We start from the raw sequence: 57,671 nt of genomic DNA on the forward strand, positions 1-57,671 counted from the left end.
CAAGTGGGTCGACTGGAACCGCTACGTGGACGAGCAGTCGTACGCCCAGGCGTTCCGCAGTGAGTTGGTGTCCGTGGGCTTCAACTCCGGTATCGGCATGCTGATCGACACGTCGCGGAACGGGTGGGGCGGTTCCGCCCGGCCCACCGGTCCGGGTGCGACCACCAGTGTGGACACGTACGTCGACGGCGGGCGCTACGACCGGCGGATCCAGGTCGGGAACTGGTGCAACCAGTCCGGTGCGGGTCTGGGCGAGCGGCCGCAGGCCGCTCCTGCCGCCGGGATCGACGCGTATGTGTGGATGAAGCCGCCGGGGGAGTCGGACGGGTCCAGCACGGCCATCGCCAACGACGAGGGCAAGGGGTTCGACCGGATGTGCGATCCGACGTACACGGGGAACGCGCGTAACGGGAACAACATGTCCGGTGCGCTGCCGAACGCTCCGCTGTCGGGGCACTGGTTCTCCGCGCAGTTCCAGCAGCTGATGGCCAACGCGTATCCGCCGCTGTAGGTGCCGATGGTTGCGGAGCGTTTTTAGCTGCGGGCCGTGTGTGGCTGGTCGCGCCCACGCGGCGGAGCCGCAAATCGACACAGCCCCGCGCCCCTAAAAAGGGGCGTGGGGGTCAGCCCTCCTTCGACAGGCCCCGGCGGATTGCTTGCTCCACCACCGAATAGTTGCCGTTGGACCGTTCCAACTCGTACGGCGCCGCCGGCATCAGCGGTGGCTGGCCCATGAAGCGGGGGCGGTCGCCGTGGTGGGGCTGGGCCGCGTGGACCAGGAAGGGGTGGCAGAGGTAGACGTCGCCGGGCCGGCCGGTGGCGTAGGTGAGGGGGCGCCCGGCGGATGCCTCGGCCACCTTCGGGCCGAGGGTCAGTGCGGAGGCGCCCTTCTCGCCGTACGGTTCCAGGACGCGCGGGACGTCGAGGTGGGAGCCGACCCGGATGCGGGTCGGCGCGTTCTCCTCGGTGACCTCGGTGTAGAGCATCAGCATCAGCAGGGCCCGGCCGCGCGAGGCCAGATTCGCGTACGGCCACTCGTTCTCCGCGCCCTCTGCGACATAGCTGCCCTCGATGTGCCAGCCGGCGTCGTCCGGTTCCGTCGGGTGCGGGAAGCGCAGCGGGAAACTGCCCACCGAGTACCGGGACTGCCACCGGCCGGCGCCCACCAGGAGGTCGAACGCCTCATGCAGGACAGGGGAGTTGACCGAGGCGGCGAACGGTCCCTGGGCCATGTCGCTCACCCACACCACCGGGTCCTGCCAGGTGCCGGGGTCCTCCGGGTCGTAGCCCGTCTCCCGCCACAGCAGCCGAGCGCAGTGCTCGGCGACCCGCGGTGGGAAGGCCCCCTCGATCTTCACGAACCCGTCTTCGAGGAAGCGTTCCACCATCACGTCGTCCGTGTCGTCCGTGTCGTCCGTGTCGTCCGTGTCTTCCATACGGGCATGCTCGGCGACGGACGACCTGTTCCGCACCTCGTTTTTTGCCGCTTCGGCAACGGGACTGGCCGTCGAACGGTGCGTCGGCGCAGGCTGGCGGCACGCGGACGAGAGGCTGACCACCATGGCGCACCAGCACGATCACGAGCACAAGCACGTCCACACGCAGGGTGAGGAGCACGACCACAAGCCCGGCAAGGACCGTCATCACCACGACCACACCGACCTCGACTGGGCCGTCATGGGTCCCCTGCTGGAGACCCAGGCGGAGCTGTTCTCGCCCTTGTACGAGCGGGCGATGGCGTGGCTCGCGAAGGAGCGGACCGATCCGGGGCTGATCGTCGACGTGGGCAGCGGGCCCGGTGTGGTCGCGTGTCTGTTCGCGGAGACGTTCCCGGGTGCCCGGGTCGTCGCGGTGGACGGTTCCGAACCGCTCCTGGAGCGGGCCCGCGCCCGCGCCGACCGGCAGGGCTTCGGCGACCGCTTCAGCACGCTGACCGGTGAACTGCCGGAGGTTCTGGGGCAGTTGGAGTACCCGGCCGACCTGCTGTGGGCCAGCCGCAGTCTGCATCACCTCGGTGACCAGCGGGGCGGTCTCGCCGCGTTCGCGGAGCGGCTCGCACCCGGCGGCACCCTCGCCATCATGGAGGGCGGCCTGCCCTCCCGGTTCCTGCCCCGCGACTTCGGCATCGGCCGCCCGGGACTGGAGGCGCGGATCGACGCGATCGAGGCCGAGTGGTTCGCGCAGATGCGCGCCGACCTCCCCGGCGCCGTCACCGAGACCGAGGACTGGCCCGCCCTCCTGACCTCGGTCGGTCTGAAGCACACCGGCAGCCGCAGCTTCCTCCTCGACCTGCCCGCCCCGGCCCCCGACCGCGTCCGCGCCTACGCCGCCACCTGGCTGACCCGCGTCCGTGACACCTACGGCGAGGCGATGGACGCCGAGGACCGGGCGGCCCTCGACCGGCTCGTCGACCCGCAGGACCCGGCGGGTGTGCATCAGCGCGCCGACGTGTTCGTGCTCGCCGCGCACACCGTGCACACGGCGGTCCGGACGAGCTGACAGGGCCCGTGATCTCGACGGCTTGACTTCGAGCCTGCTCAAGGTGATGAACTGCCCCTCCGACTGTGCGGAGTTCACCGACCCACGGGGGTACGACCACCATGAACGACAACTCGCATGTAGCGCTCATAACGGGCGGCGGCAGCGGTATCGGCGCCGCCGTCGCCCGTCAACTCCTCAGCGCCGGGGGCCGGGTGGCCGTCACTGGCCGCAGCGAGCAGCGCCTGTATGACTTCGCCGCCCAACTGGGCAACCCCGAGGGCCTGTTGACGATCCCCGGGAGTGCCGCCGAGTACGACGAGGTGCAGGCCGCCGTCGAGACGACGCTCAAACAGTTCGGGCGGCTCGACGCGGTCGTCGCCAACGCCGGGATCGCCACGCACGACTCGGTCGCCGAGGGCGACCCGACCGGGTGGACCGAGATGGTGCTGACCAACGTCCTCGGTCCGGCCCTGCTGATCCGGGCGTCCGTCGACGCGCTGAAGCAGACGCACGGCCGGATCGTGCTGATCGGCAGCGTCGCCGGGTTCGTACACACCCCCGGCAACATCTACGGCGCGACCAAGTGGGCGATGACCGGTCTCGCCGAGAACACCCGGCGCGAGGTCACGGAGTTCGGCATCGGCGTGACGCTGGTCGCCCCGGGCCGGGTGGAGACCCCGTTCTGGGACGGCAACGGCAGCCTGCCGCCCGGCCATCTCCTCACCGCCGACCAGATCGCCGACACGATCCTCTGGGCGATCCGCCAGCCCGCCGGCGTCGACATCAACACCGTCGTCGTACGGCCGATCGGGCAGCCCAACTGACAGACACATGGGGCTCGTTGCCGCTGGGGAAAGCGGCAACGAGCCCCATCCGTACGTCAGTTGCTCGCCAGGAACTGCTTCGCCAGCTGGTCGCCCAGGGAGACCGCCGCGCTGTGGCTCTCGATGGGGGAGACCGTCGAGTTCTTGAACAGGATGTACGTCACGCCGGAGTCGGCGCCGCCGGTCGCCGGGTCGGGGTCGATGCCCAGGGCGCTGGCCGTGGCGTACGAGGCCTCGCCGATGATGTTGGTGGGGCCGGTGTCGCCGACGACCGCGTACTCGACCTTGTTGTTGTAGATGACGGCGACCACACCGCCGCCCTTGATGCCGTAGCTGGAGTACTTCCAGATGCTGCTGGAGCTGGGCACCACGATGTAGGGCAGTGAATCCGCCTTCAGGGGCTGGCCGTTGGACTGGTGGAACGCCGTGTCGTCCTGGTACCAGGGGTCGGCGTTCTCGTTGCACTTCGTGGTGCGCTGTCCGTCGCAGTCGATGTCCATGTCGGCCTTCCAGAACACGGCGCCGTTCTTGCCGCAGACCGGGACGGTGGCCGAAGTCTCGTCGTCCGTACGGTACTTGCCGCTCGATATCTGCGAGCAGGACGTCACCTTGGAGAGCAGGTCGGCCGCGCTGACCGAGCCCTCCTGAGCCGACTTGGGGGTGGCGCCGGAGGCGCTCGCGGGGAGCACTCCGGCGGCGAGCAGGGCGGCACCTGAGGCCGCGGCGAGGGTCAGTGATCGCATGCGCACTGTGGGGGACCCTTCTGTTAGGAAAGTTTCCTTACCAGGTGCGCAACAAGGTGCCCCTTCATCATGCCCGCGTCAAGGCCCTGGTACGAACCAAGTGGGCCGCGGGCGCGAAAGCCGTCGTCACGGAAACGGAAAGACGAAGCGCCCCGGAGCCACAAGGCTCCGGGGCGCTCGCACTGCCTGGGGTTCAGGCCATGTGCCTTGGTTTCAGGCCGCGTTGAACGTCGACGGGTCGGGACCCAGGCGCCGGTCCTCGTTCAGCGCGCTGATCGCCGCGAGGTCCTCGGTGTCCAGGCTGAAGTCGAAGACCTCGATGTTCTCCTTGATCCGCGACGGCGTCACGGACTTGGGGATCACCACGTTGCCGAGCTGGATGTGCCAGCGCAGCACGACCTGGGCCGGGGTGCGGCCGTGCTTCTGGGCGATGGCGACGATCGCCGGGACCTCCAGGAGGCCCTTGCCCGAGCCGAGCGGCGACCAGGCCTCGGTCGCGATGCCCTGCTCCGCCTGGTACTCGCGCCCGGCGCGCTGCTGGAACTGCGGGTGCAGCTCGATCTGGTCGACCGCCGGAATGACCGAGGTGCCCTCGATCAGCCGGGCCAGGTGGTCGGGTTCGAAGTTGGAGACGCCGATGGCCCGCACGCGGCCGTCCGCGTACAGCTTCTCGAACGCCTTGTAGCTGTCGAGGTACTTGTCCCGGGCCGGGGTCGGCCAGTGGATCAGATACAGATCCAGGTACTCCAGGCCGAGCTTCTCCAACGAGACGTCGAAGGCGCGCAGCGTGGCGTCGTATCCCTGGTCGCTGTTCCAGAGCTTGGTGGTGACGAAGAGGTCCTCGCGCGGGACGCCGGACGCGGCGATGGCCTTTCCGGTGCCCTCTTCGTTGCCGTAGATCGCAGCGGTGTCGATGCTGCGGTACCCGGCCTCCAGCGCCGTGGCCACCGCCCGCTCCGCCTCGTCGTCCGGCACCTGCCAGACGCCGAAGCCCAGCTGGGGCATCTCGACACCGTTGTTGAGGATGATCGGGGGGACCTTGCTGCTCACGAGCTCTCGATCCTTCAGTCGTCGGGTGGTACTCCCATCGTCAACGATCACGGGCCGTGGTGCATTCCTGACCGCGAAATCCGTCCGGGCCGACCGGTGAATCGGCGCCGGTTGTCGAAGATTGGCGCGAAATGCATCCGACCTTTTTCGGTCCGGACCATTGACCGCGGACCTTCGTGCCGCAACGCTGAAGCACGCCGTCGGACGCGTTCGTGAACGCGGTACCCCCATGTGAACATCGGCACCTGTTTGGACTCCGAGAACCCCCAATCCTCAGGAGAGCAGGTATGCATACACGAGCAGACGCTGCCCCGGATCCTGTAGGCAGCGCATCGTATGCAGGAAACATCGGATGAAAAGGTGTGGTGAAGGCCTCGTCGGTCACGGGTCCGCACACCGAACGGACCGGCGACGGCGAACGGGTGCTTCTTCGCTCGGACCGACTGATCGGTCGGTCAATAGTGGCGGCGGCCGGCGCGGTGATCCCGGGCACCGGGCCCGCGCCTGCGAACCCGCACGGTCCACTCGAACCGACCCGACGCCAAAGGGAGGAACATGAGACGCCCACGACTACGAGCGGCCCTGACCGCGGCAGCCCTCGCCACCGCCACCCTGACCGGAGCGGCCCCGCCGCTCGAAACGGTGGCGGCGGCGAGCCGCCCGGCCGCCGCGCCCGACTGGTCCGTGGCCGTGGTCGACTCCACCACGGCCCGCTACACACCGAGCACCATCGGCGGCTGGTCGTACCCGGTCGGCCTCTACCTCTACGGCCAGTACCTCACCTACAAGCGGACCCACGACGCCCGCTACCTGACCTACATCAAGAGCTACGTCGACCGTTTCGTGAAGAGCGACGGCTCGATCGGCCAGTCCTTCGACAGCCTCGACAGCATGCAGGCCGGCCGCCTCCTGGTGATCCTGCACCACGAGACCGGCCAGGACCGCTACCGCAAGGCCGCCAAGAAGATCCGCGACCGCCTCGACACCTACCCGCGCACGAGCGACGGAGGCTTCTGGCACGCCGACAGCAGCAGCCGGGCCCATCAACTCTGGGCGGACGGCGTCTACATGGTGAACCCGTTCCTCGTCGAGTACGGCAAGGAGTTCGGCGACAGTGCCTACACGAACGACGAGGCGTCCAAGCAGTTGTACGTCTACGGCACTCATCTCCAGGTCGCGAACGGCCTGTTGAAGCACGCGTACGACGAGTCGCGCAGTGCGAGCTGGGCCGATCCGGTGACCGGACTCGCGCCGGAACACTGGTGCCGCGCGGTCGGCTGGTACGCGATGGCCATCACGAACGTCCTCGACGCACTCCCCGCCGACCATCCGCGACGGCCCCAACTCCTGGGCATCTTCCGCCGGTTGGCGGCCGGACTGGAGAAGTACCAGGACCCGGCGACCGGCCGCTGGTTCCAGGTGATGGACAAGGGTGCCCGCAGCGACGACTGGACCGAGACGTCCTGCTCCAGCATGTTCACCTACGCCCTCTCGCGCGGCGCCCAACAGGGCTACCTGGACCGGCACTTCGCCGACGTCGCCCGGCGCGGCTACGCGGGCGTCCTCGCGGAACTCTCGGTCGGCACCGACGGCCGTACCGACCTCACCGACATCTCCATCGGCACGAACGTCGGCGACTACGCGTACTACGTCGCCCGCACCCGGGCCGTGAACGACTTCCACGGCCTGGGCGCCTTCCTGATCATGAACGAACAACTGCGAGGTGATTAGTGTCATGAGCACGTCCAGAAGGGTCCTCCTCGGGGCCGCCGTGAGCGGAGCGGCCGGTGCCGCGGTGGGCCTCTCGGCCGCCGCCCCCGCGCACGCCGCCTCCTGGCAGCAGAAGTGGGCGCCGACCGCGACCGGCGACGGCCTCGGCGCCTTCGAGACCGTCGAGGACGACCGCGCCGACTCGCACCCGGCCGGGCACCCGCACATCTACGCCACCGGAGACGACTGGCGCTTCACCATGCATACGGTCGACCGTGACACGTCGTCCGACCGGCAGCGCCAGGAGGTCACCGGTCTGCGCACCGGCAGCAGCAGTTACCTCAAGTGGACCCAGGGGCAGACCTGGCGGATCACGTACTCGATGTACATCCCCAGCTCCCTGAAGGCGACCACCACCTTCACCCACATCATGCAGATGAAGCAGCCCGGCAACGGCACCTCGCCGATCGTCGTGCAGTCCCTGCGCCGGGTGAACGGCGTACAGACCATCGAGCTGAACCTGCCGATCGCCGGTGTCCTGGTCGGCCGTACCGACCTCGATCCGCTGCACGACCGGTGGACCGACGTCGACTTCCAGATCAAGGTCGGCGACGGCACGGCCGGTTCGGTCCGCTGGATCCTCAAGTCCGGTTCCACGACCGTGATCGACAGGACGAAGACCGGCGTCGACACCTTCCTCGCCGACCGGGTGCGCCCCAAGTGGGGCATCTACCGCTCCCTCGGCGACACCTCCGGGTCCCTGCAGGACACCTACCTCCTGCTCACCGATCTCCGCGGCTACCAGCTCGTGTGAGGAGACCGATCCATGAAACCCCCCATGTACCACCGCAGTTGGGTGGCGAGCGTGTTCTTCGCGTTCGCCGTCGTCCTCGGCCTCGCCCACCCCTCGGCCCTCGCGGCGGCAGATCCCGCGACGTCCTCGCCTTCCGCACCGCACGTCACCGTCTACGACGTCCGCGACTACGGCGCCAAGGGCGACGGTTCCGCCAATGACACCCCGGCCGTCAACAAGGCCATCACGGCGGCCAATTCGGCCGGCGGCGGCACGGTCCGCTTCCCCGCCGGCGCCTACAAATCCAAGAACACCATCCACATGAAGAGCAACGTGACGCTCCAGGTCGACACCGGCGCCACGATCCAGGGCTCGTCCGCCGACACCTACGACGCCCCCGAGACCAACCCGTACGACCAGTACCAGGACTACGGCCACAGCCACTTCCACGACGCGATGATCTACGGCGACCGGCTCACCGACATCGGCTTCGTCGGCGGCGGAGTCATCGACGGACTCGGCAACCTGATCACCGGCAACCCCAAGCCGGGCCAGGCCGACAAGATCCTGTCGCTGACGCGCTGCGACGGACTCCGCATCGGTGACGGACTCACCCTGCGCCGGGGCGGCCACTTCGCCGCCCTCGTCAACGGCTGCACGAACGTCACCTCGGACCGTCTGACCATCGACACCGCGAGCGACCGCGACGGCTGGAACATCATCTCCACGACGAACGTCACCGTGACCAACGCCAGCATCAAGGCGAACGACGACGCACTCGTCTTCAAGAGCGACTACGCGCTCGGCGCCAAACTCCCCAACGGCCATGTGCGGGTGAGTGATTCATATCTGTCGGCCAAGTGCTGCAACGCGCTCATGTTCGGATCCGAGACCTGCGGCGACTTCTCGGACTACCGGTTCGAGAAGATCCGGATCGAGGGCGCCGACAAGTCCGGCCTCGGCATGGTCTCCATGGACGGCGCGAAGATCTCCGACGTCCACTACCGCGACATCACCATGACCGACGTCCACTCACCGATCATGGAGAAGATCGGCACCCGCAAACGCTGCGGCAACAGTCCGGGCGTGGGTTCGATCAGCGACGTCACCTACGACAACATCACCGCCACCGGCGACAGCCCCTCGTTCAGCCCGACTCTGTGGGGCGAGAACGGCCACCGGATCAACGGGATCACGTTCACGAACGTCGACATCACCGTCCCCGGCGGCAACGGCACGATGTCCACCGGCGTGCCGAGCAACGACCCCAAGGACTACAACCCGAAGGCCATCGGCACCCGGCCGGCCTACGGCTGGTATCTCCACAACGCCGACAACGTCCAATTCACCGACAGCTCGGTGAAGTTCGCGGCGAACGACGGACGGCCGGCGGTCGTCGCCAACGCGGCGAGCGGCATCCGGTTCACCGGCTTCACCGCTCAGCGCGGCTCCAACTCGCCGTACGACATGGGCTTCCAGGGCGTCGACGGCTACTGCGTGAGCGGCGGCGGCGCGCCACGGGTGTCGAGCACGGGGTCGACGGATAACTGCGGTACCACTGCCGCCCGGCCACTCGACCTGGAGAACCCCCGCCAGGACTTCCTCCGTCACTCCGTCGGCGGCCTCTTCCTGCACTGGGGTCTGCGCACCGCGCCCGCCCACACCGGTTGCACCGGTTGGGAGAGCGATGTCACGAACGGCGGCTGGACCCCCGACTACTGGGTGAACGAGGCTCAGAAACTGCATACGCAATACCTCGTACTGGCTACATTCCACAGTCGCCTCGGCTACGCCCGCCCCTGGCCCTCCAAGATCCCCGGCTCCTGTTCCACCAAGCGGGACTTCCTCGGCGAACTGATCACGGCCGCGAAGGCCAAGGGCATGAAGGTCGTCCTCTACATGACCGACGACCCCCAGTGGCACGACGACGGCGGCCACGAGTGGCTCGACTCGGCCGCGTACTCCGCCTACAAGGGCAAGAACGTCGACCTGACCACCCGGGACGGCTTCGGGCAGTTCAGCTACGACAACTTCTTCGAGGTCATGGACCGTTATCCCGACCTCGGCGGCTTCTGGATCGACAACGACAACGCGTACTGGGAGAGCCACGACCTCTACCAGCAGATCTACCAGAAGCGCCCGAACTACACGCTCAGCAACAACAACGAGGACACGCCGATCATGGACATGATCAGCAACGAGCAGAAGACGGGAATGTCGCCCGCATACGATTACCCGCAGGCTGTATACACCGCTCAACCCCGCCTGACGGAAGCCGACTTCAAGCTCCCGTCGACCGGCGCCTGGTGGTACGACGGCTCCGACCCGTCCGTGGACCGCGCCCTCACCCTCGGCCGCCTCGTCACCAACGCCGGCTCCTCGGTCAAGGCGCTGATGGCGGAGACCGCCCAGGTCAACGGCAGATTCCCGGCGAATCAGGCCGCCTTCAACACCTTCGCCGACTCCTACCTCGACCCCATCTGGGAATCCCTGCACGGCACCGAGGGCGGCGGCTACATGTACGGCGGGCTCAAACCCGGCTTCTGGAACGACGGCGCCCACGGCGTCACCACGATCAGCCGGACCGACCCGAACCTCCAGTACGTCCACGTGCTGACCCCGCCCACCACGAGTACGCTCCGCATCCGCGACAACGGCTACCGCATCGCCTCCGTCACCAACCTCCGTACCGGCGCGGCGATTTCGTGGTCCCAGTCCGGCGGCGTGCTCACGCTCAGCGGTCTCGGCGGCTGGGACCCGTACGACACCGTCTTCAAGGTCACGACCGCCGGCCGCCAGGGCATCCTGTCCGGCGTCACCGTGAGCGCGAGCGCCTCGGCGAGCGGGCACGCGGGTTCGGCGGCCGGGGACGGGAGTTACCTCACCTACTGGGACAACGACAAGACCCTGCCGGTCAACCTCACCTTCGACCTGGGCAGTTCGAAGCGGGCGCAGTACATCGGCCTCAACCAGCGCGAGGACTCCGTTGCTTACGCCCGCTCCGACACCGAACAGTCGGCACGCATCAAGGACTACAAGGTGTTCCTGAGCAACGACGGCACGAACTGGGGGAGCGCCGTCAAGACCGGGCAGGTCCCAAGTCGCCGCGGAATCCAGGGGATTGACCTCACCGCGACAAACGCCCGCTACGTCCGCCTCGAAGTCGACTCCACCTGGGCCGCGTCCACCGACACCACCCGCTACAAGAGGCTGCGGATCGACGAGGCGTGGATCGGCACGTCCTACGCGACCCCCGCGACCTTCACCCCGAAGTCGGACAACGGCCAGTCCCTCCGTCCCGCCATGGGCTGGAGCAGCTGGAGCTACGTCCGCCGCACGCCCACCGAGGCCAAGATCAAGGCCCAGGCGGACGCCCTGGTGTCGAGCGGCCTCAAGAACCACGGCTTCGTGTACGTCAACCTCGACGACTTCTGGCAGAAGTGCGACGCCAACGGCTTCACCGTCGACTCCTACGGCCGCTGGGCCGTCGACACGGCCAAGTTCCCTTCCGGAATCAAGGAGTTGGCCGACTACATCCACTCCAAGGGGCTGAAGTTCGGCTTCTACGTCACCCCGGGCATCGCCAAGAACGCGGTCACCGCGAACACCCCGATCGAGGGCACCTCGTACCACGCGAAGGACATCGCGGACACGTCCAGGACCGAGAAGAACTACAACTGCAAGAACATGTACTACATCGACTACGGGAAGCCGGGCGCGCAGGAGTTCGTGAACTCGTGGGCCAAGCAGTTCGCTTCCTGGGGCGTCGACTACCTGAAGATCGACGGCGTGGGCAGCGCCGACATCCCGGACGTCCAGGCCTGGGACAAGGCGCTGCGCGCGAGCGGACGGACCATCAACTTCGCCCTCTCCAACAACCTTCCGATCGCCGACGCCGCCACCTGGCGTTCGCTGGCGAACAGTTGGCGCACCCAGGGCGACGTCGAGTGCTACTGCGGACCCGGCGCCAACGGCAGCGGCTACCCTCTCACCGACTGGTCCCACGTCTCCGCACGCTTCAACACCGCCGCGTCCTGGCAGCCGTACGCCGGGCCGGGTGGCTGGAACGACCTGGACTCCCTGGAGGTCGGCAACGGCGACCAGGTGGGCCTCACGGCCGACCAGCGGCGCTCGCACTTCACCCTGTGGGCGATGGCGGGCTCCCCGCTGCTGCTCGGCACCGACGTCACCCACCTCGACCCCGTCGACAAGGCGATGCTCACCAACGACCGTCTCATCGGCGTCGATCAGGACGGCGTCGCCGCGAAACGGGTGGTGAACAGCGGCGTGAAGCAGGTCTGGAGCAAACGCGAGAGTGACGGTGCCTATGTGGTCGCCCTGTTCAACACCGGTACGTCCGGCACCGCGACCGTCTCCGTGAACTGGTCGCAGGTCGGCTTCACCGGCTCCGGCGACGTCACCGACCTCTGGTCCGGCTCCCACAAAGGCACCATCGCGGACTCGTACAGCGCGACGCTACGGCCGGGCGAGACCCGCCTGATCCGTGTGAACCCGGTCGACGGCACCCTGAGGGGGCACTCATGAAACGCGACAGAACACCGGCGCGGGGCACGCGAAGCCTCTCGCCGATCCTCTCCCTCGCCCTCACTCTGGCGCTCGCCGTGCCGCTCGCCGGACTCACCGGCAGCACCGCGCACGCGGCGACCACCGACTACCAGGCCGAGGACGCCACCGTCGTCCAGGGCACCGTGGCCACCAACCACACCGGCTACACGGGCACCGGCTTCGTCGACTACACCAACGTCACTGGTTCGTATGTGGAGTTCGCGGTGAGCGCCACTGCCGCAGGCACCGCGTCGGTCGCCCTGCGCTACGCCAACGGCACTGCCACCGACCGCCCGTTGGACATCTCCGTCAACGGCACCGTCGTCGCGTCCGCCGTCTCCTTCCCGGCCACCGCCGACTGGAACACCTGGGCGACGAAGACCGTGAACGTCCCGCTGACCGCCGGCACCGACAAGATCCGGGCGACCGCGACCACCGCGAACGGCGGCCCCAACCTCGACCGGATCAGCGTCGGTACCGCTGCCGACGCACAGGCCCCGACCCGTCCCGGCCAGCCGAGTTGCCCGGACATCGGCGAGGACGGCCTCACGCTGACGTGGGGCGCCTCGACCGACAACGTGGCTGTCACGGCGTACGACCTCTACGAGCACGGCAACAAGATCGGTGAGGCGCCCGGGAGTTCGACCAGCAAGGCCCTCACCGGGCTCGCCCCGAACACCACCTACGACCTCACCGTCATCGCCCGGGACGCGGCCGGGAACACCTCGCCCGCCAGCCCGGTCGTCGACTGCACGACGAAACCCAGCTCCGACACCAGCCCGCCGACCAAGCCCGGTACTTTGTCCGCGGTCGACAGCACATCGAATACGGTCGACCTCACCTGGGGCGCGTCCACCGACGACCGATCGGTTGTCGCATACGACATCCGCAGCGGGGACACCGTCTACAAGACGGTCACCACCGGCACCTCGACCACCCTCACCGGCCTCGCCTGCGACAGCCCGTACTCGCTGAACGTCGTAGCGAGTGACGCGGCCGGCAACCTCTCCGAGCCGAGCAACACCGTCACCTTCACCACGAAGGCCTGCGCCACCGACGGCGGCGTCCCGTCCTCCATCGCCACACTCTCCACCGGCTGGACCATCCCCTGGGGCACCTACTGGATGCCGGACGGCCAGAGCGCCCTCGTCACCGAGCGGGACGACTTCCGGGTCTGGAAGACGGCCAAGGACGGCACCCGGACCCAGGTGGGCACCGTGCCCAACGCGGTCACCACCAACGGCGAGGGCGGCCTCCTCGGCGTCGCCGTCGACCCGAAGTGGGCCACCAACCACTACGTCTACTTCATGCACACCGCGTCCGAGGGCAACCGCGTCGTCCGCATGACATACAACGGCACCACCCTCACCGGCTACACGGTCCTCCTCCAGGGCATCAAGAAGAACCGCTACCACAACGGCGGACGCCTCGCCTTCGGACCCGACGGCTACCTCTACGTCTCCACCGGCGAGGCCCAGACACCCGACCTCGCCCAGGACAAGACCTCCCTCAACGGCAAGATCCTGCGCATGACGACGGACGGCAAGCCGGCCCCCGGCAACCCGTTCGGCAACTACGTGTACTCGTACGGCCATCGCAACCCGCAGGGACTGGCCTTCGACCGCAACGGCCGTCTGTGGGAAGCGGAGTTCGGCAACAGCTCCAAGGACGAACTCAACCTCATCAAGCCGGGCGCCGATTACGGATGGCCCACCTGCGAAGGGAGTTGCAGCGTCGCCGGGATGACCAACCCCAAGGCCACCTGGAACGTCGACGAGGCCTCGCCCAGCGGTATCGCGATCGTCCGCAACGTCGTCTACATGGCGTCCCTGCGCGGCGAACGCCTGTGGCGCGTCCCCATCAACGGTGACAACGAGAGCGTCGGCACCCCGACGGCGTACTACGTCGGAACGTACGGACGCCTGCGCACGGTCACCAAGGTCCCCGGCGCCGACCAGCTGTGGCTGTCGACCACCAACTGCGACAACAACGGCAACCAACCGGACGGATCCGACAAGCTCTTCCGTGTGAACATCGGCTAGGGCAGGGGGAGTTCAGGCCCGGTACAGCGCCTCGACCTCGTTCGAGTACGTGTTCTCGATGGCCTTGCGCTTCAGCTTCAGGGACGGGGTCAGCAGCCCGTGTTCCTCGGTGAACGGCTGGGCCAGTATCCGGAAGGTGCGGATCGACTCGGCCTGCGAGACCAGGGTGTTCGCGGCGACCACCGCGCGCCGCACCTCGGCCTCCAGGTCGGCGTCCCGCACCAGCTGGGCCGGGGACATCTGCGGCTTGCCGCGCATGGTGAGCCAGTGCTCGACGGCCTCGTGGTCGAGGGTGACGAGCGCGGCGATGTAGGGGCGGTCGTTGCCGACGACGATGCACTGCGAGACCAGCGGATGGTCCCGCACCCGCTCCTCAAGGAGCCCGGGCGCGACGCTCTTGCCGCCGGAGGTCACCAGGATCTCCTTCTTGCGCCCGGTGATCGTGAGATAGCCGTCCTCGTCGAGGGAGCCCAGGTCACCGGTGGCGAGCCAGCCGTCGTGCAGGGTCTCGTCGGTGGCCTTCTGGTTGTTGAGGTAGCCCTGGAAGACGTTGGGGCCGTTGAGCCAGATCTCGCCGTCGTCCGCGATGTGCACGGTGACACCCGGGATGGCCTGGCCGACGGTGCCGTAGCGGGTGCGGTCGGGCGGGTTGGCGGTCGCGGCGGCCGTCGACTCGGTGAGGCCGTAGCCCTCGTAGATCTGGACGCCCGCGCCCGCGAAGAACAATCCGAGGCGCCGGTCCATGGCCGACCCGCCGGACATGGCGTTGCGGATCCGGCCGCCCATGGCGGCCCGCACCTTGGAGTAGACGAGTTTGTCGAACAGCTGGTGCTGCATGCGCAGGCCCGCCGAGGGGCCGGGGCCGGTGCCCCAGGCCTTCGCCTCGATCGCGTCCGCGTACTTCACCGCGATCTCGACGGCCTTCTCGAACGGCCCGGCCTTGCCGTCCTTCTCGGCCTTGCGGCGGGCCGCGTTGAAGACCTTCTCGAAGATGTACGGCACGGCGAGGATGAACGTCGGCTTGAACGCGACCAGGTCGGGCAGCAGGGCCGCCGCGTTCAGCTGCGGCTGGTGGCCGAAGCGGACCCCGCCGCGGATCGCCGCGACCTCCACCATCCGCCCGAAGACGTGCGCGAGCGGCAGGAACAGCAGGGTCGCCACCTCCTCGCCCCGCTTCGAGTGGAAGACGGACTCCCAGGTGTCGATGACCGTGTCCGCCTCGTACATGAAGTTGCCGTGCGAGATGACACAGCCCTTGGGTCTGCCCGTGGTGCCCGAGGTGTAGATGATCGTCGCGGTCGAGTCCGGGGTGACGGCCTGGCGGTGCCGGTGCACCACCTCGTCCTCGATGTGCCCGCCGGCGTCGTACAGCGCCTGCACGGCGCCCGTGTCGAGCTGCCACAGCTGGTGCAGCGCGGGGAGGCGGTCGATGACGGTGGCGATGGTCATCGCGTGGTCCTCGTGCTCGACCATCGCCGCCGAGACCTGCGCGTCGTGCAGCATCCAGAAGCACTGCTCGGCCGACGACGTCGGGTAGATCGGCACCACCTGGGCGCCGATCGTCCACAGCGCGAAGTCGAACAGCGTCCACTCGTAGCGGGTACGGGACATGATCGCGACCCGGTCGCCGAAGCGGATGCCCTGGGCGAGCAGGCCCTTGGCGAGCGCGAGGACCTCGTCGCGGAACTCGGCGGCGGTCACGTCCCGCCACTCGTCCTGCTCGTCCTTGCGGCCGAGGGAGACATGGAGGGGGTTGTCCTGGGCACGCTCGAAGACGACGTCGGCCAGACCGCCCACCGGCGGTGCCAACGCCAACGGAGGGTTGTTGTACTCGCGCAAACCCCGCTCCCCGCTCCTGTCGGCACTCCCCTACAGCGCCGTGAAAGCTACCCCACCGGGCGGAGGGGCGGGAGGGGGTGGGAAATCGAGCGGTGTTCACGTCCGTACTGGTCAGCGGCGGAAAATGCCCTCACAAGGGGAAGGGTCGGACAGAAATCCTTACGGTTCCGTAGGTTTCGGGCCCGTAATCTCCACTGAATCTGTACGACCCGATTACCCCTGGCGTCCGGTCACACGACGTCACCGGGGCGACGCCGAATCCTCCCCGGCCGGCGTCCGCGCGGCGGTCCCCGGCACTCCCGGTGCCGTGCCCGCGGTCCCGCCGGTCCGCTCCGCGCGACCCGCCCTGACCAGGGCGAGCACCAGCGCGCCCGCCGCCGTCCCGACGAACCCGGCCGTCACGAGCGCCGAGTCGAGCCCCGACGCGAACGCGGCCCGCAGCGCGTGTTCCGGGAACGTCCCGCGCAGCGCCCCGGCCCCGCCGCCCGCCAGCGTGTGCGCGGCGTCGTGCGGGAGCGTGTCCCGCATCCGCGAGGTGAGTACGGTCCCCGACACGGCGACGCCGAGTGCATACCCCAACTGGCGTACGGTATTCACGGCGCCGCCCGCCATGCCCGCGCGCTCGGCCGGCACCGCCGCGAGGGCCGCCCCCGCGATCCCCGGCGCCACCAGACCCGTGCCGACGCCCACCAGGACGAGCCCCGGCACCAGCGTCGTCCAGTCCGAACCGGCGCCGAGGACGGCCTGACAGAAGCAGCCCGTGCCGATCAGCAGCAGCCCGCCGCCGATGGTCAGCCGGGCCGGCACCCCGTGCAGCAGCTTCCCGGCGAGGACCGACACCACGACCGCCGCACCCGTCAGCGGCAGCAGCGTCAGCCCGCCGCGCACCGGGCTCATCCCGAGCACCGTCTGCAGCCAGATCGACAGATACGGCATCCCGCCGAACGCCACCCCGTTGAAGGCGAGCGCCCCCGCCATCACCCCCACGAAGGCGGGCTTGCGCAGCAGCGACAGATCGAGCAGCGGATGCGCCACCCGCCGCTCCACCAGCACGAAGCAGACCAGCGCGAGGGCCGCGACCGCGAACGACCCGAGCGTCACCGACGCACCCCAGCCGTCCTCACCGGCCCGCACCACGGCATACGTCACCCCGCCCGCGAACCCCGCGAACGCGACCGTGCCGAGCCAGTCGATCCGCATCCCGCTCGGCCCCTTCGACTCCGGCACCACCCGCAGCGTCAGCCACACGGCGACCACGCTCACCGGCAGGTTCACGAAGAAGATCCACCGCCAGCCCGGCCCCTCGGTGAGCACCCCGCCCAGCACCGGCCCGACCGCCGCGGCCCCACCGCTGACCGCACCCCACACCCCGAGCGCCACCGACCGCTGCCGCCCCTGGTAGACGGAGCCGAGCAACGGCAATGTCGTCGCCAGCATCGCGGCGGCCCCCACCCCCTGCACGGCCCGCGCGGCCACGAGAGCGCCCGGCCCGTCCGCGAGCCCGCACAGCAGCGACGCCACCGCGAACAGCACGACGCCCACCACGTGCACCCGCCGCCGCCCCAGGATGTCGGCGGCGGCGCCAACTCCCAACAACAGCGCGGCCAACGCCAGCGCGTACCCGTCGACCACCCACTGCAGATCACTCAGCGACGCGTGCAACGACCGCGCCACGTCCGGCAATGCGACGACCACGATCGTCACGTCCAGCAACAACATGAACGTGCCCAGGCACACCGCCGTGAGCGGCCCCCATGTACGCATGTCCTCAACTCCCCTGTCCGGGTTGTGCGGTTCTCCGTACGATGGGCTCCGTCCGGACGATCAACGCGGAGTCGGACACCTCACCGCCGGAATCCGACAGGAGCGGCCATGCTGGAGATGGAATCCGACACCCTGGACCAGCTCGACCTGCAACTGCTGACCGCCCTGGAACTCAACGGCCGGGCCTCCTTCAGCCGCCTCGGCGCCGTCCTCGGTGTCTCCGACCAGACGATCGCCCGCCGCTTCCGCAGACTCACCGCCGAGGCCGGCCTGAGGGTCGTCGCGATCCGGGACCCCGAACTCCTGGGCCAGGACCAGTGGATGCTCCGCCTGCGCAGCGCCCCCGACAACGCCCTCAACATCGCCGACGCGCTCGCCAAACGCCCCGACACCGCCTGGATCGGCCTCGCGTCCGGCGGCACCGAGATCGTCTGCCTGACCCGCCCCCGCAGCCCCGGCGACTACGACGACCTCCTGCTCGGCAAACTCCCGCGCACCCCCAGCGTCCTGGACATCCGCGCCCACCAACTCCTGCACCGCTTCTACGGCGGCCCGACGGGCTGGCTGCGCCGCTTCAAGGTGCTCGCCGACGACCAGATCGCCGCGCTCCTCCCCGAACCGGTGCCCGCACCGGGCCCCGCCCGCATCGAGCCCGAGGACGAGGCCCTGATCACCGTCCTCGAACGCGACGGCCGCGCCACCTACCCCGAACTCCAGCGCGCCACCGGCCGCTCCGAGTCCGCCGTCAAACGCCGGCTCGCCGCACTGATCGGCTCCGGGGCGGTGTACATCGACGTCGAGTACGACTCGGAGGTGTTCGGCTACGCGCGTGCGGCGGTTCTGTGGATCACGGCGACCCCGGCCGCGCTGCACTCGGTCGGCGAGGCCCTCGCCACGCACGACGAGGTCGCCTACGCCTCCGCCACGGCCGGCCCGTCCAACATCGTCGTGACCGCGGTCGTGAAGGACACGGCGGGACTGTACGACTACCTCAGTGGGCCCTTGGGACAGCTCGACGGGATTCGGCATGTGGAGGCGAGCCCGTTCCTGCGCCGGGTCAAACAGCTGACGTATCGGACGCTCCCCCTCAACTCACCCTCCCTCAAAGTAAGTTCAAGATAAATCATGCTCAAAACCAAGCACCCGGAGATGGGAATCACAGTGTTCGGCGATCGACTGTGGCTCGTCCAAACCGATGCCGCAGGGATTTCCCGAAAGATCTTTTGGAAATAGTCTTCGGAAGTCCTTCCGGTGAACACCGTGAAGGGAATATCGAATTGAAGACCCACAACGCTCACCGCAGGTCGCTGGGTCGCCGCAGGAAGGTGGTCATGGCCTTAGCGGCGGCGACGACCCTCCTCGGCGGCGCGATGTACGCCAACGCGAACGCCGCCTCCGTCATCCCCGACCCGTCCACCAGCGCGTCCCCGACCACCCCCGGATCCGCGTCCCCGACCACGCCCGGATCGACGTCCCCGACGAACCCCGGATCCGCCTCCCCGTCCACGCCGGCCTCCGCGTCCGCCCCCGAGCCCACGGGCACGGCAGGCGCGGGCTCGTCCGTCTCGGACGTGGTCGACGCCGCCAACGCGTTCCTGAAGACCCTGGACGACGACCAACAGGCCGACGTACTCCTCGACTTCACGCAGGCCAACGCCGTCGCCTGGTCGAACGAGGCGTGCGGTGCGGACTGCCGGGTCGGCATCGAACTCAGCACGCTCAGCGACACCCGGCTCGCCGCCGCCAAGGCGGTCGTCGAGGCGGCCACGGGCACCGGGACCGACACCGGCTACGACCAGATCAGCCAGATCCTGGCGGCCGACGACGTCCTCGGCGAGACCGACAGCAGCTACGGCAGCGGCAACTACTACCTCGCCTTCCTGGGCACCCCGAGCGCGACCGGCACCTGGCAACTCCACTTCGGCGGCGACCAGTTGGCCGTCAACCTCACCTACAAGGACGGCGAGGTCGTCGGCACCACCCCGTACTTCGCCGGGGTGGAACCCGCCACCTGGACCGACGACGGCACCACCTACGCACCCCTGTCCGGGATGCACGACGGCATGGAGTCGATGCTCGAAGGCCTGAGCGACGACGAGCTGTCGGAGGCGAAGCTCTCCGACTCCACCACCGACGTGGTGCTCGGCCCCGACGAGGACGGCGACTTCCCCGACACCAAGGAGGGCCTCGCGGTCAGCGAACTGACCGACGACCAGCAGCAGTTGGTGCTCGACGCCATCACGCCGTGGGTCGAGGCCGCGGACGACACGACCGCCGAGTCCACCCTGAGCACCTACAAGTCCGAGCTCGACGACACCTACATCTCGTACTCCGGCAGCACCGCACTGGACACCGCGGGCGACTACGTCCGCATCGACGGACCCGGTGTCTGGATCGAGTTCTCGGTCAAGGACGGCGTGGTCGACACCAGCCAACTCAACTACAGCACCGTGTACCGCGATCACGACACCGATTACGGAGGAGAGTTCTCGTTCTCCTAGACCGCCCCCCGGCGACATAATGGGCGGCGCTGCTTCCGGCAGTGCCGCCCGCTGTCGCGAATTCCCGCACGGCCGGCCGAGGAATTCATGGACGTCGGCATTCTCGTACAAGCTGGCTTACGTTTTCCGTAGTGAAATACCGGGACTATGGACCGCGCCGGTGCAATCGATCTCCACCCGCGAGAATCGCCGCCGCCAACGCATCCGCCGCCCCCTGAGCCGAAACCCTGCGCCGCCCGTGCACCAGCACGAAATCGACTTCGCCCAGCTCCGGCAACCCCGCCCGCTCCGGCATCCGCACCAGCCCCGGCGGCACCAGCCCCCGCGAGTGGGCCATCACCCCCAGCCCCGCCCGGGCCGCGGCGATCAGCCCGTTCAGGCTCCCGCTCGTGCAGGCGATGCGCCACGCCCGCCCCTGCCGCTCCAGCGCCTCCAGCGCGAGCGCCCGCGTGATGCCGGGCGGCGGATAGACGATCAGCGGCACCGGTCGATCCGCGTCCAGGCGGAGCCGTTCCGTGCCGATCCACACGAGCTTGTCGTGCCAGACCAGTTCGCCCCGCGGATCCTCGGCCCGGCGCTTGGCGAGCACCAGGTCCAGCTTCCCGGCGGCCAGTTGTTCGTGCAGCGTGCCGGACAGCTCGACCGTCAGCTCCAGGTCCACCTCGGGGTGGTCGGAGCGGAAGCCCTCCAGGATCTCGGGCAGCCGGGTGAGGACGAAGTCCTCGGACGCGCCGAAGCGGAGCCGGCCGCGCAACCGGGTGCCGGTGAAGAACGCCGACGCCTGCTCCTGCACCTCCAGGATGCGGCGCGCGAAGCCGAGCATCGCCTCGCCGTCCTCCGTCAGCTCCACGGAGTGGGTGTCCCGGGTGAACAGCTGCCGTCCCGTCGCGTCCTCCAGGCGCCGCACGTGCTGACTCACCGTGGACTGGCGCAGCCCGAGCCGGCGGGCGGCCTGCGTGAAGCTCAGCGTCTGGGAAACCGCGAGGAAAGTCCGCAGGTGGGAGAGGTCGTACATGGCATACACCATGGCATACACGGTAACCGGTTATCGCGAAACGTGATGGCAGTCAGAGCGGTATGACGGATTCCCGATCAAGAGTCCGGAGAGGAGGATGGGGAGGGCACGAGTCCGCGCCGCACGACGGACCGGACGTACAGCGAGACAAGCGAGACAGTGGAGCACAGTGAAACGCCTGCGATGGCCGAGTCGGATGCCGGTCGACCCCTACATCCTGCTGCTGCTCGGGACGGTGGGCCTCGCCGCACTCCTCCCCGCGAGAGGCACCGGTGCCGACGTCGCCTCGGGCGCCTCCACCGCCGCGATCGCCCTCCTCTTCTTCCTCTACGGCGCCCGCCTCTCGACGCGTGAGGCGCTGGACGGGCTCAAGCACTGGCGCCTGCACACCACCGTCCTGGCCTGCACCTTCGTCGTCTTCCCGCTGCTGGGCCTGGCCGCCCGCGGTCTCGTCCCGGTGATCCTGACCCAGCCCCTCTACCAAGGGCTGCTGTTCCTCACCCTGGTGCCGTCTACCGTCCAGTCGTCGATCGCGTTCACGTCGATCGCGCGCGGCAACGTGCCCGCCGCGATCTGCGCGGGCTCCTTCTCCTCGCTCGCCGGCATCGTCGTCACCCCGCTGCTCGCGGCGGCGCTGCTGGGCAACAACGGCGGTGGTTTCTCCGCCGACTCACTCCTCAAGATCGTGCTGCAACTCCTGGTGCCGTTCCTGGCCGGGCAGGTGCTGCGGCGCTGGATCGGCCGGTTCATCACCCGGCACAAGAAGATCCTCGGCTACGTCGACCGCGGCTCGATCCTCCTCGTCGTCTACACCGCGTTCAGCGAGGGCATGGTCCAGGGCATCTGGCACCAGGTCAGCGCGATCCGCCTCGCCGGGCTGCTCGCCGTCGAGGCCGTCGTGCTCGCCGTGATGCTCGCCCTGACCTGGTACGGCGGCAAGGCGCTGCGCTTCGACCGGGAGGACCGGATCGCCATCCAGTTCGCCGGCTCGAAGAAGTCCCTCGCGTCCGGACTGCCCATGGCCAGCGTCCTGTTCGGCGCCCACGCCTCGCTGGCCGTGCTGCCGCTGATGCTCTTCCACCAGATGCAGTTGATGGTGTGCGCGGTCATCGCCAAGCGCCGCGCCCGCGATCCGCTGCCCGAGGTCACCGGGTCGGCGGCCCCAACCGCAGGGTCACGAACCGCGGTCGGTACAGCGACACGTTCCGGCTGAGGTTCAGCGCGGCCGAAGTGGCCGTCGCGTCCAGCCAGTTGACGTCGTAACTGAGGACGGGCCGGCCGTCGTCGCCCAACTCCGTGTGCACCTGCGGGTTGTACGCGGCGACCTGGCCCGGCGGCAGCGGCGGGCTGAAGCTCCTGGTCGGTCCGTGCCACGGGCCGGTGGGCGAACAGGCCCAGTACGAGGTGACGGTGGTGAGCCCCCGGCTGCCCGCGGCCATCGTGAACAGGACGTACGTCCCGCCGTCCCGCACCACCGAGAACGCGCTGCCCACACCCGTGTGTCGACCGTCTCCGAGCACCGGCCTCGGCCCCGCCCGCGCCGTCCACGCCGAGCCGTCCCAGTACTCCCAGGCACCCGGCTCCCCGAGCCGCCCCTCCGGCACCCGCGCCACATACGCCGAGGAGGTCGGCCGGGCCGCGGCCTGCGCGTCGTTCCCGCCGAAGACGTACGTCCAGCCGCCCACCACGACCGACGTCGTCCCGAACTGCACACGCCGGGACGGGTCTTGGACCAACTCCTGGCCGAAGACCTTCACGATCGACTCCACCCGCAGATCCGGCAGCGACAGCGTGGCGACCTCGGTCGCGACCGGAACGCCGTAGATCCACGGGTACGGCCCCGCCGCCCGCGTCCACAGCAGCACGCGTACGACCGACTCGGGTGAGCCGGGGGAGCGGGGCTCGACGCGGGCCGCCACCGGCCAACGCCACTCGTTCGGGGCCGGGTCGGGGAACAGCGGGGCGGGGAGCGTGAGTTGGGGGTGGCCGGCGCGCATCACCACCGCCGAGTTGCGCACCAGGGGCGCGCCGGTGTCCCGCCAGGCGTACGACTCGCCGACCGGGTTGGGCGGGGCGTACACCTGGCCGAGGTAGGTGTCGGAGAACAGCCACAGCACCCGGCCGTCCGGCAGCCGCACCGAGTGGGTGCCGTCGCCGCCGGTCCAGTCGTCGGCACGGGACTCGTCGTCGCCGTACGCGGCAAAGGAGTTGGTGAGTTCCGCGTCCGGCGACCAGGAGCGCACCGTACGGGCCGTGCACGCGGCGCCGCCCTCCCGGTCGTGGTGCCTGGGGAGGGCGGTGAGCAGCACGGCGGCGAGAACCAGGGTCAGCAGCAGGCCGACCCCGGCCCCCCAACGCTGTCGTGCTCGTCGGTCCTCGGGCACGCCCGGGACGTTAGTGGCTGCCGCTCACCTGGTCCATGGGCAGCCACAGCACGGTCCCGGCGGGGGACGGGTGCTGTGCGGCCAGTTCGTCGTCCGTCAACAGCCGGTCCCAGACGTGGACTTCGTCGATCGACCCGGTGAAGTACTGCATGCTGTCCGTGCGTTGGCCGATGTGCACACCGAACGGCGAGTTGCGGCTCACCGAGCCCACGATGTCCGCCGTGCTCACCGTCGTACCGTCGACGGACAGGGCCAACTGCCCACCGCCGCGCCGCAGTACGGCCCGGTGCCACTGGCCGTCGTTGTAGGCGCCGGTGGTCACCACGGAGGTGGTGTGGACGGTCGTCGCGCCGACCCGGGTGGTGATCAGCGCCCGGACGTGGTTGCCCGCGGGCTCACCGCGCAGCCAGACCTGTGGCTCGGTGGTGCCGACCCCGCCCATCCACAGGAACGGCTGATCACCGGTCGTCGCGGTGTAGCGGAACCAGAGGGACACCGTGAAGTCCTCTGTCCCCAGCGGCAGTCGGTCGCTGTACGGCAGGCGCACGGCGTCGTCCACACCGTCGAAGGACAGGGCACCACCGGACACGCCGTCGGTCTCCTGGGCGCCGCCGAGCACCAACGCGCGCTCGGCGTAAGGGGCGAGGTCGGCGGTCGTGGGGTCCTGGCCCCGACGCGGTCGCAGCCAGGCCTCGTTGAAGCGGGCGAAGCGGATCTCGTCGGTCGCGGTCACGGCGCCGCCCTCGTAGAGCAGGCCCACCGTGTCGCCGTCGATGCGCGCCATGTCCGAGTAGCCCGACCAGTCCTTCGTCACGACCGTGCCGCGGTCCACGCTGTCCCAGGTGCGGCCCCCGTCGTAGGAGGAGCGGATCATCATCGTGCGGCGGCGGTCGGGATCGGCGTCGCAGGCCAGCAGGATGCGGGGGCCGACACCGAGCGTCGAGCACTGGACCTGCGGGGCGTACAGGTCGGGCAGCGCGCGGAAGGGCGCGGTGAAGCTGTCGCCGCCGTCGCGGCTGACCGCCTGGGTGCGCTGTCCGAGGTCGGTGCCGTCCTGCTCGCGGCCGCTCACCAGGATCGAACCGTCGGTGCGCTCGGCCAGCGTCACCTCGGACGGTTTCTGCCGCCACGTCCCGTCGGTCGCGATCGGATACGAGTCGGTCGCGCCGATCCTCCAGTGGTCGCCGCCGTCGTCGCTCACGATGAGTGCCGCGTTGTTCGCGGTGACCCGACTCCCGTTCCAGGTCTCGGTGTTGACGCCGAACACGAGCCGGCCCTTGTGCCGGCCGCGGGTGAGCTGGATGCCGTGCACGGGTCCTGTGGCGTACCAGGAGTTCCAGTTCGGGGGCAGGATCTCGTCGCTCAGGTCACGTGGCTGCGACCAGGTGAGACCGTCGTCGTCGCTGTACTGCAGGTGCGGGGTGCGGTCGCAGGGGACCGAGCAACTGGCGCTGTCCGTACGGCCCGTGTTGTACGTCTCGGCGAGCAGGACGCGGCCCGTCCTGCGGTCCACGATCGGTGCCGGGTTACCGTGCGTGTCGCCGCCGCCGTGGTTGACGACCTGCAACGGGCTCCAGGTGAGGCCGTCGTCCGTGGAACGCTTGACGACGATGTCGATGTCGGCGGCGTCACCGCAGTTGAGGACCCGGCCCTCGGCGAACGCGAGCAGCGTGCCGTCCTTGGTCTTCACGACGGCCGGGATCCGGAAGCAGGCGTAGCCCGCGTCCTGGGGAGCCTTGAAGAGGACCTGCTGGTCGAACTCGGGTGCGGGGGCGGCAGATTGGGTACTGGCGGCGTGCGCGGGGCTCGGGAGCATGAGCAGCGCGGCCAGGGTGAGTGCGGCGGTGAGGGTGGATCTCAGACGTGCGCGAAGACTCGACGGCATGGTGGTACGACCTGCCCTTCCTTCGTCTGGACATCCGGACATCCCACGTCCAACGGGCGCGTCACAGACGTTAGTTGGGGCCTCCGGTGGCTCACAAGAAGCGTGCAGCGCTCGTCACCCCATAACTTCGCAACGCCGGGCGGGTGGTGAGTGATCGTCAGGCGGGGTGGTGCGTCTCAGGGGCGCAGGACGACCTTGCCGAGGTTGCTCCGCGACTCGATCACCTTGTGCGCCTCGGCCGCCTCCGCCAGCGCGAACTCCCCGTGCACGGACGGTTTCAGGGCACCCTCGGCGAACAGCCGCCACAGCTCCCGCCGCCACCGCTCGTACAACTCCGGCTTCCCGCGTGCGATCCGCGCCATCTGGAACCCGATCACGGACTTGGCGCCCACGAGAAGGTCGTACGCCCGGATCGTCCCGCCGCCCGAGCTGTACGCCACGAGCCGCCCATCCGGGGCGAGTGCCGCTATGGCAGGGGTGAGCAACTCGCCGCCCACCGCGTCTAGTACGTAGTCGACGGGCTCGCCCCAGCGCGGCCGGTCCAGGTCGTCGTAGGTGATCACCTCGTCGGTGCCCAACGCCCGCACGAAGTCGCCCTTCGCCGGATCGGACACCGCGCCCACGACCCGCCCGGCACCCCGAGCCCTCGCCAACTGCACTGCCAGATGGCCGACTCCGCTCGCCGCGGCCGTGATCAGCACGGCCTCACCGGGTTCGGGGCGGGCCGCGTCCAGCACGCCCAACGCCACCAGTCCACTGCGGACGAGCGCGACCGCGTCGACGGCGGAGGCGGAGTCGGGGATCGGGGAGGCCATGGCCTCGTGGAGGACCGCGAAGTCGGCGTACCCGTGCCCGAAGCAGAGCCCGGTCACCCGCTCGCCCGCACGGAAGCGCGTCACGCCGGGTCCTACGGCGGCCACCTCGCCCGCGATCTCGCCGCCGAGCGGGATCGGCTCGGCCGCCTCGGTCACCTTGCGGACGACGGGCAGGGTGACCCCGATCGCCTCGGTACGGACGAGGAACTCGCCGGGGCCCGGTGCGGGGACGGGGGTGTCCTCCAGGAACAGTGGGCCGCCGGTGGACTCGTACCGGACGCGACGCATCGCACCTCCAGGGAGCGGTGGTGATAGGCGGAAATCGTTGGGAGTCCCTATGGTATTCACGATTTCATTGGGATGTCCAACGACTTTTCGCTAGACTGCCCGCATGGCCGAAGCACCCCTCCCCGCGATCCGCTCCCTCCCCAGCTGGCTGCTCGGCCGAGCCGCCGCCCGGGGCCGGGCCCTCGTCGCCGACGCGCTGGCGACCGAGGGGCTGAAGATGTGGCACCACGTGGTGCTCTCCGCCGTGCGCGATCTCGCTCCGGTCGCCCAGGCCGACCTCGGTCGTGGCGTCGGGCTCGATCCCAAGGATCTGGTCGGCGTGCTGAACGACCTCCAGTCCGCCGGCCTGGTCGTACGGGAGCCGGACGCGAAGGACCGCCGTAAGAACGCGGTGTCGCTGACGACCGAGGGCGCGCGGCTGCTGAAGCGGTGCGAGAAGGCGGCCCGTGCGGCCAACGAGCGGCTTCTCGCCCCGCTGTCGGAGGCCGAACGCGACCAGTTCATGGGCCTGTTGATCCGGATCTCCGGTACGGACGGCTGACGGGGGCTAACGTTCCGTCATGACCCCACCGCAGACTCCCGAACCCCGGCTCGCCCTCGACCCCGAGCGCACCGCCCTGGTCCTCGTCGACCTGATGGACCGCATCGTCGCGCTGCCGCTCGAACCGTACAAGGGCACCGAAGTCCTTTCCGTGGCCGAGGAGTTGGCATCCGTGTTCCGCTCCGCAGGTGCGCTCGTCGTGCTGATCCGGGTCGAACGTCCCGGCATCGCCGAGCAGCCCGCCGGCAGTGGACTCGCCGACGGGCTGTACCGGGAGGGGGACCTGGAGATCGTGAAGCGGACGATCGGGGGCTTCCAGGGCACGGGACTTGAGGAGCGGCTGCGTGAACGGGGCGTCGACACCCTGGTGTTCGGCGGGATCGCCACCAACCTCGGCGTGGAGTCCACCGCGCGAGCCGCCGGCGACCTCGGCCACCAACTCGTCTTCGTCGAGGACGCGATGAGTGCGCTCACGGCGGCCGAGCACCAGGCGTCGGTGAAGCTTGACTTCCCGCGGTTGGGGTCGGTGGTGACCGCGGCGGAGGTGCGCTTCAGGGTCGGCGACTGAGGTGCGCCTCTTGTCGGGCGGCCCTGAGGTCCGCTTCACGCGGGGTGGTTGAGGGAGGCGGGCGGTGGACGGTCAGACGAGGACCGTGCCGCCGTCCACGACCACCGTCGAACCGGTCGTATAGCCGCCGCGCATCAGATACAGGTACGCCTCGGCGATGTCCTCCGGCTCGCCGATCCGGCCGACCGGCAGCGACCCGGCGGCGGACTCGAACAGCCCGTCCCGCAGCTCGTCGTCCAACTCCCGCCACAGTTCGGTGCGGACCACACCGGGTGCGACCACGTTGACCCGCAGCGGGGCCAGTTCCAGGGCCAGCGCGCGGGTCAGCGACTCCATCGCCCCGCACAGCGCGGCGGCGACGGTCGTGCCCGGCAGCGGCCTGCGTCCGGCGGTGCCCGTGGTCAGGACCACGGAACCGCCCTCCCGGATCGACGGGGCGCCGTACTTCACCGTCGTGTAGGCGCCCCACAGCCGGGTGTCCAGGAAGGCGCGGGCCCGCCCGAGGTCGGACTCGGCGAGGCTCTCCATCAGCAGCGCCTCACCTGCCGTGTAGACCAGGTGGTCGTAGCCGCCGAGCCCCGCGAAGAAGGCCCGCACCGCGTTCTCGTCGCTCGCGTCGAGCACCTGCCCCTCGGCGTCCTCCGGGAGCCGTTTCAGCGCCGCGTCCACGCTCTCCTGCCGGCGCGAGGCGACGACCACCCGGGCGCCCTCCCGTGCGGCCGCCTCCGCGACCGCGAACCCGATTCCCGCCGTACCGCCGATGACGACGATCCGCTGTCCTCGCAGTCCCATGTCCTGCCCCTCTCGGGTTGTGCGCGTTGCTGTGACGTCATCCAGCCTGCGGCCGTGGTCGCCCCGCCGTCCAAGACCTCTTTCGGCGGTGGCGATACCCTGAAGGCATCGCCGACGACGCACGGAAGGGCGGCACCCATGGACCTCGACCTGCGGAAGGTCCGCTACTTCGTCGCGGTGGCCGAGCTGCTGCACTTCGGACGCGCGGCCGAGCAGTTGCACATCGCGCAGCCAGTGTTGAGCCGTCAGATCCGGGCCCTGGAGAAGGACTTGGACGTCGCGCTCTTCGAACGTGACAGTCATGGCGTGTCGTTGACGGCGGCCGGTCGCCAACTCCTGGACGAGGGGCGTACGTTGCTCGCCTCCGCGAACGCGACGCGTCGTAGGGTGCAACGGTCCGCGCGGGGTCCGCACCGGCTCGTCGTCGGCTTCCGCGCGGGCGTCGTGATCACCCGCACACTGCGTGCCTACGGCGCCGCCCACCCCGGCATCGAGGTCAAGGCCCGCCGGGTCGAGTGGGACGACCAGGAGCAGCTGATCCTCGACGGCACCGTCGACCTCGCCTATCTGCGCCGCCCGATCCGCGAACAGGGCCTCACGCTGCTGCCGCTGTTCACCGAGGCCCGGGTGGCGATGCTGCCCGCCGACCACCGCCTCGCCGGCAAGCAGGACCTCGTGCGGGCCGACCTCGACGGCGAGACCTGGCTGCGGTACGCCGACCCCGGCCCGGACGACGTACCGATCCGCAGCATCGAGGAGAAGTTCGAGGCGGTGGCCTCCGGCGCGGGCATCACCCTCGTCCCCGTCTCCGTCGCCGAGCAGTACTCCCGCCCCGACATCACCTACGTCCCCGTCACCGACGCCGAACCGGACGAGGTGATCCTGGCTTGGGAGGCGGCTCGCCGGTCACCGCTGATCGCGGCGTTCGTGGAGACCGCGCAGGTCGGGCTGGGCGCGCGGGGCTGAGCTGGGGGCGTGGGCTTCGCGGCGGTCCGCAAGGTTGAAGCTGGCGCATGCGGTCTGCGCGGCGGCGGCGTCCAAGGCTGAGGCGGGGCAGGACTTGTGCCGCAGCGCCGCACAGAGCTGACGTGGGGCACGGTCTTCGCGGCGGGAGTCGGCAGGACTTAGGAGGGGCACGGTCTTCGCGGCGGCGGGGGCCGTCGGCAGGGCTGGGGCGGGGCATGGCCCCCGCGATGCCGGTGGGGTGAGGCTGAGGCGGGGCACGACCTCTGCGGTGCCGGTAGGGGCAAGGCTGAGGCGGGGCCCCTGCGGCGCAGGGGGCGCTCCCCGCCGGTCGGGGCCCCGCCGCCGTGACGCGGGGCGCGGATCTCAGCCCTGGGCGGCCGCGGCCCGCAGGGCGATGCGGTCCTCGCCCGCGTACACGTTCATGTTGCTGCCCCGCAGGAAGCCCACCAGGGTCAGACCCGTCTCCGCCGCGAGGTCCACGGCGAGCGACGAGGGCGCCGACACCGCCGCGAGCATCGGAATGCCTGCCATCACGGCCTTCTGCGCCAGCTCGAAGGAGGCTCGGCCCGAGACCAACAGGATTACCCGGGACAGCGGGAGGTCCCCGTTCTGCAGGGCGCGGCCGACCAGCTTGTCGACCGCGTTGTGCCGGCCCACGTCCTCCCGTACGTCTAGCAGCTCGCCCTCTTCGCTGAACAGGGCCGCCGCGTGCAGACCCCCGGTCCGGTCGAAGACCCGCTGGGCCGCGCGCAGCCGGTCGGGGAGGCCCGCGAGCAGCGAGGGCTCGACACGGACCGGGGGAGTGTCGGCGATGGGCCACCGCGCCGTCGTACGCACCGCGTCCAGGCTCGCCTTGCCGCACAGACCGCAGGAGGACGTCGTATACACGTTCCGCTCCAACGTGATGTCCGGAATCACCACGTCCGGAGCGGTCCGTACGTCCACCACGTTGTACGAGTTCGAACCGTCTACGGTCGCCCCCGCGCAGTACACGATGTTCTGCAGATCGTATGCGTTCGCCAGTACACCTTCGCTGACCAGGAAACCGGCCGCGAGCGCGAAGTCGTCGCCGGGGGTGCGCATGGTGATCGCGAGCGGCTTGCCGTTGAGCCGGATCTCCAGGGGTTCCTCGGCGACGAGCGTGTCCGGGCGGGTGGTGACCACGCCGTCCCGGATCCGGGTCACCTTGCGTCGTTCCGTGACTCGTCCCATGTCCTGATCAGCCCCGGTTCTGTACGTGCTGGTGGCCGAAACGGCCCTTGCTGCGGAGGGTGCCGCGGGTCACCGGGCCGTCATGCGGCGAGGTGACCTTCTCGGTCTCATTGTCCTGCATGTGCGGAGTGCGGCCGAGGCGCACTCCGCGAACGCCTCGGCCGGTTCCTCATGCGGCACTCCTCAGCGCGAGCAGGTCGGAGATGGCGTGCACGGTGCGCAGGGTGGGCACCTCCACGCCGGTGATCTCCGCCAACTCGACCACGGCCGCGAGGAGTACGTCGAGTTCGAGCGGCTTGCCGCGCTCCAGGTCCTGGAGCGTCGAGGTGCGGTGGTCGCCGACGCGTTCCGCGCCCGCGAGCCGCCGTTCGATGGAGACACCGACCTCGCAGCCCAGCGCCTCGGCGACGGACAGCGTCTCGGTCATCATGATCTCGATGACCTTGCGGGTACCGCCGTGCAGACACATCTGCCGCATGGTGGCGCGGGCCAGAGCGCTGATCGGGTTGAAGGAGATGTTGCCGAGCAGCTTGAGCCAGATGTCGTTGCGCAGATCCGGCTCCACCGGGCACTTCAAACCGCCCGCCTGCATGGCCTCGCTCAGCGCCAGACAACGCGCCGAGATGCTCCGGTCGGGCTCGCCGACGGAGAAGCGGGTGCCTTCGAGATGGCGCACAACTCCCGGTCCCGCAAGCTCCGTTGCCGCGTAGACGACACAGCCGACGGCCCGGTCGGGCGCGAGCACCGCACTGACCGCGCCGTCCGGGTCCACACTCTCGACGCGCTGCCCGTCGTAGGGGCCGCCGTGCGCGTGGAAGTACCACCAGGGGATGCCGTTCTGGGCGGCCACGACCGCCGTGGTCTCGTGCAGAAGGGGCTCGATCAGCGGCCCGCACGCCGCGTACGAGTTGGCCTTCAGGCCGAGGAGGACGAAGTCGACCGGGCCGATCTCGGCCGGGTCGTCGGTGGCATGGGCGCGGGCGGTGAAGTCGCCGCGCGGACTGAGGACTTGGACGCCGTGCTGCCTCATGGCCGCGAGATGCGGTCCACGGGCGACGAGATGCACATCGGCGCCCGCACGGTGCAGCGCGGCGCCGACATAGGCGCCGATCGCACCGGCGCCGAGGACTGCGACTCTCACTGGAGACTCTCCGTTCGGTCGAGGGAGTACCGCGGAGGTGGGTGCCGCCCGGACAGCGCCCGGCGGAGCCTTCGTCGAACACTGTCGACGAAATATTGTCTACAGTATGGAAGATGGGTCGGCAAGGGTTCGAGCGCGGACTGTGTGCAGCGGACCGTCTACGACGGACTGTGTGCAGCGGACTGAGTGCAGAGGGCCGTGTGCAGCCGACCGGGTCCGGGTGGGCGGATGGCGCTAGCGTCGAGCCCATGATCGTATGGCTCAACGGCACCCACGGCGCGGGCAAGACGACGACCAGTCCCCTCGTGCAGCAACTGCTCCCGGATTCACGGGTGTTCGACGCCGAGAAGGTCGGCGAGACACTCATGGACATCACGCCGGGGCTGCCCGCGACGGACAACTTCCAGCACTGGCCGCCATGGAGGCCGCTCGTCGTCGAGACGGCCCGTCACGTGCTCGACTACACCGGCGGCACGCTGGTGATCCCCATGACGGTCCTGGTGGAGCGGTACTGGCGCGAGATCAGCGCGGGCCTCGCCCAACACGCCATCCCCGTACGGCACTTCGTCCTCCACGCCGACCAGGACACGCTCCGCGGGCGCATCGCGGGTGACACTGTCCTCGGCCCCGACTCCCCGTTCCGCCTGCAGTACCTGGAGCCCTACGCCGAGGCGGCCCGCACCTGGCTGCACCGCGAAGCCGAGGTCGTCGACACCACACACCTCACCCCCGCCGAGGCCGCCCAGCGAATCGCGGAGTCCGTCCAGAGCTGAGGCCCGCCCGCCACACGAGAACAGGCGCGGGAGAGAAGCGAGTTCAGGCGCGCGAACCGGCGCGGGAACGGGAGCGGCAGCGAGGGCGGGCGTAGCAACTCGGCGGCGACCGTTCGGCGCACTCTGCATACCGCTCATCGCATACGGTCGACGCGCCGCCTTCTCAACTCCCTTGCCGCTCCCTACCGTCCGGGATCATGAGTCCCCCAGTCGCACCCCCGGGGTGGAGCCGCTGGCTGGTTCCGCCCGCCGCCCTGTCCGTGCACCTCTCCATCGGCCAGGCCTACGCCTGGAGCGTCTTCAAGCCGCCGCTCGAATCCTCACTGAACCTCAGCGGCACCCAGAGCGCGCTGCCCTTCCAGCTCGCGATCGTCATGCTCGGCCTGTCGGCCGCGTTCGGCGGCACCCTCGTCGAACGCAACGGGCCGCGCTGGGCGATGACCGTCGCCCTGATCTGCTTCTCCTCCGGCTTCCTGATCTCCGCGCTGGGTGCGGAGACGAAACAGTTCTGGCTGATCGTCCTCGGCTACGGCTTCGTCGGCGGGATCGGCCTCGGCATCGGCTACATCTCCCCGGTCTCGACCCTGATCAAGTGGTTCCCGGACCGGCCCGGCATGGCCACCGGCATCGCCATCATGGGCTTCGGCGGCGGCGCGCTCATCGCCTCCCCGTGGTCGGCCCAGATGCTGAAGTCGTTCGGCTCCGACAACACCGGCATCGCCCAGTCGTTCCTCGTACTCGGTCTTTCGTATGCGGTATTCATGACACTCGGCGTGTTCCTCGTGCGGGTGCCACGTACCGACAAGCCCGTCGAGAACGCACCCAGCGTCCTCTCCGGCGTACAGGTCTCGGCCAACAGCGCCGTACGCACCCCGCAGTTCTGGTGCCTGTGGGTCGTCCTGTGCATGAACGTGACCGCGGGCATCGGCATCCTGGAGAAGGCCGCCCCGATGATCACGGACTTCTTCGCGGACACCTCCACCCCGGTCACCGTGTCGGCCGCCGCCGGCTTCGTCGCGCTGCTCTCCGCGGCCAACATGGCGGGCCGTATCGGCTGGTCCTCGACCTCCGACCTGATCGGCCGCAAGAACATCTACCGCGTCTACCTGGGCGTCGGCGCGGTCATGTACGCGCTCATCGCACTGTTCGGCGACTCCTCGAAGCCGCTGTTCATCCTGTGCGCGCTGGTGATCCTCTCCTTCTACGGCGGCGGATTCGCGACCGTACCGGCGTACCTGAAGGACCTGTTCGGGACCTACCAGGTCGGCGCGATCCACGGCCGGCTGCTCACCGCCTGGTCCCTGGCCGGCGTCCTCGGACCGCTGATCGTGAACTGGATCGCCGACCACCAGAAGGCCGCCGGCAAACACGGCGCGTCCCTCTACGACACGTCCTTCGTCATCATGATCGGGCTGCTCGTCATCGGCTTCGTCGCCAACGAGCTCGTCCGGCCCGTCGACGCCCGCCACCACATTCCCGCCCAGAGGGAGGCCGCCGATGTCGAACGACAGCAGTCAGAGTCCGCCTGACCGACGGCCGCTCATCGCCTTCGCCTGGCTCTGGGTGGGCGCGCCCCTTGTGTACGGCCTGTACGAACTCGTCCTCAAGGCGAAGCAGCTGTTCACCGGCTGAATGTTCGGGCGACACCGTCAATCACAGGATGGATGACAGAAGCCGACAACCCGGACCGTTGTTTCCTGTGGCATCACCTGCCGTCGTACCCGCGAGTCACTGGCAAGACTGGTGGATCCCGCTACCCAAGGCAACGAGGGGGACCACCCATGAACGGCACGCGGATCGCCGCCGTCGGCCACTACCAGCCCGCCAAGGTACTCACCAACGAGGACCTGGCGGGCATGGTCGACACGAGTCACGAGTGGATCACCTCCCGGGTGGGCATCAAGACCCGCCACATCGCCGGGCCCGACGAACCCGTGGACGAGCTGGCCGCGCATGCCGCCGCCAAGGCCCTCGCCGCGGCGGGCCTGACGCCCGGGGACATCGACCTGGTCCTGGTCGCCACTTCCACGGCCATCGACCGCTCCCCGAACATGGCCGCGCGCGTCGCCGCCCGCCTCGGCATCCCGTCGCCCGCGGCCATGGACATCAACGTCGTGTGCGCCGGCTTCACCCACGCCCTGGCCACCGCCGACCACACCGTCCGCGCGGGAGCGGCCACCCGGGCCCTGGTCATCGGCGCCGACAAGATGTCCGAGGTCACCGATTGGACCGACCGTACGACCTGTGTCCTCGTCGGTGACGGAGCGGGCGCCGCCGTGGTCGAGGCCGCCGACGAACCCGGCATTGGACCGGTCCTGTGGGGCTCCGTGCCCGAGATGGGGCACGCGGTACGGATCGAGGGCACGCCCCCGCGGTTCGCGCAGGAGGGCCAGAGCGTCTACCGCTGGGCCACCACCCAGCTCCCGCCGATCGCCCGCAAGGCCTGCGAGAAGGCGGGCCTGACCCCCGCCGACCTCGCCGGCGTCGTCCTCCACCAGGCGAACCTGCGCATCATCGAGCCCCTCGCGGAGAAGATCGGTGCCGTCAACGCGGTCGTCGCCCGCGATGTCGTCCAATCGGGCAACACCTCGGCCGCCAGCATCCCGCTCGCGTTCTCGAAACTCGTCGAACAGGGTGCCGTCCGCACCGGCGACCCCGTCCTGCTGTTCGGCTTCGGCGGGAACCTGTCGTACGCCGGCCAGGTCGTCCGGTGTCCGTGACCTGCGCACCCGCCCCGATGCGCCCCCGGATGTGACGAGGCCGACTCCCGAACCCTCTGGCGACTGTGCGCCGTAGACTGTAGACGATAGACAATCGATACTTGGTCGTACGGCCATGTACGGCGACTGTCCGCTGGCTACAGTCCACTGTCTGCAAAATGCCGATGTTGCCCAGGAGGGGGACCGCGATGTTGTCGCAAGGACTGCCGCAGGGGGCGGTGCCCAAACTCGAACGTCCGGGCCCGCTGCGCGACCGCGTCTACGAGGCGCTGCTCGAACTCATCACCACGCGCGCCCTGCGGCCCGGCCAGCATCTCGTCGAGAGCGAACTCGCCGGGCACCTCGGGGTGTCCCGGCAGCCGGTGCGCGAGGCTTTGCAGCGGCTCAACACCGAGGGCTGGGTCGATCTACGGCCCGCCCAGGGCGCGTTCGTGCACGAGCCGACGGAGGAGGAGGCCGACCAACTCCTCACCGTACGCACGCTGTTGGAGGCCGAGGCTGCCCGCCTCGCCGCCGTCAACGCGGGCAGCACCGGGATCGCCGTCCTGGAGGAGCTGTGCGCGGAGGGCGAGCGCGCCGTCGACGCCGACGACGTGGACGCCGCCGTCGCCATGAACGCCCGCTTCCACGCGAAGGTCATGGAGCTGGCCGGCAACGCCGTCCTCGCCGAACTCGCCGCACAGGTCGACCGCCGGGTCCGCTGGTACTACACGCCGGTGGCCCGTCAGCGCGGCCTGACGTCCTGGATCGAGCACCGCACCCTGATCGATGCCATCACCGCCCGCGACGAGCTGCGCGCCGGCCTGCTGATGCGCGAACACACCGAGCACACCCGGCGGTCGTACCACGAGCGCGCCAAGTCCTGAGCGGCACAAGGCTCCTGACGCACCGGCAGACATGAAGGCGATGGCCCTCCCGTCCCGGGGAGGGCCATCAGGCAGGTCCAGTTCCAGTTCCAGGTCCGCGACCGTGTCGTGCGAACTGTCAGGTCGCGGGCTGTGGTTGGGGAACCTTGGTCAACTCCCTGTCACCGCGCCCTGGTTGGCGCAGCAGCAACGCGATCGCCGCCGCCACCATCGAGACTCCGCCGGCCAGTGCGTACGCGCCGTTGTAGCCCCAGGCCGCCACCACCATCGAGCCGAGGCCGCCGCCGAAGAGGCCGCTGACGAGCTTTCCGCTGTACACCAGGCCGTAGTTGGTGGCGTTGAAGTTCTCGCCGAAGTAGTCCGGGGTCAGGGCGGCGAACATCGGGTAGAAGGCGCCGCCGCCGAAGCCGGAGAGGAAGGCGAAGAACAGGAACAGCCACTCGCTGCGCAGATGGCCGGCCCAGATCACGCCGAACTGGGCGAGACCCAGGACCAAAATGACGAAGACCAGGGTGAGTTTGCGGCCCCACAGGTCGGACAGCCAGCCGACGACCGCGCGGCCGATGCCGTTGATGACGGCCATGATGCCCATCGAGGAGGCCGCCACCAGCGGGCCGAAACCGACATCCTTCGCGAAGTCGACCTGGAACGAGATCCCGAAGATCGACACCCCGGCGGTCAGCACGATGGACAGCCACATCAGGGGCAACATGCCCGTGCGGATGGCCTCCTTGGGCGTGAACTGCCGCACGGCGGGCGGGTTCTTGGCGAGGCTCGTCGCGCTCTTGCCGCTGCCGCCGTAGGCCAGCGGGTCGATGTCGGCGGGCCACCAGTTCTTCGGCGGGTCCTTGAAGAAGAACGCGCACCCGAACACCACGATCAGGATGTAACAGCCGATCAGATCCAGGACCCGGTGGTAATTCCCGGTGTCGAAGGCGTAGTTGAAGATGAAGATGAACGGCAGCGAGCCGTAGGCGAAGCCGCCGTTGACGAACCCGGTGCGGGCGCCCCGCCGTTCGGGGAACCACTTGCCGACCATGTTGATGCAGGTCGCGTAGACCAGCCCGGCGCCGATGCCGCCGATCACGCCGAAGCCGATGATCGCCAGCCACACGTTGTCCAGGTGCGACAGCGCGAGGAATCCGATGACGCACAGCACCGAGCCGATGTACATCGCCTTGCGTGCCGACAGGATGCCCTTCTCCCGCATCCAGCCCGCCGGGAAGGCGATGCCGGCCTGGAAGAAGACCCAAATGCTCAGGATCCAGAAGGTGTTGCTCTGCGTCCAGCCGTGCGCGCTGGACAGGGTGTCCTCCGCGGAGCCGTACGCGTACTCGAAGACACTGATCGCCATCATGGCGATCCACGGCAGATAGATCATGATCTTTCGCGAGTGGCCGAGGATGTCCCGGTCGGTCTCGCCTACGCGGTAGACGCGGCCGTGGGCGTCGGTCACTTCACGGTAGGGACGGTTCGCGGCGCCGGATTCGTTCGTGGTGATGGGATCTGCGGTCATGTCACGCCATCTCCTCGCCGAGCGGGTGCGGATTGGGCACGATGCGCCGGGCGTTGGGCCTGCCCGGAGCCTTGAGGAAGAGCGCCAGCACCGCGGAGGCCAGGCCCACCGAACCGGCCAGGACGAACGCGCCGTGGTAGTCCCACTCACCCACGACGACCGCGCCCAGACCGGAGCCGACGAGCCCCGAGATCAGCTTCGAGCTGTAGACCATCCCGTAGTTGCTGGCGTTGTTGTTCTCACCGAAGTAGTCGGCCGTCATGGCCGCGAACAGCGGGAAGATCGCCCCGCCGCCGAAACCCGAGACCATGGAGCAGAACAGGAAGAACGGCATGCTGCCCATCTGGCCCGAGACCAGCACACCGAACTGCGCGGTGCCGAGCACCAGACACACGATGATCAGCGTGTGGCGGCGGCCGTAGCGGTCGGAGATCCAGCCGATGACACCGCGCCCGGTGCCGTTCACGATCGCCTTGAGGGACATCGCCGTGGCCACGATCCCGCCCGCGAAGCCCATGTCCTTGCCGAACGGCACCTGGAAGGCGATGCCGAAGATGTTGATGCCGGCCGTGCACAGCAGACAGAACCACATCATCCAGAGCACGGGGGTACGGGCGGCCTCCTTGGGTGTGTACTGCTTGATCGCCGGCGGGTTCTTCTCCAACGCCCGCCGGATCCTGGGGTCTTGGGCCGCTGTGAGCGGATCGACGTGCGCGGGCCACCAGTTCTTCGGCGGATCGCGGAAGAACCAGCCCGCCGACGCCACCACCAGACACAGGCCCACGCCGACCAGGCTCAGCAGCACCCTGTAGTTGCCGAGGTCGAGCACGGAGGTGAAGAGGAACACGAACGGCACGGACCCGTAGGCGAATCCGCCGTTGACGAAGCCCGTCTTGCCGCCCTTGCGCTCCGGATACCACTTGCCGACCATGTTCACGCAGGTCGCATACACCAGACCGGCGCCGATACCGCTGCACATGCCGAAGCCGAAGTAGGCGACGAGCACGTTCGGCGCGAAGGCCAGCGCCAGATAGCCCACCAGGGTGCCGAGCGCGCCGATCAACATGGCCGTACGGGCCGGGAGTTGCCCGCTCTCGCGCAACCGCCCGGCCGGGAAGGCCACGGCCGCCTGGAAGAACACCCAGACGCCCATCAGCCAGAAGATGTGCCCACTGCTCCACAGATGCGCGTCGTGGAGCGTTTCCTCCGCAGACGTGAACGCGTACTCGGCGGAGCTGATGCCCATCATGCCCACCCAGGGCAGGACGACCATCCACTTGCGTGCCCGGCCCATGATGTCGACATCGGATTCACCGATGCGGTACACGCGGCCGTGACGGTCCGTCACCTCTCTGTAGGGGACGGACGTTTGGTAGTCCGTTGTTGCCATCGCTCAGTGCCCCTTGCGTCGAAAGTTCTGGCCAGCGCCCCCTGTCCAATGCCTTTCGCGTGCGCACGGGTCCCCGGGGCCGGCCGACCGCACTGCCGGCCGGCCCCGCGTCGGCTCACGTCATGAACCACCGCCCAACAGCCCTGCCGCGCGCGCCCATTGGTACTTCGCACCCAGCACGGCCACCGGCTTCTCCGTCGTGTACGGGTACGCCACGACCCCGCGCTCGTACAGGTACTGGCAGGCCTCCTCGACCTCGACGTCACCCGCGAGTGAGGCCACCACCGGCTTCTCGATGCCGCGTTCCTTGAACTCGGCGACCACGCGCGCGGTGAGCTCCGCGAAGACCATCGGGGGAGTGACGATGGTGTGCCAGTAGCCGAGCACCAGCGCGTGGATGCGCGGGTCCTCCAGACCTAGCCGAATCGTCGCCTCGTACGTCGACGGCGGCTCGCCCCCGGTGATGTCGACCGGATTGCCCGCGGCCCCGAACGGCGGGATGAACTCCCGGAAGGACGCGTCCAGATCGGCCGGAATCTCCATCAGGGAAAGGCCGTTGTCGGTCACCGCGTCGGAGAGCAGCACGCCACTGCCGCCGGCGCCGGTGATGATAACGACGTTGTCCCCCTGGGGAGTTGGCAGCACGGGCAGGCCGCGCGCGTACTCCAGCATGTCGTTGAGCCCGGGGGCCCGGATGACTCCGGCCTGCTTCAGGATGTCGCTGTACACGGCGTCGTCGCCGGCCAGCGCGCCCGTGTGCGACCCGGCGGCCTTCGCGCCCGCCGCCGTACGGCCCGCCTTGAGCACCACAACTGGCTTGCGGGGCACGGTCTTTCGGGCCGCCTCCACGAACGCGCGGCCGTCCTTCAGGTCCTCCAGGTGCATCGCGATGCACTCGGTGTGCGGGTCCTCGCCGAACCAGGTCAGCAGGTCGTCCTCGTCCAGGTCCGACTTGTTGCCGAGCCCGACGATCGCCGACACCCCCGTCTTCGTGGTCCGCGCGAACCCCAGGATCGCCATCCCGATCCCACCGGACTGCGAGGTCAGCGCCACCCCGCCCTTCACGTCGTACGGCGTGCAGAACGTGGCGCACAGGTCGTGCCAGGTCGAGTAGTAGCCGTAGATGTTCGGCCCGAGGAGGCGGACGCCGTAACGCTCGGCGATCTCGACTATCTCTTCCTGGAGTTGGACCTCACCGGTCTCCGCGAAACCGGAGGGGATGAGGACGGCGTTGGGGATGTTCTTACGTCCCACCTCCTCCAGTGCCGCTGCCACGAACTTGGCGGGAATGGCGAAGACGGCCACATCCACCTCACCGGGAACGTCCGTGACACTCTTGTACGCCTTGCGGCCCAGAATGTCATCGGCCTTGGGGTTCACCGGATGGATCTCCCCGGCGAAGCCGCCGTCGACGAGGTTGCGCATCACCGAGTTGCCGATCTTGCCCTGCTCGTTCGAGGCACCGATCACGGCGACGGAGTTCGGCTCCATGAGGCGGCGCATGGTCGTCAGGATCTCGTCGCGTGTATACCGTCGACGGGCTACCGGCTGCGACTCGGCGAGGATGACGCGGATGTCCGCCGCGACCGCGCCCTCCGGTGTCGCGATCACCGGGTTGAGGTCCACCTCGGCGATCTCCGGGAAGTCCGCGACCAGTTGGGACACCCGGCGGATCTGCTCCGCGATCGCCCATCGGTCGACGGCCGGTGCGCCGCGCACACCGCGCAGGATCTCCGCCGCGCGGATCGAGTCCAGCATCGACAGCGCCTCGTCCGGGGTCACGGGCGCGAGCCGGAACGTCACGTCCTTGAGCACCTCGACGAGCACCCCGCCGAGCCCGAACGCGACCACCTTCCCGAACGTCGGATCGGTCACCGCGCCGACGATCACCTCCTGCCCCTGGGGCAGCAACTCCTGCACCTGGACGCCCTCGATGCGTGCGTCGGCGTCGTACGCCCGCGCGTTGTCGACGATCCTGTGGAACGCGGCCCGTACGTCCGCCGCGCCCTCGACCCCGACGATCACTCCGCCGGCGTCGGTCTTGTGCAGGATGTCGGGGGACACGATCTTCATCACCACCGGCCCGCCGAACCGTGCCGCGTACGCCACCGCCTCGTCGACGTCCGTCGCCAACTCCTCACCCGGTACGGCGATCCCGTACGCGTCGGCGATCACCTTGCCCTCGGGCGCGGTCAGCGCGAACCGTCCCTCGGCCCGCACGGAGTCGAGAAGTGCGCGCACCCTCAGGGTCCGGTCCTCTGCCATCACGTCAGATCACCCCGTTCGACTTGAGGAGGCGCAACTCGTCGTCGCCGAGACCGAGTTCGCCGATGTAGACCTCTTCGTTGTGCTCACCGAGCAACGGTGAACTGGTCACGTCCACAGGGGAGTCGGAGAGCTTGAGCGGGCTGCCCACGGTGACGAACTCGCCGCGCTCGGGGTGCGGGACCGTCACGACCATCTCGTTGGCGACCAGCGACTCGTCCTCGATGATCTCCCTGGTCGACAGGATCGGCCCGCACGGGATGTTGTGCGCGTTGAGCCGCTCCAGCACCTCCCACTTGGGCAGCGTGGACGACCACTCCTCGATCAGCTGGAACATCTTGGAGAGCTGCGGCAACCGGGCCTCGGGCGTGGCCCATTCGGGGTCCCCGGCCAGTTCGGGCCGGCCGATCAGTTCGGTGAGCGGCTTCCAGCCGACCGGCTGCACGATGACGTACACGTAGTCGTTCGGGCCGCCCGGCGCGCACTTGACCGCCCAGCCGGGCTGACCGCCGCCGGACGCGTTGCCCGAGCGGGGCACCTCGTCGCCGAAGTCGTCGTTCGGGTACTCGGCAAGCGGTCCGTGCGCCAGGCGCTGCTGGTCGCGCAGCTTCACCCGGCACAGGTTCAGCACGGCGTGCTGCATGGCGACGTTGACGCGCTGGCCGCGGCCGGTGCTCTCCCGCTGGAAGAGTGCCGCCAGTATCCCGGCTACTGTATGCACTCCTGTGCCGGAGTCACCGATCTGAGCGCCCGTGGCCAGCGGCGGCCCGTCCTCGAAGCCGGTGGTCGACATCGACCCGCCCATCGCCTGCGCGACGACCTCGTACGCCTTGAAGTTGGTGTACGGACCGTCCCCGAAGCCCTTGATGGACGCATACACAATGCGGGGATTGATCTCCTGTATGCGATCCCAGGTGAACCCCATACGGTCGACCGCGCCCGGCCCGAAGTTCTCGACCATGACGTCGGAGCGCCGGATCAGCTCGGTGAGGATCTCCTTGCCGCGCTCGGTCTTGGTGTTGAGGGTGATGCTCCGCTTGTTGCAGTTGAGCATCGTGAAGTAGAGCGAGTCGACGTCCGGGAGGTCGCGCAGCTGCTTGCGCGTGATGTCACCGGTCGGCGCCTCCAGCTTGACGACGTCGGCGCCGAGCCAGGCGAGGAGTTGGGTCGCGGAGGGGCCGGACTGGACGTGCGTCATGTCGAGGACGCGGATGCCCTCAAGTGCCCTTGCGGTCATGGCCGTTCACCTCACTTGTACATCGTCTGGTTCATGGTTCCGGGGGCGTACGCGTCCGGGTCGACCCAGACGTTGATCAGTGACGGCTTGCCCGACTCGCGGGCGCGCTGGAGCGCGGGGCCGATGTCGGCGGGGTCGCGGACCTCCTCGCCGTAACCGCCCAGCATCTGGGCGAACTTGTCGTAGTGGACGTCCCCGAGGGTGTTGCCGACCCGCTCGCGCTCCAGGCCGTACTTGGCGGCCTGGCCGTAACGGATCTGGTTCATCGAGGAGTTGTTGCCGACGATGCCGACGAAGGGCAGGTCGTAGCGGACGAGGGTCTCGAAGTCCCAGCCGGTGAGGGAGAACGCGCCGTCGCCGAACAGTGCGACGACCTCCTTGTCGGGCCGTGCCTGCTTCGCCGCGAGGACGAACGGGATCCCGACGCCGAGGGTGCCGAGCGGGCCCGGATCCATCCAGTGGCCGGGCGACTTGGGCTGCACGACCTGGCCGGAGAAGGTGACGATGTCGCCGCCGTCGCCGATGTAGATCGAGTCCTCGGTGAGGAAGTCGTTGATCTCGCTGACCAGTCGGTACGGGTGGATCGGTGAGGCGTCCGACTTGAGACTCGGCAACCGCTTCTCGATCGCGGCCTGTTCGGCGGCGCGCAGCTCGTCGAGCCATTCCTTGCGCCGGGACGCACCGCCGTTGAGACGTCCCGATGCGGCTTCCGCGACCGACTTCAGGACGAGTCCCGCGTCGCCGACGATGCCGAGGCCGATGTCGCGGTTCTTGCCGACGGTGCGGTAGTCGAGGTCGATCTGCACGACGGTCGCGTCGGGGGAGAGCCGCTTGCCGTAGCCCATGCGGAAGTCGAAGGGCGTGCCGACGATGACGATGACGTCGGCGTTGGAGAAGGCGTACCGGCGCGACAGTTGGAAGTGGTGCGGGTCGCCGGGCGGGAGGGTGCCGCGCCCCGCGCCGTTCATGTACGCGGGGATGTTGAGGGTGCGGACGAGGTCGATGGCCGCCTCGGTGCCGCGAGTTGTCCACACCTGGCTGCCCAACAGGATCGCCGGCTTCTCGGCGTGGACCAGCAGGTCGGCGAGCTTCTCGATCGCCTCGGGGTCACCGGCCGACCGGGGCGAGGCACGGTAGGCACCGGGCTTCGGGACCCGCGCCCTGCCCACCGGCACCTTCGCGTCGAGGACGTCACGCGGGATCTCCAGGAAGGACGGGCCGGGCGCGCCGTGATAGCACTCGCGGAACGCCATCGACACCATGTCGGCGGCGCGCGCCGTGTCCGGCACGGTCGCCGCGAACTTGGTGATCGGCGTCATCATGTCGACGTGCGGCAGGTCCTGCAGGGACCCCATCTTGTGCTGGGTCAGGGCCCCTTGACCGCCGATCAGCAGCATCGGCGACTCGGCGCGGAAGGCGTTGGCGACACCGGTCACGGCGTCGGTCGTACCGGGACCCGCGGTGACCACCGCGCACCCCGGCCTGCCGGTGATGCGTGCGTAGCCGTCCGCCGCGTGGGCTGCCACCTGCTCGTGGCGTACGTCGACGACTTCTATGCCCTCGTCGACGCAGCCGTCGTAGATGTCGATGATGTGGCCGCCGCACAGGGTGTAGATGCGGTCGACCCCCTCGGCCTTCAGGGCTTTGGCGACGAGATGACCACCGGAAATCACGTCCTGGGTGTCGTCGGGCATGGCGAAGTCCTGTCCCTTCGTAGGGGGTTGGAACGCTCTCGCGGTACATTGCATACAGTCGACGAATACTGTATGAAACTTGTTATCCCGCATCCGGTGGGTGGTGTCCAGGGGGCGTGCGGCACTTTTAGGTGAGGAGCCCGGATGGATCTGTACGAGCACCAGGCAAGGGAACTCTTCGAAGAACACGGCATCTTGGTGCCCCGGGCGGAGGTCACCGCCTCGTCCAAGGAAGCACGGGAGATCGCCCGCAGGCTGGGCGGACGTGTCGTGGTGAAGGCGCAGGTCAAGACCGGTGGGCGGGGTAAAGCGGGTGGCGTGAAGCTCGCCGCCGACCCGGCCGCCGCCGAGCTGACCGCACGCCAGATCCTCGGCATGGACATCAAGGGCCACACGGTCGGCAAGGTGATGCTGGCCCAACCGGTCGACATCGAGAGCGAGTTCTACGTCTCCTACGTCCTCGACCGCGCGGCGGGCCGCTTCCTCGCGATCGCCTCCGCGGAGGGCGGTATGGAGATCGAGGAGATCGCCGCCAGTCGACCGGAGGCGGTGGCCCGTATACACATCGACCCCAACGAGGGGGTCACCTCGGCCAACGCGGGCGAGATCGCCGAGGCGGCCGGCCTGCCGCCGCAGACCGTCGACGTCCTCGTACGGCTGTGGGAGGTGCTGGTCCGCGAGGACGCCGTCCTCGTCGAGGTGAACCCGCTCGTGCGGACGAGGCAGGGGCAGATCCTCGCCCTCGACGGCAAGGTCACCCTCGACGACAACGCCCGCTTCCGGCAGGCGCGTTGGGGTGCCGAGGGGGCGGCGCACGACGATCCGCTGGAGGCGGCCGCCGCCGCGAAGGGGCTCAACTACGTCAAGCTCGACGGCGAGGTCGGCATCATCGGCAACGGCGCGGGCCTGGTCATGTCGACGCTCGACGTGGTCGCAGGGTGCGGTGCCCGCCCCGCCAACTTCCTCGACATCGGCGGTGGGGCATCCGCCCAGATCATGGCCGACGGGCTGTCCGTCATCCTCTCCGACCCGGCCGTGAAGTCGGTGTTCGTCAACGTCTTCGGCGGCATCACCGCCTGTGACGCGGTGGCCGACGGCATCGTACGGGCCCTGGAATCCGTGCAGTTGACCAAGCCGCTGGTCGTCCGGCTCGATGGCAACAACGCGGCTCAGGGCCGAGCCATCCTCGCCGGGCACGCGCATCCGCTGGTCCAGCAGGCCACCACCATGGACGGCGCCGCCCGCCGCGCCGCCGACCTCGCCAACGCACGCTAAGGAGCCGGGACATGGCGATCTACCTCACCAAGGAGAGCAAGGTCCTCGTCCAGGGCATGACCGGCGGCGAGGGCATGAAGCACACCCGCCGCATGCTCGCGGCCGGCACGAACGTCGTCGGCGGCGTCAACCCCCGCAAGGCGGGCCGTACCGTCGACTTCGACGACCGGGCCGTGCCGGTCTTCGGATCGGTCGCCGACGGTTTGCGGTCGACGGGAGCCGATGTCAGCGTCGTGTTCGTGCCGCCCGCCTTCGCGAAGGCGGCCGTGATCGAGGCCGCCGACGCGGGCATCGGCCTCGCCGTCGTCATCACCGAGGGCATCCCCGTCCACGACTCGGTCGCCTTCACGGCGTACGCCACGTCGAAGGGCACCCGGATCATCGGCCCCAACTGCCCCGGCCTGATCACCCCCGGCCAGGCCAACGCGGGCATCATCCCCGCCGACATCACCAAGCCGGGCCGCATCGGCCTGGTGTCCAAGTCGGGCACGCTCACCTATCAACTCATGTACGAACTACGGGACATCGGCTTCTCGACCTGCGTCGGCATCGGCGGAGACCCCGTCGTCGGCACGACCCACATCGACTGCCTCGCCGCGTTCCAGGACGACCCCGACACCGAACTCGTCGTCCTCATCGGGGAGATCGGCGGCGACGCGGAGGAACGAGCGGCGGCGTACATCCGCGACCACGTCTCCAAGCCGGTCGTCGGCTACATCGCGGGCTTCACCGCACCCGAGGGCAAGACCATGGGCCACGCGGGCGCCATCGTGTCGGGCTCCTCCGGTACGGCGGCGGCGAAGAAGGAGGCGCTGGAGGCCGTAGGAGTGAAGGTCGGAAGCACGCCGACGGAGACCGCGCGGCTGGTGTTGGACCGGTTGAATCTGCCGTGAGCGGCGCCGGCCCTCCCGTGAGCGACACGTGACGTCACTCATAGTTGTTGTGCCGTGACTGTTGCGCTCCTTAGAGCGCAACTAGCTTCATCTGTACGGCGGTTCGTACGTTGGACCGTTCCTGCCTCACCCCGCCCCGACTGTGCACCGAGAGCGGAGCAGAAGCATGGCATCAACCCTCAGCCCCAGCCTCACTGTTCATCCCCCGACCCTCAAGGCGGGCACGTCCTGGAGTGACGCCTGGCGGCGTTGCCTCACCGTCGCCCCCGAGGCGTTCCAGGACGACCGTGTCCTCAACCTCTGGAACGCGGCCTGGCAGCGGGACGGCCGGGCCCTGCCCGCGACCAGCCCCGTGGACGGCAGCCCGATCGCCGGCCCGCCCCGTTTGGACCGGTCCACCGCCCACCAGGCCGTACGCGCCTCCCTCGACCAGCACCGCGCCTGGCGCCACGTCCCGCTCGACGAACGGCGTGCCCGCGTGGCCGCCACGCTGGACGCCCTGACCGAGCACCGCGAACTCCTCGCGCTGCTGCTGGTCTGGGAGATCGGCAAGCCGTGGCGGCTCGCGCAGGCGGACGTGGACCGGTCCATCGACGGCGTGCGCTGGTACGTCGACGGCATCGAGCCGATGCTGGCCGGCCGCACCCCGCTGGACGGCCCGGTGTCCAACATCGCGAGCTGGAACTACCCGATGAGCGTGCTCGTCCACGCCATGCTTGTGCAGGCGTTGGCGGGGAACGCGGTCATCGCCAAGACCCCGACCGACGGCGGCGTCGCCTGCCTCACCCTGGCCGCGGCGCTGGCCGCACGTGAGGGGATACCGGTCACCCTCGTCAGCGGCAGCGGGGGCGAGCTGTCGGAGGCGCTGGTCCGAGCCCCCGAGATCGGCTGCGTCTCCTTCGTCGGCGGGCGCGACACAGGGGCCACGGTGGCCACGGCCGTAGCCGACCTGGGCAAGCGGCACATCCTCGAACAGGAAGGACTCAACACCTGGGGCATCTGGAACCACACCGACTGGGACACGCTCACCGCGGTCATCCCCAAGCTCTTCGACTACGGCAAGCAGCGCTGCACGGCGTATCCGCGCTTCGTGGTCCAGCGTGAGCTGTTCGACGAGTTCCTCACGGCCTACCTCCCCGCGGTCCGAACCCTCCGTGTCGGCCACCCTCTTGCGGTCCGGCACGCCCAAGACCCGTACCCGGAACTGGACTTCGGCCCGGTGATCAACGCGGCCAAGGCCAAGGAGCTCCACGACCAGGTGGCCGAGGCGATCGACCGCGGCGCCGTACCCCTGCACCGAGGCAAGCTGTCCGAGGCCAACTTCCTTCCCGGGCAGGACACTTCGGCGTACGTCCGCCCCGTCACGCTCCTCAACCCGCCCCCGTCGTCCCCGCTGCACCACGCGGAACCGTTCGGCCCGGTCGACACCATCGTCCTCGTCGACACGGAGGCGGAACTGCTCGCCGCGATGAACGCGTCCAACGGCGCGCTGGTCGCCACCCTGTCCACCGACGACCGGGCGACCTACGACCGACTCGCCCCGCAGATCCGCGCGTTCAAGGTCGGCCACGGCACGCCACGCTCCCGCGGCGACCGCGACGAACTGTTCGGCGGGTTCGGCGCGTCCTGGCGCGGCGCCTTCGTCGGCGGCGAACTCCTCATCCGCGCGGTGACACACGGGCCGGTGGGGGAGCGGTTGCCCGGCAACTTCCCGGAGTACCAGCTCATGCCGTGACCGGCGGGTCCGGCGGGTCCGGCGGGTCCGGCTCACGCTGTGATCGGCGCGTAAGGCTCACGCCGTGATCTGCGGCCGGGCGGTGCTCGCGTCCGTCGAGTGCCGCCCGGCGATCACCGTGTCGGCCGGCGTGATCTCACCGGGGTCGCCTCCCGGACAGTACTGCTGGCCCGCGAAGTCGTAGACGTCCGTCCTGGCTCCGCGTGCCCCAATACAGTCGACGAATGGCCGACGATCAGCAACCCGCGCCCCTGGAGTCCCGGCTCGGATACCTCCTCAAGCACGCCCAGGCCAGACTGGCCAGAACGTCGGCGGAGGCGCTGGCGTCACACGGAGTGGACGGTCATGAGCTGGCCGTACTGGTGGTGCTCTCGGCGGGGGAGCTGTTGTCGCAGGTTGAGGCCGCCGGGCGGCTGGGTGTCGACCGGACCACGATGGTGTCGCTGATCGACGGCCTGGAGGACCACGGTCTGGTGGAGCGGCGCCGCAGCCCGCAGGACCGCCGGAAGAACATCGTCGAACTGACCCCGGAGGGCCGGGACTGTCTGCACGAGGCCGAGAAGGCCCGCCGTGCGGCGGAGCGCCGGTTCCTCGCTCCGCTGGACGAGGAAACGGCGGCGTCACTCGTCCGGGCGCTGCGGACGCTGGTGCTCACGGAGCGGGAGTGACGGGAGTGGCGGGAGTGGGCGGGAGTGGGCGGGAGCGGGCGGGAGTGGGTGGGCGTGGGTGGGTTGCGGAGTGGCGGAGTTCCGGCCCTGCGTCCGTAGTCGCTCGTGGACCCGTGGCGGCGACTTCCCGCAGGTCGCGGGCCCTGCGCGACCTGCTCTCCTCGGGGTGGATATGCAGGTGAAAGGCACTCCGAAAGCTTGGTATTGTTGTCCATGTCGCCGCGGGGAACACCCCCGGTCAGGCGGCAGACACCTGGTCCGGGTGGCGGAATGGCAGACGCGCTAGCTTGAGGTGCTAGTGCCCTTTAACGGGCGTGGGGGTTCAAGTCCCCCCTCGGACACAAACAGTACGCACAGCGGTGCTGACCGATTCCCGGTCGGCACCTTTTGCGTTTCATGGACGTACGTCCGCACGTGTCTGCAAGAACATGTATGGACTCCGGTCACAACTCTTGACGCGTGGTTCACGCGGATGAAGCATGCATCGGCGAGAGAGCGCTCCCAGATCCCCCCACCGTTCATTTCCTGAACCAGGAGTGTCGCCCCCCATGCCTCCTTCCTCCGCGGCTGCCTCGTCCTTCGGCCGAACTCCCCTTGCCCGCCGGTCGGTTCTCGGTGCCATGGCCGCGGCGGCGGCCGGGCTGGGGCTGCTCGCCCTGTCGTCGCCTGCGTCCGCCGCTCCCGAGCGTGCGCTGGACCTGCCGGGTGGCGGCGATCTCGGCCCGAACGTCATCGTCTTCGACCCGTCCACCGCCGGTATCCAGGCCAGGCTGGACGAGATCTTCGCCCAGCAGGAGACGGCCCAGTTCGGCACCGGCCGCTATCAACTGCTGTTCAAGCCGGGCACGTACAACGGGCTCAACGCCCAACTCGGCTTCTACACCTCGATCTCCGGACTCGGTCTGTCTCCCGACGACACCTCGATCAACGGTGACGTGACCGTCGACGCGGGCTGGTTCAACGGCAACGCCACGCAGAACTTCTGGCGTTCGGCGGAGAACCTCGCCCTCACCCCGGTGAGCGGTACCAACCGCTGGGCGGTCGCGCAGGCGGCGCCCTTCCGTCGGATGCACGTGCGCGGCGGCCTCAACCTCTGGCCCACCGGCTACGGTTGGGCCAGTGGCGGCTACATCGCCGACAGCCGGATCGACGGCCAGGTCCAGCCGTACTCGCAGCAGCAGTGGTACACCCGGGACAGTTCGGTCGGCGGCTGGCTCAACGCGGTCTGGAACATGGTGTTCTCGGGCGTCGAGGGAGCCCCGGCGCAGAGCTTCCCGAGCCCGCCGTACACCACGCTCGACACGACACCCGTCTCCCGCGAGAAGCCCTTCCTCTATCTCGACGGGAGCGACTACAAGGTCTTCCTGCCCGAACTGCGCACCGACGCGCGCGGCACGACCTGGGGGAGTGGTACGCCCAGAGGCACCTCGGTTCCGCTGACCCAGTTCTACGTCGCCCAGCCCGGCGTCACGGCGGCCACCCTCAACCAGGCGCTCACGCAGGGACTTCACCTCCTGCTGACCCCGGGCATCTACCACCTGGACCAGCCGATCGAGGTGAACAGTCCCAACACCGTTGTCCTGGGCCTGGGTTACGCAACTCTCGTCCCCGACAACGGAGTTACGGCCCTCAAGACCGCCGACGTCGACGGCGTACGGCTCGCCGGATTCCTCATCGACGCCGGCACCGTCAACTCCGCCACACTCCTCGAAGTCGGCCCCACGGGAGCGTCGGCGGACCACTCCGCCAACCCCACCACCGTCCAGGACGTGTTCGTCCGGATCGGCGGCGCGGGCGCGGGCCAGGCCACCACCAGCATGGTGATCAACAGCCGCCACACGATCGTCGACCACACCTGGCTCTGGCGCGCCGACCACGGCACGGGCATCGGCTGGGACACCAACCGCGCCGACTACGGACTCGTCGTCAACGGCGCCGACGTCCTGACCACCGGCCTCTTCGTCGAACACTTCAACAAGTACGACGTCCAGTGGAACGGCGAACGGGGCCGCACGATCTTCTTCCAGAACGAGAAGGCGTACGACGCCCCCAACCAGGCCGCCATCCAGAACGGCGACGTCAAGGGGTACGCGGCGTACAAGGTCGCCGACTCGGTGTCCACGCACGAGGCGTGGGGGCTGGGCAGTTACTGCTACTACAACGTCGACCCGACGATCGTGCAGCACAACGGCTTCGCGGTTCCGGACACCGCGGGCGTGAAGTTCCACGACGTGATGGTCGTCTCGCTCGGCGGCCAGGGGCAGTACGAGCACGTCATCAACGAGACGGGCTCGCCGACCTCGGGAACGGATACCGTGCCGTCCACGGTGACCTCGTACCCCTGACCGGACCGCCTCACCTCAGCTCACATCGCCTCGCCTCGCCTCACGTCACATCCTGAACTCCGTTGCGAGGGGCGGGTGTTGCGCGAGGGCTGGACACCCGTCCCGGGCGGTGCTGTCATCCATCGGTACCGCCCTTCCGCACCGTCCTTCCGCACCGCCTTTCGGTACCGCCCTTCCCTTCCGCACTTTCCGTCGCCGGAAAGGCAGTTGGCGCAGCACCCGCCCCTACGGCGGCTCACCCCGGCCCGTCCCGGCTCGCGCACCGGCCGTCCGCCGCGCCCGGTTCTGCCGGCACGAAGCAAGAGTTCTCCATGACGACCCCGTTAGGTGACATCCCGTCAGCATCGCCTGCTGACAACGATGTCGGACTCTCGTTGCCCATCGAAGGAGCCCCCATGCCCCACTCCGAAGACGACGGCCGCCCTCCCCTCACCACTGGACTGCCCCCGCTGACCAGACGTGACCTGCTGCGCTGGGGAGGAGTGGCCGCCGCAGGTGCCCTCGGCGGCCTCGGCATCGCCGGCTCACCCGCCCACGCTGCCACCGCCACCGCCACCGCCACCGCCACCGCCGCAGTTGAGTCCGCAGCCGCGACCTCGACGTTCAGCCCACTGCGCCCACCCGCCACCCCCCTCGCCGTACGGTCCCCGTACCTGACCACCTGGCTCGCCGGGGACAACCTGGCCGGCACCTGGCCCACCTTCTGGAACGGGCGGATCACCGCGCTGGCCGGCATCGCCCGGATCGACGGCACGCCGTACGTCTTCCTCGGCGCCCCGGCGCTGCCCGGCGGTCCGGCGCTCAGCACGATGACGCAGACGTCGTTGCAGCTCACGGCCACCCGGTCGATCTTCACGCTCACCGGGGGCGGCGTCACGCTGACGGTCACCTTCTTCTCGCCCGTGGACCTCGGCGACCTCCAGCGCCAGTGCGTGCCGCTGAGCTACATCAGCGTCCAGGCCGCGAGCGGCGACGGGGCGAGCCACACCGTGGACGTGCATGTCGACGCATCCGCGGAGTGGGTGCACGGCGACAGTTCCACCCAGGTCACCTGGGCGAAGCAGGCGACCGGCAGCATGACCACCCTGACCTGCCAGCCGGCCTCCCCGGGGGTGCTGGCCGAGAACAACGACCAGGCGTCGTGGGGTTCGCTGGTGCTGGCCGCCCCCACCGCGAGCGGGCTGACCTGGCAGATCGGCCAGGACACCGTCGTACGGGCGGCGTCCGCCGCGAACGGGACGCTGGCCGGCACCTCCGACACCGCCCAGCCCCGCGCGATCAACGACCGCTGGCCCGTGCTGGGCCTCAACCAGAACCTGGGCACCGTCACCGCCGCCGCGCCCTCGGCGGTGTTCCAGGTCGTCGTCGGCCATGTGCGCACCCCGGCGGTGAGCTACCTCGGCACGAACCTGAACCCGTGGTGGACGCACTACTGGAGTTCGTGGACCGCCATGCTCGACTGGTTCAACGGCGACCGCGCCGCCGCCCTGACCGCCGCCGTCGCCTTCGACAAGGCGATCCACGACGGTGCCGCGAGCGCCGCGGGCGGTGGTGACACCGGTGAGCACTACGCGGCCGTCTGCGCTCTGGCGGTGCGTCAGGCCGTGGCCGGGACGGAACTCGTCGACCGGAACGGCTCGCCGTGGGCGATGCTCAAGGAGATCTCCTCCAACGGCAACTTCTCGACCGTGGACGTGACTTACCCGGCGTCCCCCGCCTACCTGCACCTCTCGCCCGCGTATCTGCGGCTGCTGCTCGAACCGCACTTCCACTACGCCGAGCAGGACGGCTGGCCCAAGGTGTACGCCGAGCACGACCTCGGCTCCAGCTATCCGAACGCGACCGGGCACCTGGACGGCAACGAGGAGGCCATGCCGATCGAGGAGTCCGCCAACATGCTGATCATGGCGGCGGCCGTGGCCCAGCGCCTTCCGGCGGCCGACGCGGCCTCCTTCGCCACCGCGCACTACGCGATCCTCCACCAGTGGGCCGAGTACCTGGTGGCGAACGCCCTCGACCCGGAGAACCAGAACCAGACCGACGACTTCACCGGCTGGATCGCGCACAGCGCCAACCTCGCGCTCAAGGGCATCATCGGCATCGGCGCGATGAGCGTGATCGCCAAGGCGGCGTCCAACTCCTCCGACGCGGCGCACTACTTGACGGTGGCCCGTGGCTACATCAGCCGGTGGGTCACCCTGGCCCAGGACTCCTCGGGCACGCACCTCAAACTCGCCTACGACCAGGACGGCACCTGGAGCCTGAAGTACAACGGCTACGCCGACCGCCTGCTGGGCGTGGACCTGGTGCCCACCGGGGTGGCCGCGCAGGAGGCCGCCTGGTACTTGTCCAAGGCGGGCACGTACGGCGTGCTCCTGGACCCGCGCAACGACTACACCAAGACCGACTGGGAGGTGTGGACCGCGGCCTGGCTGGCCGACCACCCGGACACCCGCGCCATGCTGATCAACGGGGTCTACGGCTTCGCCAACACCACGCCGTCGAGGGTGCCGTTCACCGACTGGTACGTCGTCGCCAGCGGCGCCCAACGGGGCTTCGCCGACCGGCCCGTGATCGGCGGCGTGCTCGCCCTGCTGAACGCACCGGCGGCCGACTCCGTCCCCTGGAAACGTATCCAGAACAAGAACTCCGGCAAGCTGCTCGCCGTCAGCGGCATGTCCCTGGCCGACAGCGCCGAGGTCACCCAGTACGAGGACAACGGCACCGCCGACCACCTGTGGACCGTGGTGGACAACGGCGACGGCACCGTGAAGATCTACAACCGCAACTCCGGCAAACTGCTCGCCGTCCACAACCAGAGCCTCGACGACGGCGCCCACGTCCAGCAGTACAACGACAACGGCACCCAGGACCACCTCTGGCGCCTCGTCGACAACGGCGACGGCTGGACGAAGATCGTCAACGTGCGCAGCGGCAAACTCATGGCCGTCGACGGAGCCTCCCAGGCCAACAGCGCCCAGGTGACCCAGTGGAACGACAACGGCACCTCCGACCACCTCTGGCGGCTCCTCTGATCCACTTCCGAGGCAGCCGACCTCCCTGAACGCGCGGCGCGCGGAGTGTCCCGTCCGGGCCACCCCGCGCGCGAAGTCATGTCGCACATCTAGTCGTACCGACTAGTCGGTACTAGCCTCCGCTCGAACGGAAGGAGCCCCCACCTTCCGCCGCCCTCTCTTGTCCCCGGCCGTTCCAAAGGGAGCCGTATGCCCTCCGCCTCCGCACCATCCGACACGCGAGGCCCCGGTGCCGACGCGCCCGGCGCCGGTGCTCGCGGCTCGCTCGCCCGGCTGTACCGCCGTGACCTGCCGGCGTATCCGGCCACCGGGCGGCGCATGTCGTATCTGGCGATCGTGGTGCTCACGACCGTCGTGCTCTACTACATGCTCTACATCCAGTACGCGGTGGCGACGTCGATCATCACGCACTTCGACATGACCTACCGCTACTTCGTGTGGGTCTCGGTCATCGGCAACGCGGTCGGCGCCTTCGCCTCACTCGTGGCCGGCCTCGCGGACCGGTGGGGGCGGGCGAACCTCGTGGTCTACGGCCTGCTCGTCGCCGCGCTCCTGGTCTTTTTCGGGTTGCCCAACGCCGGTGACAAGACGACCTACTTGGTGCTGTTCGCGGTCGTGAGCTTCATCGAGGGCATCGTGCTGGTCGCGACCCCGGCGCTGATCCGGGACTTCTCACCGCAGCTCGGCCGGGCCACCGCCATGGGCTACTGGACGATGGGCCCGGTCATCGGCAGCCTGGTCGTCACGTCGGTGACCAGCAGTACGCTCGACACCGCCAGCTGGCAGGACGAGCTGCGCTACTCCGGGGCGGCCGGGCTGGTCGTGTTCGTCGTCACCCTGTTCGCCCTGCGCGAGCTGTCCCCGGGCCTGCGCGACCAGATCATGGTGAGCCTGCGCGACCGCGCCCTGGTCGAGGCCCGCGCCAAGGGACTCGACACGGAGGCGGTACGGCGCGGGGAGTGGCGGCAGATGCTGCGCCTGGACATCCTCGGCTCGGCCTTCGCGATCGCGGTGTTCCTGCTCCTGTACTACGCGGCCGTCGGCAACTTCGTCGTCTACTTCTCGACCACCTTCGGCTACAGCGAGCAGCGCACCAACGGCCTCGCCAACTGGTACTGGGCCGCGAACGCCCTCGCGCTGATCGTGGCCGGACTGCTCTCCGACCGGCTGCTGGTGCGCAAGCCCTTCATGATCGTCGGCGGGATCGGTGCCATCGTGGCGACGGCCGTCTTCGCCTCGCTGGCCACCCATGCGACGACCGGCTACTACACCTTCGCCTGGCTGTTCGTCGCGATCGGCGTGTTCAGCGGCGTCGCCTACGCGCCGTGGATGGCGAGCTTCACCGAGACCGTCGAGAAGCGGAACCCGGCCGCGACCGCCGCGGGGCTCGCCGTCTGGGGCTGGACGGTACGGATCGTGGTCGCCGTGTCGGCGGCGTTCATCCCGGTGCTGGTCACCTCCGTCACCCCGCTCGTCGAGCACGGCGCCGAGGTGGCGGTCGCGCAGAAGCAGGCCGCCCCGGCGCTGGCCATCGTCGGCGCCCATCCTCAACTCTTCGCGGAACTGGGCAAGTACACGCCGACCACGACGCCTCCCGCCCTGGCCGCCCAGGCCGTCAAGGAAGTCGGCCCTGCCGACCTGGCCGTCGTGCAGAAGGCGCAGCCGCAGCTCAAGGTGCTCAAGGAGTACGGGACGAAGGTGCAGAAGGCCGCGAAGGACGGTCCCGGGGAGTGGCGCACCTGGTGGTGGATCTGCGTGGGCGGGCAAGTCCTGTTCCTGCCCTTCGTGTTCGTGATGGCCGGCCGCTGGAGTCCGAAGAAGGCGCGCGAGGACGCCCAGGCCCACCAGGAGGCCGTCGACCGCGAACTGGCCGCGCTCGCCGGGAGCGAGGCCTGACCGACGTATCCACCGACGCCGCGGCGTGGGCGCAACTGCCCGGCCGCGGCGCGTTGGTGACATAGCGTCAACTTGGTTCTGGTCGTGCCGGTTTGCTCAGCCGAGGGTGAAGTCGTCGGCGGTGACGTTGGACTGGCCGTACCAGCCGTGGACGAAGACCGTGACCGCTCCGCTGCTGCCGGTGGTGAAGGTGGTCTTGAGCTGGTTCCAGGCCGAGTTGTTCGACCAGGTGCTCGCGGAGGCGCCGCCGGTGACTCCGATGTAGGCGTACGGTCCCTGCACCCAAGCGGTCAGCGTGTAGCTGGTGTTGGGGGACAGGGTGACGCTCTGGTCGCACTCGCCGGTGCTGCTGGCGCTCGGGGTGACCTGGAGACTGTGGCTGCCGCTGTGGACCGGGGTGGAGACCACCGCGCTGCCGCCGGTGCAGGTCCAGGGGCTCAAACTGCCGGTCTCGAAGCCGGAGTTGGTCAGTGAGCCCCCGCCTCCTCCGCCGCCTCCCGTGGTGGTGACCGTGAGGGTGTAGGTAGCGCTGTGGCTGCCCGTCGCGGCCGTACCGGTGACGGTGATCGGGTACGTGCCCGCGGCCACGGACGAGCCGACCGTCGCCGTCAGTGTCGAACTGCCGCCGGACGTCACGGAGTTGGGGCTGAACGAGACACTGACGCCGGACGGTGCGCCGGACGCGGTGAGGCCGACGGACTCGGCACTGCCGGACGTAACCGCCGTGGACACGGCCGCAGTTGCGGAACCGCCCTGGGTGACCGAGGCCGAACCCGGTGACAGTGACACGGAGAAGTCGCTGGTGGTGCCTCCGCCGCCGCCCGAACTGCCCTCGTAGGGCACGAACGCGTCGGTGAAGGCGAGGCTGTTCTGGCTGATCTCACTGCACGTGGGCAGGGAGTTGGCGCTTCCGCCGCACGCCTGGTCCCGGGTGATCGCCCAGAACGCCAGCCGTCCGACACTGTTCTGCGCGGCGAAGCTCTCCACCGCCTGGGCGTCGGCCAGCGTGAAGGTGGAGCCGTCGTCGTTCTTGCCGATCATCGGCGTGATGCCGAGGTTGGCGTAGGTGTAACCGGAGTCGACGGACTGCATCTGCGCCAGCGTGGCCTTGGCCGCGGAGACCGCGCCCTGGCCCATCTCGGTGCCGGTGCCGGCGTAGTAGTCCATGGCCATGATGTTGACCACGTCGATCTTGATGCCCGCGTTCTTGGCGGCCTTGAGGATGTTGACGCCGTCGCCGGTCAGCCCGCTCGTCAGCACCGGCAGGGTCATGGAGAACTGGAGGTTCGGGTTGGACGCCTTGAGGTCCTTCATCGCCTGCATCTGGCGGGCGGCGGCCGCAGTGTCCGCGATGGCGGCGCCCTCGATGTCGAAGTCGAGCTGGGTGACGCCGTAGTCGTTGATGATGGCCTGGTAGCCGGCGTCGATGCTGCTCTGGGTCGA

General features: G+C 69.3%; 43 protein-coding genes, 1 tRNA gene and 1 pseudogene (2 of these 45 running past the window's edge). 26 read left to right on the forward strand and 19 right to left on the reverse strand.

Annotated features, from left to right (window positions below; translation table 11 throughout):
- Positions 1 to 511 carry the final stretch of a glycoside hydrolase family 6 protein gene (locus OG407_RS40560; RefSeq protein WP_405865137.1) on the forward strand. It extends 1,205 nt beyond the left edge of the window, so the window shows 511 of its 1,716 coding nt (coding positions 1,206-1,716); the start codon falls outside the window, past its left edge; it ends in the stop codon at positions 509 to 511.
- Between the two features lie 112 nt (positions 512 to 623).
- Here OG407_RS40560 and OG407_RS40565 read toward each other — a convergent pair whose 3' ends face one another.
- A complete protein-coding gene (locus OG407_RS40565; protein ID WP_405865139.1) occupies positions 624 to 1,436 on the reverse strand; it encodes a phytanoyl-CoA dioxygenase family protein in 813 nt (270 codons plus the stop codon).
- A 124-nt stretch (positions 1,437 to 1,560) separates the two neighbouring features.
- On the opposite strand from OG407_RS40565, the gene OG407_RS40570 reads away from it, so the two are divergent.
- Together OG407_RS40570 and OG407_RS40575 are read left to right on the forward strand one after the other, a co-directional pair.
- Positions 1,561 to 2,499: a methyltransferase gene (locus OG407_RS40570; RefSeq protein ID WP_405865141.1), complete on the forward strand. Its 939-nt coding sequence runs from the start codon at positions 1,561 to 1,563 to the stop codon at positions 2,497 to 2,499.
- 101 nt (positions 2,500 to 2,600) lie between these two features.
- Positions 2,601 to 3,305: an SDR family oxidoreductase gene (locus OG407_RS40575; protein WP_405865143.1), complete on the forward strand. Its 705-nt coding sequence runs from the start codon at positions 2,601 to 2,603 to the stop codon at positions 3,303 to 3,305.
- Positions 3,306 to 3,361: 56 nt separating this feature from the next.
- Here the strand turns inward: OG407_RS40575 and OG407_RS40580 are convergent, their stop codons facing one another.
- Positions 3,362 to 4,054, reverse strand: coding sequence for a glycoside hydrolase family 75 protein (locus OG407_RS40580; protein WP_405865145.1), 693 nt, complete (start codon positions 4,052 to 4,054; stop codon positions 3,362 to 3,364).
- Between the two features lie 207 nt (positions 4,055 to 4,261).
- Positions 4,262 to 5,098, reverse strand: coding sequence for an aldo/keto reductase (locus OG407_RS40585; protein WP_033279316.1), 837 nt, complete (start codon positions 5,096 to 5,098; stop codon positions 4,262 to 4,264).
- A gap of 555 nt (positions 5,099 to 5,653) precedes the next feature.
- Here OG407_RS40585 and OG407_RS40590 point away from each other — a divergent pair.
- From OG407_RS40590 to OG407_RS40605, 4 genes are read left to right on the forward strand one after another with little or no spacing between them, the layout of a single operon-like run.
- The gene (locus tag OG407_RS40590) at positions 5,654 to 6,829 is read left to right on the forward strand and encodes a glycoside hydrolase family 105 protein (protein ID WP_405865147.1); all 1,176 of its coding nucleotides are present in this window, start codon (positions 5,654 to 5,656) and stop codon (positions 6,827 to 6,829) included.
- 4 nt (positions 6,830 to 6,833) lie between these two features.
- Positions 6,834 to 7,622: a Tat pathway signal sequence domain protein gene (locus tag OG407_RS40595; RefSeq protein WP_405865149.1), complete on the forward strand. Its 789-nt coding sequence runs from the start codon at positions 6,834 to 6,836 to the stop codon at positions 7,620 to 7,622.
- Positions 7,623 to 7,634: 12 nt separating this feature from the next.
- On the forward strand, positions 7,635 to 12,146 hold the full coding sequence (locus OG407_RS40600; protein ID WP_405865151.1) for a glycosyl hydrolase family 28 protein: 4,512 nt from the start codon (positions 7,635 to 7,637) through the stop codon (positions 12,144 to 12,146).
- Positions 12,143 to 14,209, forward strand: coding sequence for a PQQ-dependent sugar dehydrogenase (locus tag OG407_RS40605; RefSeq protein ID WP_405865153.1), 2,067 nt, complete (start codon positions 12,143 to 12,145; stop codon positions 14,207 to 14,209). The genes OG407_RS40600 and OG407_RS40605 overlap by 4 nt, the downstream gene beginning before the upstream one ends.
- A gap of 12 nt (positions 14,210 to 14,221) precedes the next feature.
- Here OG407_RS40605 and OG407_RS40610 read toward each other — a convergent pair whose 3' ends face one another.
- On the reverse strand, positions 14,222 to 16,048 hold the full coding sequence (locus OG407_RS40610; protein WP_405865155.1) for an AMP-dependent synthetase/ligase: 1,827 nt from the start codon (positions 16,046 to 16,048) through the stop codon (positions 14,222 to 14,224).
- Between the two features lie 240 nt (positions 16,049 to 16,288).
- Entirely contained in the window at positions 16,289 to 17,812 is a 1,524-nt protein-coding gene (locus OG407_RS40615) for an MFS transporter (RefSeq protein ID WP_405865157.1), read from the reverse strand.
- Between the two features lie 108 nt (positions 17,813 to 17,920).
- On the opposite strand from OG407_RS40615, the gene OG407_RS40620 reads away from it, so the two are divergent.
- Both OG407_RS40620 and OG407_RS40625 read left to right on the forward strand, forming a co-directional pair.
- Positions 17,921 to 18,934 carry an Lrp/AsnC family transcriptional regulator gene (locus tag OG407_RS40620; RefSeq protein WP_405865159.1) on the forward strand — a complete coding sequence of 338 codons (1,014 nt, stop codon included), beginning with the start codon at positions 17,921 to 17,923 and terminating at the stop codon, positions 18,932 to 18,934.
- A gap of 209 nt (positions 18,935 to 19,143) precedes the next feature.
- Positions 19,144 to 20,313, forward strand: coding sequence for a DUF3500 domain-containing protein (locus tag OG407_RS40625; protein WP_405865161.1), 1,170 nt, complete (start codon positions 19,144 to 19,146; stop codon positions 20,311 to 20,313).
- A 145-nt stretch (positions 20,314 to 20,458) separates the two neighbouring features.
- Here OG407_RS40625 and OG407_RS40630 read toward each other — a convergent pair whose 3' ends face one another.
- Positions 20,459 to 21,328 (reverse strand): LysR substrate-binding domain-containing protein, encoded by an 870-nt coding sequence (locus OG407_RS40630; RefSeq protein WP_405868861.1) that lies wholly within the window; start codon positions 21,326 to 21,328, stop codon positions 20,459 to 20,461.
- A 196-nt stretch (positions 21,329 to 21,524) separates the two neighbouring features.
- Between OG407_RS40630 and OG407_RS40635 the strand changes: the two genes are divergently transcribed.
- Positions 21,525 to 22,541 carry a bile acid:sodium symporter family protein gene (locus tag OG407_RS40635; RefSeq protein WP_405865163.1) on the forward strand — a complete coding sequence of 339 codons (1,017 nt, stop codon included), beginning with the start codon at positions 21,525 to 21,527 and terminating at the stop codon, positions 22,539 to 22,541.
- On the opposite strand, the gene OG407_RS40640 is transcribed toward OG407_RS40635, so the two are convergent.
- The 3 genes from OG407_RS40640 to OG407_RS40650 form a co-directional block, all read right to left on the reverse strand.
- Positions 22,474 to 23,712, reverse strand: a complete 1,239-nt coding sequence (locus OG407_RS40640; RefSeq protein WP_405865165.1) for a DUF4185 domain-containing protein — start codon at positions 23,710 to 23,712, stop codon at positions 22,474 to 22,476. The genes OG407_RS40635 and OG407_RS40640 overlap by 68 nt on opposite strands.
- A 10-nt stretch (positions 23,713 to 23,722) precedes the next feature.
- The gene (locus tag OG407_RS40645; RefSeq protein ID WP_405865167.1) at positions 23,723 to 25,597 is read right to left on the reverse strand and encodes an exo-alpha-sialidase; all 1,875 of its coding nucleotides are present in this window, start codon (positions 25,595 to 25,597) and stop codon (positions 23,723 to 23,725) included.
- A gap of 176 nt (positions 25,598 to 25,773) precedes the next feature.
- Positions 25,774 to 26,700 carry a zinc-binding alcohol dehydrogenase family protein gene (locus tag OG407_RS40650; protein WP_405865169.1) on the reverse strand — a complete coding sequence of 309 codons (927 nt, stop codon included), beginning with the start codon at positions 26,698 to 26,700 and terminating at the stop codon, positions 25,774 to 25,776.
- Positions 26,701 to 26,803: 103 nt separating this feature from the next.
- Between OG407_RS40650 and OG407_RS40655 the strand changes: the two genes are divergently transcribed.
- Both OG407_RS40655 and OG407_RS40660 read left to right on the forward strand, forming a co-directional pair.
- Positions 26,804 to 27,241: a MarR family winged helix-turn-helix transcriptional regulator gene (locus OG407_RS40655; protein ID WP_405865171.1), complete on the forward strand. Its 438-nt coding sequence runs from the start codon at positions 26,804 to 26,806 to the stop codon at positions 27,239 to 27,241.
- Positions 27,242 to 27,260: 19 nt separating this feature from the next.
- Positions 27,261 to 27,809 (forward strand): isochorismatase family protein, encoded by a 549-nt coding sequence (locus tag OG407_RS40660; protein ID WP_405865173.1) that lies wholly within the window; start codon positions 27,261 to 27,263, stop codon positions 27,807 to 27,809.
- A 72-nt stretch (positions 27,810 to 27,881) separates the two neighbouring features.
- Here the strand turns inward: OG407_RS40660 and OG407_RS40665 are convergent, their stop codons facing one another.
- On the reverse strand, positions 27,882 to 28,601 hold the full coding sequence (locus OG407_RS40665; RefSeq protein ID WP_405865175.1) for an SDR family oxidoreductase: 720 nt from the start codon (positions 28,599 to 28,601) through the stop codon (positions 27,882 to 27,884).
- Positions 28,602 to 28,739: 138 nt separating this feature from the next.
- Between OG407_RS40665 and OG407_RS40670 the strand changes: the two genes are divergently transcribed.
- Entirely contained in the window at positions 28,740 to 29,567 is an 828-nt protein-coding gene (locus tag OG407_RS40670) for a LysR family transcriptional regulator (RefSeq protein ID WP_405865177.1), read from the forward strand.
- Between the two features lie 363 nt (positions 29,568 to 29,930).
- Here OG407_RS40670 and fdhD read toward each other — a convergent pair whose 3' ends face one another.
- The 3 genes and pseudogenes from fdhD to OG407_RS40685 all read right to left on the reverse strand — a co-directional run bounded on the left by fdhD (position 29,931) and on the right by OG407_RS40685 (position 31,920).
- Positions 29,931 to 30,779, reverse strand: coding sequence for a formate dehydrogenase accessory sulfurtransferase FdhD (gene fdhD, locus OG407_RS40675; protein ID WP_405865179.1), 849 nt, complete (start codon positions 30,777 to 30,779; stop codon positions 29,931 to 29,933).
- Between the two features lie 7 nt (positions 30,780 to 30,786).
- A pseudogene (locus OG407_RS40680) lies at positions 30,787 to 30,909 on the reverse strand (Fe-S-binding domain-containing protein); the annotation flags it as partial.
- 39 nt (positions 30,910 to 30,948) lie between these two features.
- Positions 30,949 to 31,920: a 2-dehydropantoate 2-reductase gene (locus OG407_RS40685; protein WP_405865181.1), complete on the reverse strand. Its 972-nt coding sequence runs from the start codon at positions 31,918 to 31,920 to the stop codon at positions 30,949 to 30,951.
- Positions 31,921 to 32,168: 248 nt separating this feature from the next.
- On the opposite strand from OG407_RS40685, the gene OG407_RS40690 reads away from it, so the two are divergent.
- The 5 genes from OG407_RS40690 to OG407_RS40710 all read left to right on the forward strand — a co-directional run bounded on the left by OG407_RS40690 (position 32,169) and on the right by OG407_RS40710 (position 36,279).
- Positions 32,169 to 32,693, forward strand: coding sequence for an ATP-binding protein (locus OG407_RS40690; RefSeq protein ID WP_405865183.1), 525 nt, complete (start codon positions 32,169 to 32,171; stop codon positions 32,691 to 32,693).
- 197 nt (positions 32,694 to 32,890) lie between these two features.
- The gene (locus tag OG407_RS40695) at positions 32,891 to 34,222 is read left to right on the forward strand and encodes an OFA family MFS transporter (RefSeq protein WP_403597690.1); all 1,332 of its coding nucleotides are present in this window, start codon (positions 32,891 to 32,893) and stop codon (positions 34,220 to 34,222) included.
- Positions 34,191 to 34,325 (forward strand): hypothetical protein, encoded by a 135-nt coding sequence (locus tag OG407_RS40700; protein ID WP_019065011.1) that lies wholly within the window; start codon positions 34,191 to 34,193, stop codon positions 34,323 to 34,325. Before OG407_RS40695 ends, OG407_RS40700 begins: the two co-directional genes overlap by 32 nt.
- 149 nt (positions 34,326 to 34,474) lie before the next feature.
- Positions 34,475 to 35,413, forward strand: coding sequence for a beta-ketoacyl-ACP synthase III (locus tag OG407_RS40705; RefSeq protein WP_327400114.1), 939 nt, complete (start codon positions 34,475 to 34,477; stop codon positions 35,411 to 35,413).
- A 188-nt stretch (positions 35,414 to 35,601) separates the two neighbouring features.
- Entirely contained in the window at positions 35,602 to 36,279 is a 678-nt protein-coding gene (locus OG407_RS40710; protein ID WP_327400113.1) for a GntR family transcriptional regulator, read from the forward strand.
- Positions 36,280 to 36,397: 118 nt separating this feature from the next.
- On the opposite strand, the gene OG407_RS40715 is transcribed toward OG407_RS40710, so the two are convergent.
- The 5 genes from OG407_RS40715 to OG407_RS40735 form a co-directional block, all read right to left on the reverse strand.
- A complete protein-coding gene (locus tag OG407_RS40715; protein WP_405865186.1) occupies positions 36,398 to 37,795 on the reverse strand; it encodes an OFA family MFS transporter in 1,398 nt (465 codons plus the stop codon).
- A gap of 1 nt (position 37,796) precedes the next feature.
- On the reverse strand, positions 37,797 to 39,185 hold the full coding sequence (locus OG407_RS40720; RefSeq protein ID WP_405865188.1) for an OFA family MFS transporter: 1,389 nt from the start codon (positions 39,183 to 39,185) through the stop codon (positions 37,797 to 37,799).
- Positions 39,186 to 39,305: 120 nt separating this feature from the next.
- Entirely contained in the window at positions 39,306 to 41,450 is a 2,145-nt protein-coding gene (locus tag OG407_RS40725; RefSeq protein WP_405865190.1) for an acetate--CoA ligase family protein, read from the reverse strand.
- Between the two features lie 4 nt (positions 41,451 to 41,454).
- Positions 41,455 to 42,687 carry a formyl-CoA transferase gene (gene frc, locus OG407_RS40730; RefSeq protein WP_405865192.1) on the reverse strand — a complete coding sequence of 411 codons (1,233 nt, stop codon included), beginning with the start codon at positions 42,685 to 42,687 and terminating at the stop codon, positions 41,455 to 41,457.
- A gap of 11 nt (positions 42,688 to 42,698) precedes the next feature.
- Complete coding sequence (locus tag OG407_RS40735) at positions 42,699 to 44,381, reverse strand: thiamine pyrophosphate-binding protein (RefSeq protein ID WP_405865194.1); 1,683 nt, start codon at positions 44,379 to 44,381, stop codon at positions 42,699 to 42,701.
- A gap of 144 nt (positions 44,382 to 44,525) precedes the next feature.
- Here OG407_RS40735 and sucC point away from each other — a divergent pair, with 144 nt between their 5' ends.
- The 8 genes from sucC to OG407_RS40775 all read left to right on the forward strand — a co-directional run bounded on the left by sucC (position 44,526) and on the right by OG407_RS40775 (position 56,228).
- Positions 44,526 to 45,656: an ADP-forming succinate--CoA ligase subunit beta gene (gene sucC / locus OG407_RS40740; RefSeq protein ID WP_405865196.1), complete on the forward strand. Its 1,131-nt coding sequence runs from the start codon at positions 44,526 to 44,528 to the stop codon at positions 45,654 to 45,656.
- Between the two features lie 11 nt (positions 45,657 to 45,667).
- Positions 45,668 to 46,549, forward strand: coding sequence for a succinate--CoA ligase subunit alpha (gene sucD, locus OG407_RS40745; protein ID WP_405865198.1), 882 nt, complete (start codon positions 45,668 to 45,670; stop codon positions 46,547 to 46,549).
- 166 nt (positions 46,550 to 46,715) lie between these two features.
- Positions 46,716 to 48,284 carry an aldehyde dehydrogenase family protein gene (locus OG407_RS40750; protein WP_405865200.1) on the forward strand — a complete coding sequence of 523 codons (1,569 nt, stop codon included), beginning with the start codon at positions 46,716 to 46,718 and terminating at the stop codon, positions 48,282 to 48,284.
- 224 nt (positions 48,285 to 48,508) lie between these two features.
- Positions 48,509 to 48,952: a MarR family winged helix-turn-helix transcriptional regulator gene (locus OG407_RS40755; RefSeq protein ID WP_405865202.1), complete on the forward strand. Its 444-nt coding sequence runs from the start codon at positions 48,509 to 48,511 to the stop codon at positions 48,950 to 48,952.
- 256 nt (positions 48,953 to 49,208) lie between these two features.
- Positions 49,209 to 49,293: transfer RNA gene (locus OG407_RS40760), tRNA-Leu, on the forward strand.
- Positions 49,294 to 49,500: 207 nt separating this feature from the next.
- Positions 49,501 to 51,297: a coagulation factor 5/8 type domain-containing protein gene (locus OG407_RS40765; protein WP_405865204.1), complete on the forward strand. Its 1,797-nt coding sequence runs from the start codon at positions 49,501 to 49,503 to the stop codon at positions 51,295 to 51,297.
- Between the two features lie 395 nt (positions 51,298 to 51,692).
- Positions 51,693 to 54,332, forward strand: coding sequence for a glutaminase domain-containing protein (locus OG407_RS40770; RefSeq protein WP_405865206.1), 2,640 nt, complete (start codon positions 51,693 to 51,695; stop codon positions 54,330 to 54,332).
- 189 nt (positions 54,333 to 54,521) lie between these two features.
- Positions 54,522 to 56,228, forward strand: coding sequence for a nitrate/nitrite transporter (locus OG407_RS40775; protein WP_405865208.1), 1,707 nt, complete (start codon positions 54,522 to 54,524; stop codon positions 56,226 to 56,228).
- Between the two features lie 96 nt (positions 56,229 to 56,324).
- Here OG407_RS40775 and OG407_RS40780 read toward each other — a convergent pair whose 3' ends face one another.
- A protein-coding gene (locus OG407_RS40780) for a carbohydrate binding domain-containing protein (RefSeq protein ID WP_405865210.1) crosses the window boundary here: on the reverse strand, positions 56,325 to 57,671 show its 3' portion. The gene runs 360 nt beyond the window's last position; 1,347 of the gene's 1,707 nt are visible here — the last part of the coding sequence; its start codon lies off the right edge, out of view; its stop codon occupies positions 56,325 to 56,327.

This window comes from Streptomyces sp. NBC_01515, from assembly GCF_045040345.1.
In the GTDB taxonomy this organism is placed as follows: Bacteria; Actinomycetota; Actinomycetes; order Streptomycetales; family Streptomycetaceae; genus Streptomyces.

Excerpts from the sequence above, each read along its gene's own strand:
- OG407_RS40635 (WP_405865163.1), top strand. The coding sequence starts at position 21,525 with ATGCCGGTCGACCCCTACATCCTGCTGCTGCTCGGGACGGTGGGCCTC.
- OG407_RS40600 (WP_405865151.1), top strand. The coding sequence starts at position 7,635 with ATGAAACCCCCCATGTACCACCGCAGTTGGGTGGCGAGCGTGTTCTTC.
- OG407_RS40620 (WP_405865159.1), top strand. The coding sequence starts at position 17,921 with ATGCTGGAGATGGAATCCGACACCCTGGACCAGCTCGACCTGCAACTG.
- frc (WP_405865192.1), bottom strand. The coding sequence starts at position 42,687 with ATGACCGCAAGGGCACTTGAGGGCATCCGCGTCCTCGACATGACGCAC.
- OG407_RS40715 (WP_405865186.1), bottom strand. The coding sequence starts at position 37,795 with ATGACCGCAGATCCCATCACCACGAACGAATCCGGCGCCGCGAACCGT.
- OG407_RS40645 (WP_405865167.1), bottom strand. The coding sequence starts at position 25,597 with ATGCCGTCGAGTCTTCGCGCACGTCTGAGATCCACCCTCACCGCCGCA.
- OG407_RS40765 (WP_405865204.1), top strand. The coding sequence starts at position 49,501 with ATGCCTCCTTCCTCCGCGGCTGCCTCGTCCTTCGGCCGAACTCCCCTT.
- OG407_RS40670 (WP_405865177.1), top strand. The coding sequence starts at position 28,740 with ATGGACCTCGACCTGCGGAAGGTCCGCTACTTCGTCGCGGTGGCCGAG.
- OG407_RS40590 (WP_405865147.1), top strand. The coding sequence starts at position 5,654 with ATGAGACGCCCACGACTACGAGCGGCCCTGACCGCGGCAGCCCTCGCC.
- OG407_RS40705 (WP_327400114.1), top strand. The coding sequence starts at position 34,475 with ATGAACGGCACGCGGATCGCCGCCGTCGGCCACTACCAGCCCGCCAAG.
- OG407_RS40695 (WP_403597690.1), top strand. The coding sequence starts at position 32,891 with ATGAGTCCCCCAGTCGCACCCCCGGGGTGGAGCCGCTGGCTGGTTCCG.
- OG407_RS40770 (WP_405865206.1), top strand. The coding sequence starts at position 51,693 with ATGCCCCACTCCGAAGACGACGGCCGCCCTCCCCTCACCACTGGACTG.
- OG407_RS40655 (WP_405865171.1), top strand. The coding sequence starts at position 26,804 with ATGGCCGAAGCACCCCTCCCCGCGATCCGCTCCCTCCCCAGCTGGCTG.
- OG407_RS40650 (WP_405865169.1), bottom strand. The coding sequence starts at position 26,700 with ATGCGTCGCGTCCGGTACGAGTCCACCGGCGGCCCACTGTTCCTGGAG.
- OG407_RS40750 (WP_405865200.1), top strand. The coding sequence starts at position 46,716 with ATGGCATCAACCCTCAGCCCCAGCCTCACTGTTCATCCCCCGACCCTC.
- OG407_RS40575 (WP_405865143.1), top strand. The coding sequence starts at position 2,601 with ATGAACGACAACTCGCATGTAGCGCTCATAACGGGCGGCGGCAGCGGT.
- OG407_RS40710 (WP_327400113.1), top strand. The coding sequence starts at position 35,602 with ATGTTGTCGCAAGGACTGCCGCAGGGGGCGGTGCCCAAACTCGAACGT.
- OG407_RS40595 (WP_405865149.1), top strand. The coding sequence starts at position 6,834 with ATGAGCACGTCCAGAAGGGTCCTCCTCGGGGCCGCCGTGAGCGGAGCG.
- OG407_RS40725 (WP_405865190.1), bottom strand. The coding sequence starts at position 41,450 with ATGGCAGAGGACCGGACCCTGAGGGTGCGCGCACTTCTCGACTCCGTG.
- OG407_RS40700 (WP_019065011.1), top strand. The coding sequence starts at position 34,191 with ATGTCGAACGACAGCAGTCAGAGTCCGCCTGACCGACGGCCGCTCATC.
- OG407_RS40720 (WP_405865188.1), bottom strand. The coding sequence starts at position 39,185 with ATGGCAACAACGGACTACCAAACGTCCGTCCCCTACAGAGAGGTGACG.
- OG407_RS40755 (WP_405865202.1), top strand. The coding sequence starts at position 48,509 with ATGGCCGACGATCAGCAACCCGCGCCCCTGGAGTCCCGGCTCGGATAC.
- OG407_RS40735 (WP_405865194.1), bottom strand. The coding sequence starts at position 44,381 with ATGCCCGACGACACCCAGGACGTGATTTCCGGTGGTCATCTCGTCGCC.
- OG407_RS40665 (WP_405865175.1), bottom strand. The coding sequence starts at position 28,601 with ATGGGACTGCGAGGACAGCGGATCGTCGTCATCGGCGGTACGGCGGGA.
- OG407_RS40630 (WP_405868861.1), bottom strand. The coding sequence starts at position 21,328 with ATGTACGACCTCTCCCACCTGCGGACTTTCCTCGCGGTTTCCCAGACG.
- sucC (WP_405865196.1), top strand. The coding sequence starts at position 44,526 with ATGGATCTGTACGAGCACCAGGCAAGGGAACTCTTCGAAGAACACGGC.
- OG407_RS40570 (WP_405865141.1), top strand. The coding sequence starts at position 1,561 with ATGGCGCACCAGCACGATCACGAGCACAAGCACGTCCACACGCAGGGT.
- OG407_RS40690 (WP_405865183.1), top strand. The coding sequence starts at position 32,169 with ATGATCGTATGGCTCAACGGCACCCACGGCGCGGGCAAGACGACGACC.
- sucD (WP_405865198.1), top strand. The coding sequence starts at position 45,668 with ATGGCGATCTACCTCACCAAGGAGAGCAAGGTCCTCGTCCAGGGCATG.
- OG407_RS40615 (WP_405865157.1), bottom strand. The coding sequence starts at position 17,812 with ATGCGTACATGGGGGCCGCTCACGGCGGTGTGCCTGGGCACGTTCATG.
- OG407_RS40605 (WP_405865153.1), top strand. The coding sequence starts at position 12,143 with ATGAAACGCGACAGAACACCGGCGCGGGGCACGCGAAGCCTCTCGCCG.
- OG407_RS40775 (WP_405865208.1), top strand. The coding sequence starts at position 54,522 with ATGCCCTCCGCCTCCGCACCATCCGACACGCGAGGCCCCGGTGCCGAC.
- fdhD (WP_405865179.1), bottom strand. The coding sequence starts at position 30,779 with ATGGGACGAGTCACGGAACGACGCAAGGTGACCCGGATCCGGGACGGC.
- OG407_RS40625 (WP_405865161.1), top strand. The coding sequence starts at position 19,144 with ATGGCCTTAGCGGCGGCGACGACCCTCCTCGGCGGCGCGATGTACGCC.
- OG407_RS40660 (WP_405865173.1), top strand. The coding sequence starts at position 27,261 with ATGACCCCACCGCAGACTCCCGAACCCCGGCTCGCCCTCGACCCCGAG.
- OG407_RS40565 (WP_405865139.1), bottom strand. The coding sequence starts at position 1,436 with ATGGAAGACACGGACGACACGGACGACACGGACGACACGGACGACGTG.